This window comes from Geitlerinema calcuttense NRMC-F 0142 (assembly GCF_030285425.1).
The window spans coordinates 1-40653 of record NZ_JASVEJ010000028.1 but is presented as its reverse complement, the minus strand read 5'-3'; the positions used below and the strand labels follow the sequence as shown (position 1 = coordinate 40653).

General features: G+C 49.6%; 39 protein-coding genes, 1 tRNA gene and 2 pseudogenes. 16 read left to right on the top strand and 26 right to left on the bottom strand.

What is annotated here, in order from left to right; all coding sequences use genetic code 11:
* Positions 1-367 precede the first annotated feature (367 nt).
* From QQ055_RS07580 to QQ055_RS07565, 4 genes are all read left to right on the top strand, one after another.
* Positions 368-1333, top strand: coding sequence for a LysR family transcriptional regulator (locus tag QQ055_RS07580; RefSeq protein WP_283359909.1), 966 nt, complete (start codon positions 368-370; stop codon positions 1331-1333).
* A 41-nt stretch (positions 1334-1374) separates the two neighbouring features.
* Positions 1375-3615: a Tex family protein gene (locus tag QQ055_RS07575; RefSeq protein ID WP_286004490.1), complete on the top strand. Its 2241-nt coding sequence runs from the start codon at positions 1375-1377 to the stop codon at positions 3613-3615.
* A gap of 100 nt (positions 3616-3715) precedes the next feature.
* A complete protein-coding gene (locus QQ055_RS07570) occupies positions 3716-4696 on the top strand; it encodes a M48 family metalloprotease (RefSeq protein WP_286004489.1) in 981 nt (326 codons plus the stop codon).
* 51 nt (positions 4697-4747) lie between these two features.
* Positions 4748-5410, top strand: coding sequence for a response regulator transcription factor (locus QQ055_RS07565; RefSeq protein ID WP_283359911.1), 663 nt, complete (start codon positions 4748-4750; stop codon positions 5408-5410).
* A gap of 24 nt (positions 5411-5434) precedes the next feature.
* Here the strand turns inward: QQ055_RS07565 and QQ055_RS07560 are convergent, their stop codons facing one another.
* The 4 genes from QQ055_RS07560 to murC form a co-directional block, all read right to left on the bottom strand.
* A complete protein-coding gene (locus QQ055_RS07560; RefSeq protein WP_283359912.1) occupies positions 5435-5920 on the bottom strand; it encodes a low molecular weight protein-tyrosine-phosphatase in 486 nt (161 codons plus the stop codon).
* A 177-nt stretch (positions 5921-6097) separates the two neighbouring features.
* Positions 6098-6445 carry a YbaB/EbfC family nucleoid-associated protein gene (locus QQ055_RS07555; RefSeq protein ID WP_069968610.1) on the bottom strand — a complete coding sequence of 116 codons (348 nt, stop codon included), beginning with the start codon at positions 6443-6445 and terminating at the stop codon, positions 6098-6100.
* Between the two features lie 204 nt (positions 6446-6649).
* Positions 6650-7636 carry a UDP-N-acetylmuramate dehydrogenase gene (murB, locus tag QQ055_RS07550; protein ID WP_432806008.1) on the bottom strand — a complete coding sequence of 329 codons (987 nt, stop codon included), beginning with the start codon at positions 7634-7636 and terminating at the stop codon, positions 6650-6652.
* A gap of 201 nt (positions 7637-7837) precedes the next feature.
* Entirely contained in the window at positions 7838-9319 is a 1482-nt protein-coding gene (gene murC / locus QQ055_RS07545) for a UDP-N-acetylmuramate--L-alanine ligase (protein WP_286004492.1), read from the bottom strand.
* A 268-nt stretch (positions 9320-9587) separates the two neighbouring features.
* Here murC and nadD point away from each other — a divergent pair, with 268 nt between their 5' ends.
* Entirely contained in the window at positions 9588-10220 is a 633-nt protein-coding gene (gene nadD, locus QQ055_RS07540) for a nicotinate (nicotinamide) nucleotide adenylyltransferase (protein WP_286004488.1), read from the top strand.
* Positions 10221-10504: 284 nt separating this feature from the next.
* Complete coding sequence (locus QQ055_RS07535) at positions 10505-11521, top strand: type I glyceraldehyde-3-phosphate dehydrogenase (RefSeq protein ID WP_283359915.1); 1017 nt, start codon at positions 10505-10507, stop codon at positions 11519-11521.
* A gap of 229 nt (positions 11522-11750) precedes the next feature.
* Here the strand turns inward: QQ055_RS07535 and QQ055_RS07530 are convergent, their stop codons facing one another.
* The 6 genes from QQ055_RS07530 to QQ055_RS07500 form a co-directional block, all read right to left on the bottom strand.
* Positions 11751-12539 carry an alpha/beta fold hydrolase gene (locus QQ055_RS07530; RefSeq protein ID WP_283362128.1) on the bottom strand — a complete coding sequence of 263 codons (789 nt, stop codon included), beginning with the start codon at positions 12537-12539 and terminating at the stop codon, positions 11751-11753.
* Between the two features lie 196 nt (positions 12540-12735).
* A complete protein-coding gene (locus tag QQ055_RS07525) occupies positions 12736-13056 on the bottom strand; it encodes a hypothetical protein (protein WP_286004487.1) in 321 nt (106 codons plus the stop codon).
* Between the two features lie 124 nt (positions 13057-13180).
* A complete protein-coding gene (gene fldA, locus QQ055_RS07520; protein WP_283362127.1) occupies positions 13181-13690 on the bottom strand; it encodes a flavodoxin FldA in 510 nt (169 codons plus the stop codon).
* Between the two features lie 95 nt (positions 13691-13785).
* Complete coding sequence (locus QQ055_RS07510) at positions 13786-15288, bottom strand: chlorophyll a/b binding light-harvesting protein (protein ID WP_349775330.1); 1503 nt, start codon at positions 15286-15288, stop codon at positions 13786-13788.
* A gap of 88 nt (positions 15289-15376) precedes the next feature.
* Entirely contained in the window at positions 15377-16423 is a 1047-nt protein-coding gene (locus QQ055_RS07505) for a chlorophyll a/b binding light-harvesting protein (protein ID WP_349775329.1), read from the bottom strand.
* A gap of 143 nt (positions 16424-16566) precedes the next feature.
* A complete protein-coding gene (locus QQ055_RS07500; protein ID WP_286004486.1) occupies positions 16567-17292 on the bottom strand; it encodes a Bax inhibitor-1/YccA family protein in 726 nt (241 codons plus the stop codon).
* 333 nt (positions 17293-17625) lie between these two features.
* On the opposite strand from QQ055_RS07500, the gene QQ055_RS07495 reads away from it, so the two are divergent.
* Positions 17626-18411, top strand: a complete 786-nt coding sequence (locus QQ055_RS07495) for an RNA polymerase sigma factor SigF (RefSeq protein WP_071958158.1) — start codon at positions 17626-17628, stop codon at positions 18409-18411.
* A gap of 110 nt (positions 18412-18521) precedes the next feature.
* On the opposite strand, the gene QQ055_RS07490 is transcribed toward QQ055_RS07495, so the two are convergent.
* The 4 genes from QQ055_RS07490 to QQ055_RS07475 all read right to left on the bottom strand — a co-directional run bounded on the left by QQ055_RS07490 (position 18522) and on the right by QQ055_RS07475 (position 21386).
* Complete coding sequence (locus QQ055_RS07490; RefSeq protein WP_286004485.1) at positions 18522-18725, bottom strand: hypothetical protein; 204 nt, start codon at positions 18723-18725, stop codon at positions 18522-18524.
* A 245-nt stretch (positions 18726-18970) separates the two neighbouring features.
* Positions 18971-20050: a class II fructose-bisphosphate aldolase gene (gene fba, locus QQ055_RS07485; protein WP_069967656.1), complete on the bottom strand. Its 1080-nt coding sequence runs from the start codon at positions 20048-20050 to the stop codon at positions 18971-18973.
* A gap of 330 nt (positions 20051-20380) precedes the next feature.
* Positions 20381-20452: transfer RNA gene (locus tag QQ055_RS07480), tRNA-Lys, on the bottom strand.
* A 64-nt stretch (positions 20453-20516) separates the two neighbouring features.
* Positions 20517-21386, bottom strand: coding sequence for an aldose epimerase family protein (locus QQ055_RS07475; RefSeq protein WP_286004484.1), 870 nt, complete (start codon positions 21384-21386; stop codon positions 20517-20519).
* A gap of 149 nt (positions 21387-21535) precedes the next feature.
* On the opposite strand from QQ055_RS07475, the gene QQ055_RS07470 reads away from it, so the two are divergent.
* On the top strand, positions 21536-21763 hold the full coding sequence (locus QQ055_RS07470) for a hypothetical protein (RefSeq protein WP_283362123.1): 228 nt from the start codon (positions 21536-21538) through the stop codon (positions 21761-21763).
* Positions 21764-21811: 48 nt separating this feature from the next.
* Here the strand turns inward: QQ055_RS07470 and QQ055_RS07465 are convergent, their stop codons facing one another.
* The 3 genes and pseudogenes from QQ055_RS07465 to QQ055_RS07455 form a co-directional block, all read right to left on the bottom strand.
* The gene (locus tag QQ055_RS07465; protein WP_286004483.1) at positions 21812-23272 is read right to left on the bottom strand and encodes an ATP-binding protein; all 1461 of its coding nucleotides are present in this window, start codon (positions 23270-23272) and stop codon (positions 21812-21814) included.
* On the bottom strand, positions 23265-23690 hold the full coding sequence (locus QQ055_RS07460; RefSeq protein WP_283362121.1) for a VOC family protein: 426 nt from the start codon (positions 23688-23690) through the stop codon (positions 23265-23267). Before QQ055_RS07460 ends, QQ055_RS07465 begins: the two co-directional genes overlap by 8 nt.
* 25 nt (positions 23691-23715) lie before the next feature.
* Positions 23716-24224, bottom strand: a pseudogene (locus QQ055_RS07455) (TIGR02652 family protein).
* Positions 24225-24343: 119 nt separating this feature from the next.
* On the opposite strand from QQ055_RS07455, the gene QQ055_RS07450 reads away from it, so the two are divergent.
* From QQ055_RS07450 to QQ055_RS07440, 3 genes are all read left to right on the top strand, one after another.
* On the top strand, positions 24344-24874 hold the full coding sequence (locus QQ055_RS07450; protein WP_283362120.1) for a gamma carbonic anhydrase family protein: 531 nt from the start codon (positions 24344-24346) through the stop codon (positions 24872-24874).
* Between the two features lie 80 nt (positions 24875-24954).
* On the top strand, positions 24955-25074 hold the full coding sequence (locus QQ055_RS07445; protein WP_069967663.1) for a photosystem II protein Y: 120 nt from the start codon (positions 24955-24957) through the stop codon (positions 25072-25074).
* Between the two features lie 75 nt (positions 25075-25149).
* On the top strand, positions 25150-26439 hold the full coding sequence (locus QQ055_RS07440) for a bifunctional folylpolyglutamate synthase/dihydrofolate synthase (RefSeq protein WP_286004482.1): 1290 nt from the start codon (positions 25150-25152) through the stop codon (positions 26437-26439).
* Positions 26440-26534: 95 nt separating this feature from the next.
* On the opposite strand, the gene QQ055_RS07435 is transcribed toward QQ055_RS07440, so the two are convergent.
* The 3 genes from QQ055_RS07435 to QQ055_RS07425 form a co-directional block, all read right to left on the bottom strand.
* A complete protein-coding gene (locus QQ055_RS07435; RefSeq protein WP_286004481.1) occupies positions 26535-27416 on the bottom strand; it encodes a carbohydrate ABC transporter permease in 882 nt (293 codons plus the stop codon).
* Between the two features lie 133 nt (positions 27417-27549).
* Positions 27550-28557, bottom strand: a complete 1008-nt coding sequence (locus tag QQ055_RS07430; RefSeq protein ID WP_286004480.1) for a hypothetical protein — start codon at positions 28555-28557, stop codon at positions 27550-27552.
* Between the two features lie 682 nt (positions 28558-29239).
* Entirely contained in the window at positions 29240-30103 is an 864-nt protein-coding gene (locus QQ055_RS07425) for an HAD family hydrolase (protein ID WP_286004479.1), read from the bottom strand.
* Between the two features lie 126 nt (positions 30104-30229).
* Here QQ055_RS07425 and QQ055_RS07420 point away from each other — a divergent pair, with 126 nt between their 5' ends.
* Positions 30230-31873: a D-Ala-D-Ala carboxypeptidase family metallohydrolase gene (locus QQ055_RS07420; protein ID WP_286004478.1), complete on the top strand. Its 1644-nt coding sequence runs from the start codon at positions 30230-30232 to the stop codon at positions 31871-31873.
* 111 nt (positions 31874-31984) lie between these two features.
* Positions 31985-32923: a hypothetical protein gene (locus QQ055_RS07415; RefSeq protein ID WP_069967669.1), complete on the top strand. Its 939-nt coding sequence runs from the start codon at positions 31985-31987 to the stop codon at positions 32921-32923.
* Here QQ055_RS07415 and QQ055_RS07410 read toward each other — a convergent pair.
* The 3 genes from QQ055_RS07410 to QQ055_RS07400 all read right to left on the bottom strand — a co-directional run bounded on the left by QQ055_RS07410 (position 32920) and on the right by QQ055_RS07400 (position 36247).
* Positions 32920-34275 (bottom strand): CmpA/NrtA family ABC transporter substrate-binding protein, encoded by a 1356-nt coding sequence (locus QQ055_RS07410; protein ID WP_286004477.1) that lies wholly within the window; start codon positions 34273-34275, stop codon positions 32920-32922. The genes QQ055_RS07415 and QQ055_RS07410 overlap by 4 nt on opposite strands.
* A 122-nt stretch (positions 34276-34397) precedes the next feature.
* The gene (locus QQ055_RS07405) at positions 34398-34892 is read right to left on the bottom strand and encodes a hypothetical protein (RefSeq protein WP_286004476.1); all 495 of its coding nucleotides are present in this window, start codon (positions 34890-34892) and stop codon (positions 34398-34400) included.
* 86 nt (positions 34893-34978) lie between these two features.
* A complete protein-coding gene (locus tag QQ055_RS07400; protein ID WP_286004475.1) occupies positions 34979-36247 on the bottom strand; it encodes a caspase family protein in 1269 nt (422 codons plus the stop codon).
* 151 nt (positions 36248-36398) lie between these two features.
* Between QQ055_RS07400 and QQ055_RS07395 the strand changes: the two genes are divergently transcribed.
* The 3 genes from QQ055_RS07395 (at position 36399) to QQ055_RS07385 (ending at position 38193) form a co-directional block, all read left to right on the top strand.
* Positions 36399-37205 carry a hypothetical protein gene (locus tag QQ055_RS07395; protein WP_286004474.1) on the top strand — a complete coding sequence of 269 codons (807 nt, stop codon included), beginning with the start codon at positions 36399-36401 and terminating at the stop codon, positions 37203-37205.
* Positions 37159-37542: a VOC family protein gene (locus QQ055_RS07390; RefSeq protein WP_286004473.1), complete on the top strand. Its 384-nt coding sequence runs from the start codon at positions 37159-37161 to the stop codon at positions 37540-37542. The genes QQ055_RS07395 and QQ055_RS07390 overlap by 47 nt, the downstream gene beginning before the upstream one ends.
* A 69-nt stretch (positions 37543-37611) precedes the next feature.
* Positions 37612-38193, top strand: coding sequence for a hypothetical protein (locus QQ055_RS07385; protein WP_190567220.1), 582 nt, complete (start codon positions 37612-37614; stop codon positions 38191-38193).
* On the opposite strand, the gene QQ055_RS07380 is transcribed toward QQ055_RS07385, so the two are convergent.
* The 3 genes and pseudogenes from QQ055_RS07380 to QQ055_RS07370 all read right to left on the bottom strand — a co-directional run.
* On the bottom strand, positions 38161-39105 hold the full coding sequence (locus tag QQ055_RS07380) for a glycosyltransferase family 8 protein (RefSeq protein ID WP_286004472.1): 945 nt from the start codon (positions 39103-39105) through the stop codon (positions 38161-38163). The genes QQ055_RS07385 and QQ055_RS07380 overlap by 33 nt on opposite strands.
* Positions 39078-40436 (bottom strand): bifunctional UDP-N-acetylglucosamine diphosphorylase/glucosamine-1-phosphate N-acetyltransferase GlmU, encoded by a 1359-nt coding sequence (gene glmU / locus QQ055_RS07375; protein WP_286004471.1) that lies wholly within the window; start codon positions 40434-40436, stop codon positions 39078-39080. The genes QQ055_RS07380 and glmU overlap by 28 nt, the downstream gene beginning before the upstream one ends.
* Positions 40437-40470: 34 nt before the next feature.
* Positions 40471-40653: pseudogene (locus tag QQ055_RS07370) on the bottom strand (hypothetical protein); the annotation flags it as partial.

Genomic DNA, 40653 nt, shown 5'->3' with positions numbered 1-40653 from the left:
AAAGTAAATATTGGCTATTGTTCTAGATACTTAACTTACAACTCAGCACTCAGCACTTTCTACTCAGCACTCTGTTCCCACTCAGCACTCAGCACTTTACACTCAGCACTAAAAAAAAAAGGCGTTGCCCAGGCTTATAATGATGACTTGGGAGCTTTTCTACGATTGCCGTAGACCGTAGAAAAGTGGAACAAGCTGTTCCACTAGCCTGCATTGATAACTGGGCAAAACCTTTATTGGAAGGGTTTCTTACGCTCTTTCTGTCCACATGATAACTCGATCTTCCATAGGCTGGAATAAATATATCCTATAGGCATGATAGATTGGTATCTATGCCGTAATACCAGTCTATTAAGGAGTTAGGGGATTGAAGCAAGCCACTCTCCATCAGTTAAAAGTATTTGAAGCCGCAGCCCGTCACGGAAGCTTTACCCGTGCGGCTGAGGAACTTTTTCTCACCCAACCCACTGTTTCTATGCAGGTAAAGCAACTGACGAAAATTGTGGGCTTACCGCTATTTGAACAAGTCGGAAAGCGTTTATTTTTGACCAATGCGGGTGAAGAGCTATTTGCAACCTGTCGCGATATCTTTGAGCGGCTTTCGCAACTAGAAATGACTTTATCAGATTTGAAGGGTCTCAAACAAGGTCAACTGCGCCTAACCGTCATTACCACGGCGAAATATTTTGTTCCTCGCCTGCTAGGTCCTTTTTGCCAGCGTTATCCTGGAATTGAGGTTTTCTTGCAAGTCACGAACCACGAAGGGTTAGTGGAACGATTAAACCATAACACGGATGACCTTTATATTCTCAGTCAAGTCCCAACTCACATCGATTTGTGCCATCATCGCTTTTTGGAAAACCCGCTGGTGGTACTTGCCAACCGCAGCCATCCGTTAGTCAATGAAAGTAATATCCCCGTACAGCGTTTGAGTGGGGAACCCTTTATTATGCGCGAGTTGGGTTCGGGAACCCGCGAATCAATTGAGAACTTCTTTAAACAGCACGAAATTAAGGTTCAAGTTCGCTTAGAGTTAGGCAGTAATGAGGCGATTAAACAGGCGGTTGTGGGGGGATTGGGAATTTCAATTTTATCGTTACATACTTTAGCGCTTGAAGGAACCAATAACAAGTTAGCAATTCTTGATGTTCAAGGATTTCCGATTGAACGGTATTGGTATGTTGTCTATCCGAATGGGAAGCAGGTGTCTGTTGTTGCCCAAACGTTTTTAGAGTATCTTCTCAATGAAGGCAAACAAGTCGCTGAAGAAACAGCCGTGCTAAAACTGAATGAGGCGGCAAGTAACTTGTCCAGAAGTACCAGCAAACTTTAGCCTATTTTCACCCCTTTTGTTATTGTTTATTCTCATTTCTCATGCTGAATATTCCGCAACTGCTTGCTCAAGAATTGTCCCTCAAGCTGGCACAAGTGCAGAATGCTCTTGATTTGCTGAATGAGGGGGCAACCATCCCTTTTATTGCCCGATATCGCAAAGAAAGAACGGGTGAACTTAATGAAATTCAACTGCGCGATTTAGCAGACAGGTTTGCCTATTTGACTGAGTTGGAGGAACGCAAGCAAACGATTCTAGATGCGATCGCAACTCAGGGTAAGCTTACAGAGGAACTGAAGGCGAAGATTGAGTCTTGCTTGCAGAAAAATGAGCTAGAAGACCTTTATTTGCCGTATAAACCTAAACGTCGCACTCGCGCCACGATTGCAAAGGAGAAGGGACTAGAACCGTTAGCTGAGTGGATTCAATCGCTGAATCAACCCCAAACCAAAACTGTCGATCTCCTAAAGGAAGCGGCAAATTATATTGATTCAGAACGCGGGATTAAAACCGCCGAAGAAGCCCTAAAGGGGGCTGCTGATATTTTAGCAGAATCCGTGGCAGAAAAAGCGAAGTTGCGGGCTTATTTGCGCGATTATTTATTGCAATCAGGGGTCTTTGTTTCACAGATCAAAAAAGACCATCCTGAAGGTAGCACCAAGTTTGAAATGTATCGCAATTTCCAGGCTAAGGTGAAGGAAATTGCCCCTCACAACCTGTTAGCCTTGCTGCGCGGTGAAGCGGAAGGAATTTTAACCGTTGATATTGACTATGACGAATCCTCAGTTCTCAACTATCTAGAGTCGGAAGAGGTGAAAACGAGAGTTCCGGAGTTACGCCGCTTCTATCAAGAGATGCTAAAAGATAGTTTTAATCGGTTAATGAAAACCTCTTTAATGACCGAAGTCAGAAGCGATCGCAAAAACTACGCTGACTTAGAATCGATTAAAACCTTTGAGAGCAATCTGCGAGAACTGCTACTATCTCCCCCTGCGGGAATGAAACCTGCGATCGCACTCGATCCAGGCTTCCGTACTGGGTGCAAAGCCGTGGTTCTAGACCAAACGGGCAAATTCTTAGAATATCAAACCCTCTTCCCCCATCAAAGCGCCAACCAACGCCAGCAAGCCGGAGAAACCCTGAAAAAATGGATTGCCAAATACCAAATTCAACTGATTGCCATTGGTAACGGTACCGCCTCGCGAGAAACCGATGAGTTTGTCGGCGAAGTCTTGAAATCTTTGCCAACTCAACCGATTAAAGTGATGGTGAATGAATCGGGCGCTTCGATTTATTCGGCTAGCGACGTTGCTAGAGAAGAGTTCCCCGAATTAGACTTAACCGTACGCGGGGCGATTAGTATTGGACGCCGCCTGCAAGATCCCCTAGCCGAATTGGTGAAAATCGATCCCAAATCCATCGGCGTTGGACAATATCAGCACGATGTCGATCAAAAACTCCTGAAAAAGAAACTCGATGAAACCGTAGAAAGCTGCGTGAACTACGTTGGTGTAGACTTAAATACCGCCTCCAAGGAATTGCTCACCGTTGTTTCCGGGATGACGCCAACAGTTGCCAAAAATGTCATCAACTACCGCAACGAGAAAGGAGTATTTAAAAACCGTCGAGAACTGCTCAAAGTCCCCAAACTCGGCCCCAAAGCCTTTGAACAAGCCGCCGGATTTCTTCGGATTCGGGGAGGCGATCAACCCTTGGATAATACAGCAGTTCACCCCGAAAGCTATCGCGTTGTTCAAGCGATCGCGTCTGATTTAAATCTTCCCCTCGCCCAAATTACCCAAGCCTCAGAACGCCTCAAATCGCTAAACCTGCAAAAGTACGTGACGGACACCATCGGTTTACCCACCCTGCAAGATATTATCCGCGAGTTGGAAAAACCCGGACGCGATCCCAGGGCCGAGTTTAAATATGCCACCTTTAAAGAAGGCGTCAACGAAATTTCTGACTTGCAGGTGGGGATGGAACTCGAAGGAATTGTCACGAATGTGGCGAATTTTGGGGCGTTTGTGGATATTGGCGTTCACCAAGAGGGGTTAGTTCACATCTCGCAACTCAGCGATCGCTTTGTCCGCGATCCCAAGGAAGTGGTAAAAGTGGGTCAAGTGGTGAAAGTCCGAGTTCTAGAAGTCAACGAGGCTTTACGACGCATCAGTTTATCGATGCGATCGGCCGATCTCCCTCAGCGCCACTCCAACCGCCAAACGCCTCAACAGAACGCCACTGTAGACGACCTCAAAGCTAGGTTCAACAAAAAAGCCTAACCGATATCATAGAACTGATTGCACCTATCGGCTGTTCTAGAAATCTCAGTCTATTGACTCCCCTGGTGGGAGTCTGCCCTTACTTTTATCTTGTTTTCCTATGCCTAGCTATCCTGGAATCTCTTGCGAAGCCTTTAGACATCCTCTCGATCGCGAGGCGGAACAAGCCTTACGAAACTTTCCCGGTTTCGATCTAATTGCCCGCCGCTTTGTGGAATTTCTCTACGAACGCCCCCAATATATCTTCCTGATGGGGAATAGCATTCAGGTGGGGCCGCGCCAGTATGCCAGTATCTATCAAATTTTTCGCGAATGCACCCGCGATCTCGATATTTATCCGGAACCTGGGTTATTTGTCTCCCAGAACCCCCAGGTTAACAGTTATGCTTTGGGGAAAGAACGCCCCTATGTGGTGCTGAATGCGGGTTTGCTAGATTTGATGAGTGCTGATGAGATTCGCACGATTTTAGCCCATGAGTTAGCTCATATTAAGTGCGGTCACACGATTTTGCTGCAAATGGCAATTTGGGCGATGAATGCCGCTTCAATCTTAGGGGAAATGACCTTTGGGATTGGCAATTTGGTGAGTAGCGGCTTGATCTTCGCTTTCTATGAATGGCGGCGCAAGGCGGAGTTAACTTGCGATCGCGCTGCATTATTGGTGACAGATGACCTAAACTTAGTCATGCAGACCATGATGCGCCTGGCCGGAGGCAGCAACCAGTATGCCCATGAGTTGAACTTAAAGGAATTTATCCGCCAATCTGAAGAGTATCACAGCTTAGATTTAGACGGTCTTAACCAGGTGTATAAGTTTTTACTCTACAACGGCGCTCAAGGTGCCATGTTGAGTCACCCCTTTCCGGTAGACCGTTTAAAATACTTGCAAGAATGGGCTAATTCTGAAGAATACCGCCAAATTCGCCAAGGGAACTATCGGCGATCGCCTGCGGAAGGGGCGGTCAATGTGGAAGTTCAAACCCCCAAAAGCGAAGTCGATCGACTCCGCCAGCAAATTGACGAACTTCAACAAGAGATTAACCGAATTCGGACTCAACAATCTCCTGGGAATACGCCATAACATCTGCGCCTTGCTTGCCTTTAGACCTTGTTCGCTTGCTTTTTATGTTCCATGCCTTTGCTGATTCTTATTGCTGAGGACGATCCAGGGACTCGCCTCGCAATCAGCGACTACTTGAGCTTATCAGGTTATTCGGTGATTGCTGCTCAGAACGGCCAAGAAGCCTTGAAATTGGTGGATGAATATCAACCCCACATGATTGTGACTGATATCGCGATGCCGCTGATGGATGGCTATGAGTTCGTCAAACGAGTCCGCCAACGCCCTGCTTTGCGTCTGTTACCTGTTGTGTTTTTAACGGCCCGGACTTCGACCCAAGAGCGAATTCGCGGCTACCAGTTGGGGTGCGATCTCTATTTGCCCAAACCTTTTGAACTCGACGAGTTAGGGGCTGTGGTGCGAAATTTATTAGAGCGATCGCAGTTAATTGAGTCGGAATGGCGATCGCGCGTTCAAATTACCGAAAAATATCCCGCCCTAGAATCTCCGGTCGCGGAGAGCGAGGTCCAAGACTCAGATGTGAGTCTCACTCAACGCGAACAAGAAGTTCTCAACCTGATCGCGACAGGATTATCCAATATCCAAATTGGCGATCATCTCCACTTGAGCGCTCGTACCATTGAAAAATACGTCACCAGCTTGTTGCGGAAAACGGAAACGAATAACCGAGCCGAATTGGTCAGTTTTGCGATGAAGCATCGCCTGCTCAGTTAATCTGAGTTTGGCGTTGCTTTGCTGCTAAAGGCTGGCTTCCTGTTCTTGCAGGACAAACGCTAGCAAACCCTCGCAAGCATCGAGTAACAGGTCAATGACGATATTAAAGCCTTCTGGGCCGCCATAATAGGGATCGGGGACTTCCTGAAGCGTGAAGCGGGTGCAAAAGTCGCACATCAGACGAACTTTATGGCGATCGCGATCGCTCGGAGCAAGGGCCAAAATATTAGAGTAATTCTCTCGATCCATTGCCAATATCAGATCGAAGGCTGCAAAATCTGCCTTGCTAAACTGACGGGCTTGTCCTTTGAGGGCGATCCCGCGCATCGAGGCTGCCGCCGTCATCCGCCGATCCGGGGGGCTGCCAACATGATAGCTGCTCGTCCCTGCGGAGTCACACAGAATGCGATCGCCCAAGCCCTGCTGCGCGATCAGATGATTCATAATATTTTCCGCAGAAGGCGAGCGGCAGATATTGCCAAGACAGACAAATAAAAGCTTATAGGGCATTGCGTGCTGAATTGTAAAACACACCGAGAGACTGAAGGCGCGGTTGATGCGATCGCACTAAGCGTTCCCTCCTACCTAATTCTGGTGTTCCATCCCTGGATGGGGGGCATTTCGACCCCAAAAAGCGCTGGTTTGACCAGACGCCCCAAACCAGTGCAGGAGGGTTGCCAGGGGCGCTTACAATCCGGGTATATTTAAACCCGACGTTAATTCCTCCATGCGTTGGCGCATGGTCAGGGTAGACTTTTCATAGGCGTCCTTCATGGCAGCCGTTACTAAATCAGAAACCACTTCTGCACTTTCTTGAAGCACTTCCTGTGAAATTTCAACGCGCTGGGGAGCTTGGTTGCCATTCAGCACAACCTTCACTAACCCTCCTTGCGCTTCACCTTGAATTTCGAGTTGTTCCAACTCTTCTTGGAGTTGTTTAGCGCCTTCTTGCACCTGTTGGGCTTTCTTAAAGGCATCGGCCAGTTCTTTCATTTTGCCGAGACCGAAGCCACCAAATCCCTGTCCTTTTGACATAACTGGTTGACTCTGTACTTAGTTTGTTAACGTGCAGGTTAATTCACGCTCCAGCGAGCGTGCTTTTTTCAACCTTAGCATTCTTGTCGCTTGGATATTATCTCACCAAAGGAGAAATCTGCTATCAACCTCGCTCAAATCGCGTTAGATAGACCCTGATGGATAACGTTTCAACCGAGGCTGGGGCCAGTTCCCCACAGCCTTTTAGAATTCTCCTAAAATTTTCACTTCAGGTTCCAGGCGAATAGACCAACGCTGTTCAACTTGCTGCTGGACGTAACGCATCAACTGATAAATATCGCTGGCCGTGGCTTTGCCGCAATTGAGAATAAAATTGGCGTGAAGTTGAGACACTTGCGCGCCGCCAATTTGGTAGCCCTTTAAGCCCGTTTGTTCGATTAACCAGGCTGCCTTATAGGGTTCGGGGTTGCGAAAGACGCTCCCGCAACTGGGTAAATGATAGGGTTGGGTGGTGCGACGGCGTTCTAAGTGGGCTTCGGTGGTTGCCATCACCCGTTGGGGATCGCCTCCGGGTTGCAGTTGGAAGGTGGCTTGGGTGACGACGCGATCGCCTCCTTGCAATCGCGAGGTGCGATAGCGATACCCCAACTCGCTTACCCCCAGACGAGCCGCATTTCCCGCCGGGGAGAGAACATCCACATCAACCAAAACATCAGCAATGCAGCTTTCGTGAGCGCCCGCATTCATGACGATTGCGCCGCCTACGGTACCGGGAATCCCCACGGCCCATTCCAAGCCCTGCCAGCCGCGTTGGGCAACCAGGCGAGCCAATTGAGCGATGGGAACGCCCGCCCCGGCTTGGACTTGAGCGATTTCGGGATCGAAGCGGATGTGGCGCAGGTGGCGGGTTCCGACCACCAGACCGGGCAAACCGCGATCGCTCACCAGCAAGTTAGAACCTGCCCCTAAGACAATAACGGGCAAGCCTTCTGACTTTGCCCATTCCAAACTAATTTGTAAATCTTCAGGGCAGCGAGGGGCGACATACCATTGCGCCGGCCCGCCAACGCGATAGGACGTTAAGCCCGCCAGGGAAACCTGGGGTTTAATTGGGCAACCGCTGCCGGGGAGGTAGAAGGGGGTTTTAGCCGCTGGGGGGGTAAATTCTGGGGATTCTAAGGGAAACTCAACGGAGGAGGCGTCATCCCTTAGCGCGCTCGTCTGCCCCATTTCTGAAACCTTGGAGTCAGCCACCCATGCTTCTAGGGGGTGAGAGGCTGGAGAGGTGGATTTCCGAGGGGTCGAAGTTGGGCGGACACTGGGGGGGTCATAGGAGATAGTCATGATTGAAAGTTGAAATCTGTATGCTCAAAGCAGTGGATAGCTGGGTTGGAGGTTTGACGAAGCGATTGAGTCACAACCAGAGGTGCCTTATGCCAGATTGCATCCATCTCTCGGCAGGCTTGCATCCGCCGATTGGTAGGCCGCAATCATCTCTGGAATCACTGAATTCAGATTTCCGGCTCCCAGAAATAACGCTAGATCCCCAGGTGAAAGTGTTTGGGTCAGAAACTGTTTAACCGCGTTTAAGGTGGGTTGATAGTGAACCTGCTGATGGTATTGGGCAATAGACTCAACCACTTGCTGACCGCTAATTTGGTCAACATTGGGTTCGCCAGCGCTGTAGATGTCGGTGACGACTACGCAGTCAGCTTGGGCAAACGCTTGAGCAAATTCGTCAAGTAGGGTGGTTGTTCGCGAATAGCGATGCGGTTGAAAGATGGCAACCACGCGACGATTTTTGGCACTCAGGCGAGCGGCAGCTAAGGTGGCGCGAATTTCACTAGGATGGTGAGCGTAGTCATCAATGAAGGCGATCCCATTGGCCGTTCCCCGCCATTCAAAGCGGCGTCTTGCCCCTTCAAAGGTGGCGATCGCGCACGAGATTGTCGCAAAATCTAGTCCGAGGTCGCGCCCAACCGCAACCGCCGCTAAGGCGTTACTGAGATTGTGTTGACCTAGCAAGCGGATGCTGAGGTTTCCTAGGAGTTTTCCTTTTTCCCAAACGCGAGCGGTGGTTCCTTCTGCCCCATAAGCGGCAAAATCAACGGTGTAGTCGGCTTGAGAATCGCGACGGAGACTGTAGGTAATCTCAGGCTGAATGCGATCGCGTACGAGTTCGCAGTCAATACATCCCACCACCTTTTTACACTGCCGAGCAAACACTTGAAAAGTTTCAATCACTTGGTCGAGGGTGGTGTAGTGATCGGGATGATCCAATTCGATGTTGGTAATAATGCCGATTTCTGGCGAGAATTTAACCAGCGAACCGTCTGATTCGTCGGCTTCGGCCACCAAGTATTCTCCTTCTCCTGCTCTGGCGTTGCCTTCCCAGCTATTGACTTCTCCTCCCACAACAATCGTGGGGTCAAGTCCTGCTTGCAGCAGCAAATAACCGATTAAGCTACTTGTTGTGGTTTTACCGTGCGTCCCGGCGACTGCAATGGAACGCTGCTCTTGAATTAAAGCGGCTAACACGTCGGAACGGTGATAGATCGGGCAACCGAGTTCTAGGGCTGCTCGATATTCGGAATTGCTGGTATTGATTGCTGTTGAGCAAATCACTTGCGGCAATACATCAGGATTCAGCACAGAAGGGGTCAAGGATTGAGCGTCCTGACTCTTCGATGAATTCAAGGCTTGTTGAAAGTATTCCAGGTTGGTCGCGTCTTGACTCCAGAAAATGTGCGCTCCCAGCGTTTGCAGCCGCTGAGTAATGTGGCTGAGACGAATATCTGAACCAGACACGGGTAGCTTACGCTTGACCAAAACGTAGGCTAGAGCTGACATACCGATTCCACCAATTCCGATGAAGTGAAACGGTTTACCGCTGAAATCTACAGAATTCAGCATCATATCTCCTTAACACACCACACCACACCAATAACACGCGATATCATATCAAGAATTGCTTTGAATGCAATAGAATTAGAAGTAATAAATTACTCTAGCCAAAGATAGATCTTTCCCCTCATCAAGGGGAATTGCCGACAGGGGGAACAAAGAGCCGGATTTTTCTATCGCGAAACTCTATTGTTTGATTTATACCGCATTCGGCTCGATAAGTCAGGAATCCTGGAAGGGGATTTCCTGACGCGCTTCTAGGGAGTAGGCCCAAACTATGCGATCGCTGGCAATTTGGGGCGGCAGTTTTGACCCCGTACATTGGGGACACGTACAGGTGGCAGAAGCCGCGATCGCGCAAGTTGAACTCGAAGCGGCGATCTGGGTTCCCGCTCGCTGTTTGTTCCACAAGCCTCGAAAAGGGGTCGCCTCTTTTGCCGATCGCCTGCACATGGTTGGTTTAGCGATCGCCCATCGCCCTCAGTTTTGGTTAGTTCCCCAAACCTCAGACCTCACCCGTTCTGATTACGCCATTGATACGTTACAGGCTCTACAAATCTATTATCCTCACCGTCAGTGGTATTGGATCGCTGGTCTGGATACCTTTCGCAGTTTGCCTCGCTGGTACCGTCGCCGAGAACTGGTTGCTCAATGTCAATGGTTGATCGCGCCTCGTTCTCTCGATTCTAAATGCACAACTCAAGAAGTTTGTCAACAGGTCGAGCGCCAATTGGCTCAAGAAGCAATCGTCCTGCGATGGCAAATTTTACAAATGCCTGAGATTGAGATTTCCTCAAGCCAGATTCGTCACGCTCAAAAATGGGGTCAATCCATTAGCGATCGCGTCCCGGAAGCCGTTGCCCGTTATATTAAAGAAAACCAGCTATACCGCGATCCCCCTAGAAACTGAACTTTCGCCTGAACTCAGCCGAGGCGATCGCACTCAACTCAAAACACTCCCAACAGGCGGTCAGAAAGAGGGTACAGTTTTATGGTATCTTCAACATCGAGGATACAAATTTTTAGGGGTATCGCGAGTATTGCGCCCTTCAGCGTCGCAGGCGATGCAATGCGATCGCCTAAAATGTTGCGCGAAGATGTAGCTTACTCAGAACCCTCACCATCTTCAAGAAGGCATTGACAGCCTCACGATAGTAACTGGCATTTTATTGAATACACAGAGGGCAAGACGCAGTGATTAGAGTAGCGATCAATGGTTTTGGACGCATCGGACGTAACTTTATGCGATGCTGGTTGGGAAGAGAAAATAGCCAGCTCGAACTCGTTGCTATCAACGATACCTCTGACCCAAGAACCAATGCTCACCTGCTAAAATACGACTCCATGCTGGGCGTATTGAAAGGTTATGACATCAGTGCTGATGATAACTCCATTACCGTTGATGGTCGCACCGTTAAATGCGTATCGGATCGCAATCCCTTAAACCTGCCTTGGGCAGATTGGAACATCGATCTCATTATCGAATCAACGGGCGTCTTTGTCTCTGAGGAAGGAGCATCCAAGCATATCCAAGCAGGTGCAAAGAAAGTTCTGATTACAGCACCCGGTAAAGGTGGAAACATTGGCACCTACGTCATGGGCGTGAACCACGACCAATACGATCCCAGCGCCTATAATGTTTTGAGTAACGCAAGCTGCACCACCAACTGTTTAGCCCCCGTGGTGAAAGTGCTGAATGACAAATTCGGCATTATCAAAGGCACCATGACCACCACCCACAGCTATACTGGCGACCAACGCTTGTTAGATGCTAGCCACCGGGATGTGCGTCGGGCGCGGGCTGCGGCATTAAACATTGTACCGACCTCCACAGGTGCCGCCAAAGCAGTCGCTTTAGTTATCCCCGAACTTAAAGGTAAACTGAACGGGATTGCGATGCGCGTTCCTACCCCCAACGTCTCAGTTGTTGACTTTGTGGCTCAGGTAGAAAAGAAAACCTTTGCTGAAGAAGTCAACGAAGCCCTACAAGAAGCAGCACAGGGCCCGATGAAAGGTATTTTAGACTATAGCGACCTAGAGCTAGTCTCCTGTGACTATCGCGGAAGCGAAGCCTCTTCCATCGTTGACGCTAGCCTGACAATGGTCATGGATGGTGACTTAGTGAAAGTGGTTGCTTGGTACGATAACGAGTGGGGTTACTCTCAGCGCGTTGTTGACTTGGCTGAGTTAGTCGCTCAGAAGTGGCAGTAGTTAGTGCAAAGTTCCGAGTTCCGAGTTCCGAGTCAGAAGAGAGTGCTGAGTAGAAAGTGCTGAGTGCTGAGTGGGAACAGAGTGCTGAGTGGGAACGAGTGCTGAGTTCTAAGTTAAGTATCTAGAACAATAGCCGATTTACTTTCTTTCCCCCCATCCCCCCACCTCCCCATCTCCCCACCCTCTTTTCCCCAACTCCCAACTCCTAACTCCCAATTCCCTTTCTTCCTCAAGCCTCAGAAACGCAACTCGGAATCAACAGGGGGGTAAAAGTCCCTTTCCAGAATTGGAGGATAACTCGTCCGACTTCTTGGGGATAGAAGTAGTGAAAGAAGTGGTAGCCTTGGGGAGCTAGCCAGATGCGATCGCTCTTTTTAAGGTGTGATTTCCATCCCACAATCTGCTGGCTATCGACAATGGGATCGTTTTGACTCCCGCACACTAACAAAGGGACAGATACTGTAACTGGCGGTAAACTAGCCCGTTTGTACAAGGAGTGAGGAGAGATGGAGGTGTCTAAGTCGCGTTCTAGCAGACTCACGATTGCTTGGGCTGTACCTTGACTCTGCTGCCCTAAGAGGGTATGTACCATTTGGGTGAGAACTTGGTAGCGGCTACAGGGTAGCAGTTGACGTAAAACGTAGTAGTGTGCGTGCCAGTTGAGCGCCGGATGAACGCCAACCCCCAGTAGGGTTAGAGATTTCACTTTTTCAGGATACCGAGCAGCGTAGAGCAAGCCGAGCAACCCCCCGGTACCATGTCCAATCAGGTGAATTTTACGATTCCCACCAGGATTACCTAATGGAGACGCTTCGCGAATGCTGGGCGAATCGTTATTGGTCAAATAGTCATGCAATAATTCAAGTGCTATCTCTAGCGAACAAGGCTCATCAGCAGATTGATAATAAGTCCATTGCCCGATTCTGAGATGTTGCGATAGGTGCTGCAATAAAGGTTGATCGAAGGATTGCAAGCTAGGGTTAGTAGTTAACCATAAACATTCGGGTTTTTCTGACATTTAAATTGACCTCAAGTCTTTGAAAAGTTTTGATTTTACAAGCCTTCTTTTTGAAGAAAGAGATAGACAACACCGAAACTCGGTTTAGTTGTTGCCCAAAAATAACAGCAGCACTGATATCGATCGATTATTTACCGCCCCTAAGCTACACCAACACCACTTTTGACCTATTCCATAAATGACTAACTTCTTGTATTTAAATCCAAGATGGGCAGCTCTTTTTTGAAACTGGTTTTTGACAAGGGGGTTTAATCTTATCTAAGTTAATTTGCGGATAGTCTGTGGGTTCAAAGTCTACGCAGTTCCAAGCCGCCTCAGATAATGCTTTGCAAGGACGTACCGTACACTTTAAGCGATAATCGCCCGTATAAAACGCGCACTTTGTACAAGGAATCTGATGCAACCGTCGCAATCTAGAAAAAGCTTCCTTAGCCGCCAGCCAAATACTCCAAAGAAAACTAAGCCCTAAAACAATTAATAAGGTGTAGTAGAGAGGAGAAAACCAGTTGACTGTCATGATTTTGCCGAATAGATTTCAGGAGGTGTAGAGGAAGTTACTCTATGTTTTTTCGGTCTAAAAAAAGGGTGGAGAGAATTTAACTCAATAGTTTCCTCGCTCAACCTACCCACTTCATTGGGAGTTATAGACTAAATTCTCGTTTGAGTTGAGCAACCCACGCCTTAACTCGTTCTTCGGTTAATTCCGGTTGGTTGTCTTCATCAACTGCTAGCCCAACAAATTTCCCATTTTTGATGGCTTTAGATTCTGTAAAGTCGTAGCCTTCCGCCGACCAATACCCGACTGTGGTTCCACCTAGTTCGGAAATCTTTTCTTCCAAAATTCCTAGAGCATCCATAAAGTTATCGGCATAGCCTACTTGGTCTCCCGTCCCAAAATAGGCAACCTTTTTATTGCTAAAATCAATCTCGTCAAGTTGTGGAAAAAAGCCATCCCAGTCGCTTTGCAACTCGCCAATGTTCCAAGTCGGACAAGCAACAATCAAACACTCGTAGTTTTCAAAGTCACTTTCATCAGCACTAGAGATATCGTGTAGCGTGACAACCTCTTCGCCTAACTCTTGCTGAATCATTTCAGCAACTGATTCTGTTTTACCAGTCGTTGTCCCAAAAAATAAACCAACTTTAGACATGAATAATCCTAGGATAGTGTAACAATTCTGAAGGAGTAGGAAAGGCTCTAGAAGAGGAGAACATTAGCCAGGTATGCGCCTAGAGCCTAAAAACTTTAGAGAGACAAACTTGCAAAAATGCTGAGGCTGTTTAGGAGGAAGTATGCAAAGATAGTGCCCCCAATGCCTCCAACGAGAAAACCGCCTGTAAACTGGCTCCAAGCATCCACATTTTGTAAAGATTCGGGAACTTGAGGCACCGTTGCGGTAAAGCTAGGGCGAGGAAAAGTTTGCAGTTCTTTCTTGTAGGTAACGCTGCCATATAGGGAAAGGCAAACGGTGAGAATAATGACAAGAAGACTAGCCGCCACTAAACCCGCAAGATTGGCAACTTCTGTATCGCGTAATGGACCGAGTTTGACAAACGGCCCAATCAAAAAATAGCCGTGAGCCATACCAATTTCTAAGCCCCGCGACAGAGGAGATAAACCGCGACGATAGATAGGTAGGTTGCTTAAAAATTGCAGCGAGAAATCCGAAGAATTGATGGGCGTTGCCAGATTTCCCACTTGCGGGTTGCTCATCGGTCTGATGATATCACCTTTGTTGAAATCAAATCCGGCAGCTACCCCTCTAGCGCGAATGGCGTGCCAAATATGTCCGCATAGGAAGAGAATGCCTAAAACGAAGTGAAACGAAGCCAGCCAACCCCGGCTAGAAACCAGTCCTGTGCTAGTTTCGAGGCTCCCTAACGGGCCATAGAAAGCTTCTGGGTAGACGGTGTTGTTGACGCTGACGAAGTAGGCGGCGAGAAAACCCATGTATGCGATCGCGCCTAAACTATAAGAGAGGTAAGCTTCCCCAGAATAGATAAGAATGCGGTGCGCCCAGTCAAAAGGCTTGGTGAAAATATGCCAGACTCCCCCCGCAATGCAAAGGAAACCCACCCAAATGTGACCGCCGAGAACATCTTCTAGATTATCTACCGCCGCTAGCCCTTCAGCTCCTTGAGCGCCCACTAAATAACTAAAAATTCGCACGGGGTTGAGCGTGGGATGGGCTATTACTCGGACGCTTCCACCACTTCCGGCCCAAGGGTCAAACAGTCCGCCCCAAAACATTCCCTTGGCAACCAGCAGCAACGCCCCAATACCCAGCAAAATTAAATGGATGCCCAGGATAGTGGTCATTTTTTCGCTGTCTTTCCAGTCGTAGCCAAAAAAGCCAGCAAAGGTGCGGTTATCATCTAAAACATCCGGGCCGAGGAGGGCGTGATAGAGTCCCCCTGCCCCTAATACCGTAGATGAAACCAGGTGCAAAACGCCAATCACAAAATAGGGATAGGTATCCACAATTTGTCCGCCATCCCCAACCCCAAAGCCTAAAGTGGCTAAGTGAGGTAGAAGAATCAGGCCTTGACCGTATAAAGCTTGGTCGGGTTGCAAGCGCGAGAGTTCAAATAACGTCATTGCACCCGCCCACAGGACAATTAATCCCGCATGAGCCACATGAGCGCCCAAAAGCTTGCCAGAGAGGTTCACCAGGCGAGCGTTTCCTGCCCACCAACCCACTTGAGGAATTTTTTCTGAATAGGGACTTTCCGAAATTACGGCTGTCATCAATCTTTCTCCTTAATTGAGAAATAGTTGCAATTTAGACAGAAAAAAGCAGACATTCAATCCAGTAATTGCAAGTTACTTGCAAAAATCAAGCCGTCAATTGAGGGGCAACCGTACCATCCATTACCCGACCTTTGCGGAAATCAAAGCCAGCCGCGCGTAAGGCGTGCCAGATATGGCCTTGTAGGAAGAAGAACGCAAGCCAGAAGTGGGCGTTGGCCAACCAAGTTCGCGAAGTGACTAATTCCGGGTTGGGGGAAGAAAAGTAAGGCAGAATATTTTGGCGAATCACTAAACCTGGGCCGTAAAAGACTTCGGGATAAGCTGTGGTATTCACAGAAACAAACAGTGTAGCCACAAATCCCATGAGTGCCAGTCCGCCCAAACCGTAGGCGAGGTAAGCTTCCCCAGACCAGATAAACAGACGGTCTGTCCAGCTAAAGGGTGTTGTGAGGATATGCCAAATTCCACCCGCAATGCAAATTAACCCAATCCAAATATGCCCGCCGATAATATCTTCTAGGTTGTTGACGCTGGCTAACCAGTGCTTGCCAATACCGCCAAAGAAATAACCGAAAATCCTTGCAGGGTCTAGGGTGGGTTCTGTTACGACTCGGACATTTTCCACAGAGGGGTCGTACAGTCCGCCAAAAAACATGGCTTTGGCAACTAGGAGCAACGCGCCAACTCCGAGTAAGACTAGGTGAATGCCTAAAATAGAGGTCATTTTGTTTTTGTCTCCCCAGTCATACCCAAAGGCGGGAACCGTTTTTTCTAACTTTTCCGGGCCTTTGGTGCTGTGGAAGATGCCACCTAATCCTAGAAATGCTGAGGAAATTAAGTGCAGCGCGCCGATGACAAAATAAGGATAGGTATCGATAACGGCTCCGTTAGCACCCACTCCCCATCCTTGGGCTGCCAGATGGGGCAGCAAGATGAGGCCTTGCTCGTACATGGGGGCTTGAGCGTTAAATTGGGACAGCTCAAACAGGGTCATGGCTCCGGCCCAGAATACAATAAGTCCAGCATGGGCAACGTGAGCGCCGAGTAAGCGTCCAGAGAGGTTTACCAATCGCGCATTCCCGGCCCACCAGGGGGCTGTTTCGGGACGCATATTGCTTGAGGCTTGCATCATCCCTCCTTTATTGAGAGTTACTTTCAATAGTTAACCCAGAAACTAGATTACTGGACGAAGCTAATTTTGACAATCTTTTTCATTAACTCGGTCAAAAAAAAGCAGGCGGTTGAGCCTGCAAAGCCAGAGTGTGAGGGGATGGATTAATCGCGGTTTAAGGAAATCAACAACCGCAGGATGAAAATAAACAGGTTGATGTAGGTGAGGTACATCGATAGGGCGGCCGGCAGATATTGTTCATCGCGATAGCTGCGAGGCAGGATGTAGAAATCGACCACTGCAACCCCAGCAAATAGGAAGACGCCAAAGCCGGAAATGGCGATTTCTAGCCAGGTGGGGGTATAGACGCCGAAGAAAGCGAGGGCAAACTGGGCGACAATCACGACCAGAAAGGCTATTAAGGCGAGTTGAATGGTTTGGGTCAGCGCTAAACCATCTTGGTCGGAGAGGTTAGAGCCAATTTGCCGCGCTACTACGAAGGTTACACCACAACCTAAAGCGGCGATCGCAATTCCCTCAATCCCCACCCCTTGCGTCCCTAGGGCGACAAACACTAAGCCGCTGAGGGTATAGCCAGAAAGCAAGCTATAGGTTGCCAGTAGGGGAAGTGCCGTTGCATTGTTGCCTTTCTCGGCGACGCCACGGGCAACAAAGAATAGAACTAATTCGGCAATTAACGCCACCCAGAAGGTCGGCATAAATAAGCCGGGATTGTTCTGAATCACCATCAAACCGCCATAGGTACCAATGGCCGTTAAAACCAAGCCGCCCCCTACATAGGGCAATGCTTTGGGAATCACATTCGGCCCAATCACCGACTGATTGCGAGCATCCTTTAGGGCTTGGCGGAAGTTACTTGTGTTACTCATTAAGAGGCTTCCTCCTTATGGAGTTTCAATAACTCTATTGTCGCTCAACTTCCCCTCTAACAGTCCACAGAAGTCTTATCCTTGGGGGAGTCTGCAAACCCCCAATTCCCCGCACCTTGCAATCCGGAAGTATCAAAGTTAGGTGAGTCAGCGGAGTAGAAGGGATTGCACCCTGTTAAGAAATATCGCGTTCGATTGAGAAACATTCTAGAAACCTACGTGATTTTGCTGAGGGTTTGGCGGAGGGCTTTCAGTATTCAGTAAATTAACGATGGTTTCTCTTGGGCAGTCCTTAGACAATAGGCATAGCTAGGATGCAAGGGATTGCGATAGATGCTAACTAATCAATCTTCTCTGCGCTTTCGGGGAATGGAACTTTTGATTGCTTACTACCAAAATCCTACGGTAGAAATTCGCAATCAACTCGTGCAGATGAATATCGGTTTAGTCCGGAAGATTGCTCACCGCGTGAGCCGTCAATGCACTGAACCCTATGAAGATTTAGAGCAAATTGGTTGCTTAGGATTAATTCGAGCCATCGAACGATTTAATCCATCTCAAGGCTGTGCCTTTAGCTCTTTTGCAGTTCCTTATATTCGTGGCGAAATGCTGCATTACTTGCGCGACAGGTCAGGCGTAGTCAAGATTCCCCGTCGCTGGCAAGATTTGAAAAAAGACGGTCAAAAAGTTCGCGAAGAGTTAACAAAATCCTTGGGGCGCTTGCCAAGCGATACAGAAGTTGCCCAAGAATTAAATGTTTCTGTTCAAGAATGGACAGAAGCTAAAATGACCGATCAAAATCGTCAGCCTTTAAGTTTAGATGCCAAGATTGGGCAGCAAATGGATAATGTGGTAACGTTGGGTGAAACTTTGCCCGATTCTCACTACCAAATTTTACAAGAACTCGACGAAGAAAGACAGCAATTACAGAATGCTTTAAGCCAACTCGAAGAAACAACGAGAGCAGCCATTGAATTTGTGATGGTTAATGGATTGTCTCGTAAAGAAGTTGCAGAAAAAATTGGAGTCAGTCCAATGACCGTAAGCCGCCGAATTCAACGCGGAATTGAACAAATGATTTCGTTTGTACAGCCACAAAGTTTACAAACTGAGCCTTGATGTGTGGGTTGTTGTCATGGATCGTGAATAAGGGGGGTTATAACTAACCCCCCTTCTTTGTGTTGGATGATGGAACGGCTTGCTAATCGTTCAGTTCTCATCGCCACCCCCTACAGCACCAGCATAAAAAGAATGATGGCGGTGAGGATCAAAGCTAAAACGGGTGGATTTTCAGTTTCGTACTTGTCGAGAGAACGCTCTAAACCACATTTGAGACAAACATATCTCCGAGGGTTTTGTGGGTCGTTGACAAAGGGACAATGACCCTGAGCGCACTGGTGGGTGCAGTTTTGGCGTTTGAGTTCGTTTGGCATAGTTGGAAGGCCTCAGAGTCAGAAGCTTATTTAAAACGACGCGTTGTTAACAGGCGTGTTTCGCTGACTTCTGTTTAAATCGCATTGAAGGGCCTGAGTTCCGGAAAAAGATCCAACAGGTGGTTGACAATTTGACGCCTATGTTATCTCAACCTAGATTGCCAAAATAAAACCGGGTCGCTGAGAGAGCAACCCGGTTTGAATTCAATTCGCGAGTAAAAAGCTCTTTTTACTCAGCGCTGAGTCTAAGCGGTGACAGCTTTTTTGGTGACAGCGCTGAGTTCGCCTTTTGCGTATTTTGCAGCAAAGTCATCTAAGGTAACTTGCTTGATCTTGCTTGCATTACCCGCAGTACCAAACGCTTCATAACGTTCAGCACAGACTTTTTGCATGTACTTGATGGAGGGCTTCAGGAAGTGACGGGGGTCAAATTCTTTGGCATCTTTTGCTAAGGCTTCGCGAACCGCAGCGGTGATAGCCAAGCGGTTGTCGGTGTCAATATTCACCTTACGAACGCCGCTCTTGATCCCTTTTTGAATTTCTTCAACGGGTACGCCGTAGGTTTCAGGAATAGCACCGCCGTATTGGTTGATTAATTCAATCAAATCTTGGGGTACGGAAGAAGAACCGTGCATGACCAAGTGGGTGTTTGGCAGGCGGCGGTGAATTTCTTCGATTCGGCTGATGGCTAAGATTTCGCCGGTCGGCTTGCGAGTAAACTTGTAAGCGCCGTGGCTGGTACCAATGGCAACGGCTAAAGCGTCAACTTGAGTTTGTTCTACGAAGTCAACGGCTTGATCGGGATCGGTCAGCAGTTGAGAATGGTCGAGTTTACCTTCAAAACCGTGACCATCTTCTGCTTCACCCATTCCGGTTTCCAGAGAACCCAAGCAACCGAGTTCGCCTTCAACGCTAACCCCGATGGAGTGAGCTACTTTAACAACTTCGCGGGTGACGTTGACGTTGTACTCATAGCTAGATGGGGTTTTGGCATCAGCTTCCAAAGAACCGTCCATCATGACGCTAGTGAAACCATGTTTCATTGCGGAGTAGCAAGTTCCGGGTTCATTGCCATGATCTTGGTGCATGACAATGGGGATATGAGGATAAGTTTCAATTGCCGCTAAAATTAGGTGACGCAGGAAGTTCTCGCCAGCATACTTGCGAGCGCCACGGGAAGCTTGTAAAATCACTGGGCTGTTGGTCTCTGCCGCAGCCTGCATGATGGCTTGGATCTGCTCCATGTTGTTAACGTTGTAAGCAGGAATACCATAGCCATTCTCAGCCGCGTGATCGAGTAGCAGCCGCATCGGTACAAGCGCCATAAATGATCCTCCTAATAACTTGGTCTTTTTCCGCCGGTTGGTTTCAGACGAACTTGATCTTGATATTAAAATTAATCTTAAGATACTTTTCTACTTATGGCGAATTCTAAGCGTTTTTTAGTTTGCCGCCTATCCTGATTTTGGTTTGGGGCAAAAGGCACGAAGTCCTTAGCCTTCAAATGTTTACGTCCCATTTGCCCAAGGTTGGATGGCGAGTATTCTCTTGGGTTTTATTCGCGATTCTGATTCTTGAGCGACCCTAAACGCAGCTATCCCTCATCCGAGTGGAGACTGCCCTTCACGGTATATTTTTTCTTAGAACTGGCTTTATGGGTCGCCCGGGATTCGAACCCGAGACCAATCGGTTAAAAGCCGAGTGCTCTACCGCTGAGCTAGCGACCCGCTGAACTGAATTTCAGACCTTTACTAAGGTAGCACGCACTTTTAGAAAAAAGCAACCCCTTTTTTAAATATTTTTCGCGGTCATCGTCACGCAGGTTTCTAAGGTTGCCCCAGGTGCCAGAGAAATCAAGTGTTCTCCGGTATTGAGCGCGTTTCTGGGTGCTGTCCAAGGTTCCAGACAGTAGTAGTCTTTACCTTGAACCGTCCAAAACACCAATGTGGTGTAGGCACTATCCCAACTCAGGCTAATTTGCACCCCCGCTTCCGGATCGCTGACAGCAGCCTGCTGGCGAGTCGGCGAACCGAAAGCAATGTCAATTTCGGTTTGGTTGAAGTCTAACCCACCCGAATAGGCGTGCGTTTGCTTGGTAATCTGGTCTTGATACTGTTCGGCGGGAATATCAAGTTGCAGGCGACTTTTATCCGCCACCTGAAAATAAGGATGCAACCCGGTTGAAAGGGGCATTGGTTCGGCGGATTGATTGAGATAGCGCTGCTGAATGTTCAGCGTATCGCCTTGGAGTTGGTAGGTAAACTCCAGGCAAAAATCAAATGGATAGACAGCGTAAGTTTGGTTATTACTGGTGAGGGTGAGGGTGAGGCTTAGGGGATCTGGCTGGCTTTGGGCGGTGACTTGCCAAGGCAGATCGCGAGCAAAACCATGCTGTTTTAAATGATAGGACTGACCTTGGTAGGTATAGGTGTTGTCTGGAAGGTTGCCACAGATGGGAAATAGGATGGGAATGCCGCCTCGAACGCTGAGTTCGCGATTGGCAAACCGTTCGGCATCGAGGTAGAGCAGATCGCGATCGCGCCATCGCCACCGCGTAATGATGCCACCTCGTTCGGGTACAACTTCGAGTCGAGCTGAGTTTGTGGGGTCAGAGAGAATATAAGTTTTGTACTGACCTTGTTCAACCGCGATCGCTCTCATATCAATTCCTCCAAGCAATTTTATCGGTTTCCATATTTCTGCTTAAGTGCGTTCGATCACAAGGGAGTGCCGATCCCCGTCAATTCCCTGACGTAAAAAATCGTCGATACTGACAGTAGCAACTAACGGGTAGGGCTGGTGAGGTCAAGATGATTCGTAGACTTGTACAATCTGCATTCCAAACCGGGTGGCTAAGTGTAGAATCTGAAAGCCTGATCCGCCAAGTCTTGGCTATTAAAGCCTATCAACAATCGGACATTGAAGCGCTAGATGAACTTTACGGCGCAGTTCGTCGAGGAGTTGTCAAGCGAGAAGGGCGAGGTAACGTACCCAGCGAGTACGCTCACATTGCTCGTAACGTTTCCGTGCTGAATTAATCGGCTCAAGGTCGGATCGGGCTTTCCCGTAGGATTTTCCCAAGACTTTCAGGAACGACGATATCTGCCCTGGAAGTTCTTTTGCTCCCAAGCTAAATTTAAGTGTCTCATCCCAATGGCTGCCGTCGGAGTTTCTGCGGCGGCCAAAAGTGCAGCTTGACGCGCGATCGCCCTAATTTCTCCCCCGGTAAGCTGCCACTGTTTTGCCAATTGTCCCCAATCTAGGTCAGACTCTAGGGGCGCTTGGGGTGGAAAAGCTTGTTTCCACAGCAGCAGGCGATCGCTCTGACTGGGTAGCGGTAACTCAACTATTGCATCCAATCCGCCTTTGAGTTTGCTAACCATACTGTAGCGTCGTTCCATGCTCAAGAAGGTCAGGGTTCGCTGTTGTCGGCGGTGCTGAAATAACTGAGCCACCTCTGAAGGGTTGAGAACCGACTGGCGACTCAGCCAACATTGCGCCGACTTCAGCAATAAAATCGGCGGATCGCTAGCTGTAATTTCTCGCAGGAGTTGAGCCTGTTCCTGGGGATTGAGCAGGGCGAGATCGGCATAAAATAGGGGTTGCTCCAAGGTATGAGCCATTGCTTGGGCGATCGCGCTTTTTCCGGTTCCCCAACCTCCCACTAAAAGGATGATACTGCCTTGCACGTCTGGCAGCGAACCAAACCCCCATTCATCTTCCACGCGATCGGGGGACTGCCATTGCGGTATCAAACCCATCAACCGCGATCGCACCACCGGGGGTAAGACCAAATTAGACCAACCCTGGTGAGGAACAAGCGATCGCAGCAACCGTTGGGGCGAAGATCCAGCGGGTTGAGCAGCCTGTACCAGCAAGGTTTCTAGCTGTTCCTCATCGGGAACATCAGCCAAAAGATAATTAATCAAAGATTCGCTTAACTTGCAGCGACTCACCAAGAACGTTTCCGGCGGGCTAGGGAGAAATTCGACTAAACCCAATTGCCTCAAAGGGGATAACGCGCTCAAGCGCATCCTCGCAGCACGCCATTCTACGTCCCCGCGACACAGCAAACGTAAAATCAGGTCAACGGTGGGCAATCCGCCCCTCTCATCGCCCTGCAAATAGCCGTATAAGCGAGAAAAGCGGCGGTTCACCTCCGGGGCTAAACCAATCAAGACCGTATTTTTTTCAAACACCGTCAGTCCTAAGCGATCGCACAATTGAGGCAAGCCCAATGCTACCCCGCGCTGATAGCTTGCGAGAATTCGCCCCTCTAATTGCTGTTGATAGGTTTGCGGTGGGTTGCTTTCGCTGGGTGTATGAGCAGCCTGATGGTCATCGTACCCCCCAGAGGGCAAGGTAATAATTCCCTTCCACCAATGACTCGTAGCGCGATCGCCCTTAGAACGCGCCACCCGTTCAATTTCCTTGGTTTCCTGTTGCGATCGCGCATAGGCTTGGCGCAGCAGTCGGTCTAACCAGTTTAACTCGGTGCGTAAATAGGCCCAATTGTCAGCAAAGGCGACATCTGAATCGCTAGGCATTCCCCATAACCCGCAAGAATTCCAGAGGCAAACCGTCCGTATCGGCAATAAATGCCACTTCGTAAACGCGATCGCCAATCCTCTGCTGCGTTGGTTCTAGTAACACTCGCAAAGGAGACAGTTGAGACGATTGAGCAATGCGCGATCGCAAATCCTCCAACCACATCGGTAAATCTGGCGTTTGCTCCGTTAAGTCAAAGGATAAATGATAATATCCCGTGTAATGCTCATCCCCAAACGCATCCGCCGCCGGTCGGGGTTCGGGAATTTGGATTAATTCAATTCTACCCCCCAACCCTTCCATCCAACAGGCCAGGGTAATGCCTGCGGTAAAGCGTTCGCAAACCGTAAACCCCAACACTTCATAAAAGGCGATCGCTTGATGAATATTAGCAGTCCGAATCGAAGCGTGATGCATGGGGCATAACTCGCACGGGGGACACTTACTCAAACAATCGAAAATAAGGATAGCGAACGGGCGCGCCCGGTTCCTTCTCTAGATCGAAATTAATCACTTCCCAACAGGGTTCCTCTTGGGGATCGGGACTAAACTCCACAGGCAAACCGTACAGCCGAGGGCGCTGGGGTTCCGTCTGATTGCGCCAAGGCGTACTGCGTTCCAAATAAGAACTAATTAAATCCTTATAGCGGCTGGCAATAATTACCCGCGTTGCCCGGTAGCCTTGGGTATACAGTCGGTCAAGGGCTTCGTGGATCTCAAAGCGAATCCCATCCGGATGCGTGTGCTGTCGATACCACTCATTATTCCACCGCCGCCAATGCCGTCCCGACTGGAGATGAATCAGTTCCCCCGTTTTCGGATCGGCTTCAAAAGCCCCGTGACGCGGGCACAGATAAGTATCGGTCAGTGTTAGCGCCGGAATTTGCTGGCGACAATGGGGGCACTGAATTTCGGGCCGAATATTGGATACTGCAAACCAGGGTTAATCATGAAGCGTATACCAGCATAATCTCAATTGCGCCAGTCCCAAGTGATTTTATTATAACTAGGGGGGTTGTGGTGTTCTAATCCCCACTCCTGTAGATTTTTCTTGAATTGAAGTAATTCCCGTGGCTGATTTTCAGATTTTAACCATCCCAGACCTCTCTCAGGCCGCTTTTATTGCAGCCAATGCCACTGTCATCGGTCAAGTGAAGATCGCGACGGGGGCGAGTATTTGGTACTCGGCGGTTGTACGGGCCGATGTGGAACGGATTGAACTCGGCGATTTTACAAATATTCAGGATGGGGCTATTTTACACGGCGATCCGGGTCAGCCGACGATTTTAGAAGAATATGTTACCGTGGGCCATCGCGCCGTTATTCATAGCGCCCATATCGAACGGGGCTGTTTGATTGGGATTGGAGCGATTGTCCTCAATGGGGTGCGGGTGGGAACTGGCAGTATAATTGGGGCGGGGGCGGTTGTTACAAAAGATGTGCCGCCGTTTTCCCTCGTGGTGGGCATTCCCGGAAAACGCCTGCGCGAGGTGCCCCAAACTGAGGCCGCAGATTTAATCGAACATGCCAAGCACTACTACCAACTGGCTTTAGTCCATGCGGGGAAAGGGACAAACCTGGGTTTTTCGGCTCCGGGTTAAAATCCTCTGTTAAAAATGGCAAAAGTAGGTTAAATATAAAATATGAGAAGGGTTTAAAAATCTTATTGGAGAAGCAGACTATGGACTTACGCGTGTTAATTGTTCTACTGCCCTTAATGGTTGCGGGTGGCTGGGCTTTCTACAACATCGGTAAGATTGCGATCGCCCAAGTTCAGAACTTCTTAAACAAACAAGCCTAATTGTAATTTATCTTAATAAACTGGCTGTTTCTCCACCAAGAGACAGTCAGTTTTCTTTTGTAGGAGTTGAAAAGCGTGCAACAACATTCTGAGTGGGAAATTGACGAGATCCTCAAACCCTTTCAGCCCTTTGGGGTGAAATTGGGACTCGAACGCGTTCGCCAACTCCTGACAGATTTAGGCAACCCCCAACAACAAGTCCCGATCGTTCACGTTGCGGGAACCAACGGCAAAGGGTCGGTTTGTGCGTATCTCTCCTCAGTTTTAACTGCGGCTGGATACCGTACAGGCCGCTATACTTCACCGCACTTAATAGATTGGACAGAACGGATTTGCATCAATGGTATCCCCATCTCCACTGCCGATTTTAAAGCCTTACTCTGGCACGTCCGAGAGACGGTAGAAGCTAAGGATTACTCTCCCACCCTATTCGAGGTGGTAACGGCCGCTGCATGGCTTTATTTTGCCCAGCAACAGGTCGATATTGCCGTCATTGAAGTGGGGTTGGGGGGACGCTTAGACGCGACGAATGTCTGCGAGAAACCGTTAGTCAGCATTATTACTTCCATCAGTCGCGAACACTGGCAAATTTTAGGCCCCACCCTCGCCGATATCGCTAGGGAAAAAGCGGGAATTCTCAAACCCGAATGTTCAGCCGTCGTTGGCGTTTTACCCCCCGAAGCGCAAGCTGTCGTAGCCGCCAGAATTCAAGAACTCAACTGTCCGGCCATTTTCGTGCCACCCGCGTTAGATTTAGGATCGGGTCAGGCCCAATTTATGCCACCACCCGGATTGACAGAGATGACCTATCCGGTGAGCCTATTGGGAGAGATGCAATTACAGAATTCAGCCCTGGCGATCGCCACTCTCCAACTCTTACAACAACAAGGTTGGCATATCCCCGACACTACCATCCAGCAGGGCATGGCCCAAACCCAATGGGCAGGTCGCTTGCAGTGGTATTCTTGGCAAAATACCCGCATTCTCATTGATGGGGCCCACAACCCCGCCGCCGCCCAAGTGTTGCGCCAATACATCGAGACGCTAGGATATGCAGAAACCCAAATAACCTGGGTGATGGGGATGCTATCCACCAAAGACCATCGGGACATTTTCCAGGCTTTACTCAAACCCGGAAATCAATTAAACCTCGTTCCCGTTCCCAATCATGATTGCGCCGAACCCCAACAACTGGCAAAACTGGCCCAAGAAGTGACTTCAGAATTAGCCCTTTGTCAGGTTCACCCAGACGTTGAAACCGCTTTAACCGCAGCAGTTGCAGATCCTCAGCATCTTGTTATTTTGTGCGGTTCATTATATCTCATTGGCGACTTTCTCAAACAGGACTCTCAACCCCCTGATTAATTGACAAAACTGCTAAAAGTCCCTGGCTGCTGTTGGGTTTTGGACTTCAACCTAACCTAGGCGACTATCCTTCCCCTAACAGCAATTTAGATGAGTCACAGCGATCGCGTTTGGCTAGAAAGCTTCAAATTAATCAGCGATAGGGTCAGAATAATCAGAAATAACACTAAGCCAATCGTGCAAGCATAGCTAATTTCTAAATTGCGGAAGGCTTGCTCGTAAACATAATAGACAATGGTTTTAGAGCTATTGCGCGGGCCGCCTTGGGTCATGATGTAAACTTCTTCAAAGACCTTAGTCGCTGAAATCGCCGAAATGACCGCAACCAGGAATAAATAAGGGCGCATTAAAGGGACGGTAATATCCCAATGTCTCCTGATGCCATCCGATCCGTCAATGGCGGCCGCTTCGTACAGTTCTTGGGGAATAGACTGCAAGCCTGCTAGATAAATCACCATGTAATAGCCTAGCCCTTTCCAAATGGTAACGGCCATTACGCTATTGAGCGCCCAACTCGGATGCGTTAGCCAAGGGATCGGTTCTATTCCCAAGGGTCGAAGAAACTGATTCAATAAACCATTTTCTGCATAAAGCCACCGCCATGCAATCCCCGCAACCACCATTGAGATAATGACAGGCGTATAGAAGGCGGCGCGATACCAGGTAATGAACCGGAGTTGACGATTGACTAAAATCGCTAAACCCAAGGGCGCGATCGCTAAAATAGGGACAACCCCCACGAGGTATAGCAGGGTATTGCGTAAGGTTTGCCAAAATACAGGATCTTGGCTTAACCGCCGAAAGTTGGCTAAACCTACCCATTGCGGGGTTTGAGTTAGATCGTATTCGTAGCGGTTAAAGCTGAGATAAAATGCCTGCAAAGCGGGCCAAAATACGGTTAAGCCCAGAATGATTAAGGCTGGCGCTAGAAATAAGTAAGGCGTTAGGCGTTGGCGGTAGTGAAACCAGTCTTTCATAGGGATGAAGGCGTTAATCTCAGTGGGCGATTGACCTAAGCCTAATGACAAACTGAGCTATTTTTCAAGTTAAAGCGAAAAGCGATCGCACCTTGAGATCGCGATCGCCTTTCAATCCTATTTTGAGATAAATCTAGCGGCAGTTATCGCCAAGGTAGAAGGTTGTTCCAGGGCCATCATCAGCGGCAATCCAGCCTCTAGAATAACCTGGAATGGGATTGCTGACTTCTAACCAGGTGAAGCGATCGCTTCCGGTGGCTTTGCGCCCCGTTAGAGAAATGCGATCGCCAACTCTACTCAAGGTTAGCGCGGTAGAATTGACTCCTGGGTAGGCGCGAATATAGCGATTGCCATTAATAATCCCCCGACAACCCGTTGCGCCTGTATTGGTGATGGTGTATCCGGGAATTTCGCCACCGCCGCCACCCCCATTTAAACCGCATTGAGTGGCTGTGGTTGTTCCCAAGAAGATTCTTCCAGTATTGGGATCGCTTAAGGCTACCCAACCTTCAAAGGGGTGGGCAATATTCAGCCAAGTGGTACCATCGCGATTAACAGGAGTCGTGCCTGGTAAACCAATGACTCGATCGAACGGTAAGTAAACATCGCGTCCAAACCGATCTTGCACTAAGGCTGATGTTAAACCAGGGTTGCGACGGACTGCTAAATTATCCACGATAACGCGACGACAGCCGCGAGGGGCGTCTGCACTGCCACCGCCGCCACCGCCGCCACCCGAATTACATTCGGTGGAAGACGTTGTACCAATAAAGATATCACCGCTAATGGCATCTTGGAGGGCAACCCAACCCACTTCAGGATAGTTAATTTGCAACCAGGTTGTATTATCGCGCCTCACGGGGTTGTCTCCTGTTAAACCGATAATTTGATCGAAGGGAAGGTAAATTCCGTTACCCAAGCGATCGGTTAACATGGGAGCATTAATTCCGGGTGAAGTTCGCACGGCTAACCCATCGCTAATGACGCGGCGACACCCTTGAGGTGCAGCAGCAGGGGCAGCTACAATCTCTGAGGTTAGCGTGTTACTGGTGTTTTGGGCAAAGGCAGCGGGTATTGCTAAAGTTGAGATTCCCACGGCTAGAGATAGCACTAGGGAAATGAAGAATCGAAGCTTTTTCATAAGACAGGCTGTTGAGAAAGTTACAAGAATTATTGAGTAGATTGAGGGGTGTTTTAATTGCCTCATCTATCAATTGTTCTGCATGGCTATTACGGATGATTATTTTCTCTTTCAGGATGATTTTTGATTTAATTTTTGCGATTTTAGATAACTCAATCCAGAAAATTTATACAATCATGCAGAATTTTATACTCAGTCAATTATCGACGCAATTGATGAGAATAGAAAGCAAAAAAGTATCTGAGTTTCTATCCTATCTAGGGGTATAATTCTGGCTGACTGAAAATCAAGAGATCCGCGTAGGTTGGGTTGAAAGACGAAACCCAATACAACCCTGACTGCTGGATTACGCTAACGCTAACTACGACAGCATAGGACTTTCAGCAGTCAATCAATCAAGGTATAATTAATTTTTGGGGATCGTCAAACTCTTTTGAAAATCGCGATCGCAAATCAACCAGGGATTGAAAGATGAACTGAGGGCGATCGCTTGATTTAATTCTTTCGTCGCCTTAGCGTTCAATCTCGCAAACCGATGTCAGCTCATGCTTGCAGCACTAGGCTCAAGTCAAAGTTAAGAGCAAATCTTCAATCAAAGGTAATTGAAAGCATTATTAAAAATATCCAATTGCTTGAATAAGCCCCTCGATCCTATCTCTCAGGAAATTTTGATGAAATCACCCTATTGAGTGAGATCGCTCAAGTTCGTGAAGTGTAAAGAATCAGTCACAATCTCTTTGAGATCGGTGCTTGTCTCTGGCTGAGTTGCCGCAATCAGCAGTTTTGCCAATTCGCCAAATCCTAAACCCTCTGCGGATTGGGTAATATAGCGCGGACGCTCGCTTAAGCGATCGAGATATTCTCGGACATTCGCAACGCCTACCGAATGGGGAAATAGATCGCGATTAAATAAGCTACTATCATTGGGGCTATCTCCAACTGTCACAACTTCCGAAACTGATACATTTGGAAAATAATGTCCCAGAACTTGCAACAACCCCTTAGCCTTGTCTTGATCTGCGGGTTTGATATGGCATTGAACCGAACTGTAGGTAAATCCCCAACCCGCTTGTTGAGTGCGATCGCGCAAACGATCTAAAATATCGGGAGACAGACCTGCCACATCAAATGTCCAATCGGTAAGGCGAAAAGCATTATCAATCGATTCTTGCAGTTGGGGAAACTCCGCTTGCAGTTGGCGGAACATCTCCCGAAGTTGCTGGCGATGCGCCTTTAAATCGGCAATGGGAGTTAAGAGAATAGGTTGCTCGCTATTGGCCTGATAAAATAGACCTCCATTTTCCGCGATCGCGCCTGCAATCGGTAAATAACTCACCAAACCGCTGACCCAACCCGCCGAACGCCCTGTGACAATTAAAACAGACTGTCCGACTGCGGCTAAATCAAGAAACGACTGTACCAACGCTGGGGTAAACTTCCCGCCTACCGTCAGCGTTCCATCCATATCCGTCGCTACCAAATGAATCGCCTGAAAAACCTGTAAGATTTGACGATTCCTGTGGGAATCGTGACTAAGAGTGTTCATATTTAGCAAAGTTTTACGGGGTTCGCACCCACTCAGTTTAAGTTCACTACGCAAAGATGATTAAATTAGGGCATTGTCTCCTGAAGGCGTGTCCTAAACGCCCGTTATTGCATCTGCAAAGGTCCTATGAGCAAATTGTCTCCAGATCAACGAAACTACCTCTACTTGCTTGAAGCAGAACGAGTCGGCATTCACAAGTCGATTTTAGCGGCGTTGTATCAGGTGCAACAGCAACCCACCTTAAGCAATGGAGACAAGGGGTTAGGTATTTCTCCAGCAAACCGCATTCGTTTAGAAGAAGTCAGTAGCTTTGTTGGACAAGTCCAGTATGCCGCCAATACTCTGCGCGCAATTACCGATACATTAACCAGTAAAGGCTGGCAAGCCGATAACCTGTGGGATGCTAGCAACGGCTACCATACGCGATCTTTTATGGAAGCGATCGCCACAGGCTACACCCCCAGCGCCAACATCCCCGCCGCCTGCCAACTCGAACCCTGTAACGCTCAAGCCCTGTGGCAAGCCTACCTCAACGATTTAAACACGGACTTTCAATTTGACAAACTGCCGCAAAATTTAGCGTATCTCGACTCCGCCCTATTGGCCCTGATTGACCGCTTGCCGCGCTTTTATAGCGGACTGCCCCATCAACGGGATGCTCTACTCGAACTGCTGCGCGTGTGGCGTAAACTCGATACCAGAGCCGCTGCGATCGCCTCTTTAAACCTGACCTCCAGCAGCGACAGCGAACTCGATCGCGCCTTAACCCAATTTATCCAAAACATTTCCCGCCACTACCAAGGCATCCCCCACCAACGAGAAGCCCTAATTCGGATGACGCAACTGTGGCGACAACTCGACTCTCGCGAAGCGGCGATCGCCTCCTTAGCTCAGAATACCTCCCCCGAACCCAGCATCAAACAGATCGATCCCGCCTTAATTGCCTTTGTGCAACGCGTCCCCCAATTTTACCAAGGCACCGGAATGCAGCGCCAAGCCTTAACCGAAGGCTTTCGCTTGTGGCGACAACTCGACTCGCGCGCCTCTGCCTTACTGGCATTGGGTTTAGATGCCAAACTAATCTCTTTAGAAGCCGATAACCCGGCCCTGCTGGCTACCGTCGCCGCCCAACTCGATCGGCAATTGCTAGACTTTATACAGCGCGTGCCCACCGCCTATCAAGAACAAGACCGCCAACGGGAAGCCCTGATCCGCCTCGTACAGCTTTGGCGCAACCAAGTCACCCGCGAACAGGCCATTAACGGCTTAACCGAAGACCTGAAGCGAATGAACAGCGCGCCGCGCAATACTCCCGAAGCCCCACCCCCACCTCTTCCCATTGTTTTACCGCGCCGTCCCGATCGGTGGACGCCCTCGAATATCCAAATTCATGCTTCAATTATTCCTAACAGCGTTTTTACCTGGGCTGAAGCGACCCACGGCGGGACGCGAATGCCTCCCGATCAAGAAACGGTAGATGCAATTGTCAGAATTGCTCAACTTGCTCAACAAGCCCGCGATCGCATTGGCAGGCCCTTTCATGTCACCAGTTGGTACCGTCCCCCAGATATCAATGCTCGCGTCGGTGGGGTTTCAAACAGCCGTCATATTGTAGGAGATGCCATCGATTTTTATTGCGATGGCTTAACCGGCAATCAATTGTATTGGTTCCTCGATCCGTGGTGGCCGGGGGGATTAGGTCGTTATGCTAGCTATCCGTATCTCAGTCACATTGATGCTCGCAGCTATCGCGCCCGTTGGCTTAACTAAAGCTTTATGCAAATTCTACTTTTCTGTTAAGTTGGCGATCGCATCTCCCGATAGTTTAGGGCACCCTATAGAAAAGAAGACTAAATTTTTATTTCAGCCGGGACTGAACTCATGCCTACTCCAATCATCCTTGTTAACCCCATGCTTGCTCAAGCCCCTGCCGCGTCTCCTGCTGCCCGAACGGGAGAATCTCCGCCCATCTCCCCTTGGATGATTATTTCGGGTGCTTTGTTAGTGGCTCTTATTGGACTGGGCGTCTACGGCAAAATTCAACTCGATCAACTGGCAAAAAAGGTTAAATTTGAGGAATTTAAAAACCAGGAACTCAAAAAGAAATTAAAATTGGCCCTCGGTACCATTACCAAAATGGAAGCCAACCCCGACTTAGTTCACTCTAGAGAGTTCAACCTCGATTATCTGAGAATGCGGATGGAAGAAGAAGTCTTCCACTTTGCGATCGTCAACCAAATTAAAGTCAAAGTTAAAGATAAAATTTCTGAAGCCCTGCGCCCCACCCAAGCCAAAGAAGGCAAAATTGGCAGCCCCGCCGCTGCCCGTCAAGTGGATGAAATCTTTGATGTGGAATATGAACCCGACGGTTCGCCCAAAGGCATCAAGCGCGTACTATTCCGCATTCAAATTAAACTCACCAAATTACCCGCCGTTCCCACCTCCCAAACCGTCAGCCAAATTATTGACTGCATTGAAACCTATCTCAGTCCCACCGCCGCCGACAACTGGCAACCAGCAATGGGGGGCCGACTGGTTAACCTGCACTGGGATCAAAAAGCGAAACCGACCCCCTTGTTGGTGTTAGAACAACTCAACGAAGGTAGCAACGTGACCATTCGCACCACCCGCCGCCCGCCCCTTGCGGCTCCCAAGGAAGGCAGTAGCGACGCCGCCTCTTCTTCGGGCAAAAGTTCCTCTTCAGGCAGCAGCCAACAGGCACGCCCCAAGGGACAGTCTCAAAGCGGTTCTAGCGGACAATCTCAAGGCAAAAGCCGGGGATCGAGTTCTCGCGTGAGTCGTTCGGGCCGTCAAAGCTAGCTCAGACGTTTGATTTCGAGCTTTTCGAGATAAGCTAAGGGGTCTTCTGGATCGAAAAGGGTGCCATCAAAAAAGCGCTCTTGTCCGCGCGAGGCACTCGTCGGAATTTCTGGATCGGGAATTTCCAGCGCTCTAGCCGCCATGCGCCACAAGTCTTGGCGGTTAATGGTGTCGATCAGTTGGGGCGCTTGGGCGATCGCCGTTGCGGGTAAAAATCCCCAACGCACGCTTTCGACTAGGAACCAGAGTTCGTGACTTTTATACGGAAAAGAACTGCTCCCGCGTTCATCTCGCCAATAGAAAGGACTGCGATCGCTTCGATCGAGCGGGCGCTTGCCGTTGCCCATCCAGTATTTTCCCTGATAAGTGCGTGCTAGGCGATAGGCCGGAAAGTTTAAGTATTGGCGTCGGGATAAAATTTGCGCTAGCTCTTGACGACTATCGGGGCGATCGCACCATTGCTGCGCCTCCAAAAGGGCTTTGAGGATGGCTAGGGTTGCCTGTGGATGGCGATCGACCCACTCGGCTCGCAGGGCAAAATAGTCTTCTGGATGGAATGGCCAAATGTCGCCGCTGAGGGCTGCAATGTAACCGATATCTTCATGGACAATATGTTGCGACCAAGGATCGCTACAGCAAGCTGCATCGATACTGCCATTACTCAAGCCTTGGATAGCTTCCGCAATGGGAACGTTCGCCCATTCCACATCGGTGTCGGGATCGATCCCGGCGGCGGCCAGCCAGTAGCGCAACCACAGCGATGGACTGATATTCGCTAAAGCAGAAGCCACTCGAAAACGCCGCCCTTGCGTTAGGGAAAAGGTTTTGATGTACTCTGCTGCGTTGTTGAGGTTGAGGGCGAGATTTTGGGCTTTGTGGAGATTCGAGACCGCGATCGCCTGTCCTTGGGTATTGAGTTTTGCTAAAACATATAAGTGAATGCGCCGATTATTCGCGCTTCCCAAACCTTCATAGAGTAGATAGGGAAGCGGCATCGACCATTGACCGCCATCCAGCCCTTCTCGGCTGCTGCCCTGGCGAATTTGAGCTTGGGCGGCCGTCCAATCGGTTTGTTCGATCAAGACCACTTCGCTCATGCCGTATTTACGAAAGAGGTCTTTTTCTTGGGCAATAATCAAAGGCGCGGCTGCTAGGGTGGGAAAGTAGCCTAATGTAATCTGAGGGGTTTCCGGTGCAGGTTTGGCAACCCAACGTCCTCCTGGGGTTTGGGCAATTGGGGGGATGGGGTTGAGCGCCTCTGGGGAATAGCCCATACAGCCTTTGAGGAGAATTGAGCTAGCCGTTGCAGCTCCTGCCCTCCAGAAAAATTGGCGACGCGAAAACTTACCCAAGAAATCGTTCCTCCCATACTCCCTGCTATATTAGCGAGGACAGAGAACTCTGGAGCCTAATTTTAAGTTCTCTGCCTGCGTGAATCGGAAGTCGATCGGATCTGCCGGAGAGTTCCTGGCGCTTATCGTTGGGTCTGACGGTTGCGCCAAACGGCGATCGCACTTTGCGCTTCTGGGCGGGCTTCGGTGTTTTCCGGAACCAGGGAGGCGATCCGAATCGCGTTTTCTAACGACCCTCCCGAAACTTGGGCGTAAGCCAACTGCAAAATATTGCGACTCCACTGGTTAATCCGCTGTTGAGCCTCAAAGTATTGGGGTTGCCCTTGGGGAATGCGTCGAGCGGTATTAATCGCTTGAACGTAAGATTCTGCATTACCTGCCCGGATGCTTTGATTGGCTTGGTTGAGAATTTGCTGATTGGCTTGTTGTTGTTGCCCTTGGGCTTCCCAACGAGCGATCGCGTTTTGTGCGGCTCGATGAATCGCCGGCCGGTCGGTCGGTACCAGTCGCGCCGCCGAAATCGCCGCCGCAAACTGGCCGCGTCTGGCGCGTCCTTCCGCAATGTCTAAAATGGCTTGACTCCACCGATCGATATCAATTTGCGCCTGCTGATACATGGACTCTCCCGGTCGAATCTGACGGGCGATCGCGATCGCTCTGACATAATCTGAGGCATTGCTCCCTAATGCTGTTCTAGCCCGTCCTAACAGTTCTTGGTTGGTGGGCGATGGGGCGGCGGGTCGAGCCGGTGCGGGTGCAGTGGTGGGGACTGTCGCAGGGGCAACCGGAACGGGGCTAGGAGAGGCCTCTGGAGGGGCGGGAGATGGCTCAGGATCGACGGCCGTGGGTTCCGGATCGGGGGCGTTTCCCCAGGGTCTACGGGCGGCACAACCGCCGTGACGCCCGGATCGGTAGCGACGGGAGCCGCACCCGGATCTGTGGCGACGGGAGCCGCGCCCGGATCGGTAGCGCCCGGTGTCGCGACTTGAGGGGCTTGCGGATTGCCTGTAAATGCCGTGCGGTTGGTCAGAAAGACACCTGCCAATAACAGCGCTGCAATGCCAAAACAGGCGAGAATTAACTGCTTCCAAAAGCCCGAATCCTCTTGGGGAGGGGGTTCTTTGGCAGTCGGTTTAGGGGCGATCGCGCTTTCTGCGGGCTTGAGGGTTGTAGGGAAAGGCACGGTGGCGCTACTGGTGGGGGTTGATTGTCCCAGAATGGGCACCAAGGGCTGATGAATTTTTTCGGGAGGACTGACGACTAATAGCGGGTTCTGGATCGGTTGCAGGTGATGGTCGCACAATTCCGGGACGCGCTTTTGCAGATAGTCTTCGAGTTCTGCGAGGGTTTGAACTTGTTCGGAACGTAGGGCTTCTAATACTGCTTGGGTAAAGATTCCCTGGCGCAAGTCAGCGGTTTCGTGAGAGATTTCGCTGGGCTGACAGGATAAGAAGGTGGGGATTCCCATTTCGCGGGCAAGGGTGGCGGTATGGGTTCCCAAAAGGCTCCCCGACTGGATGCTGGCTGGTCGGTTCATGTCGAGAAAGACGAAAACGCGATCGCACGGAGCGTGTTGCAGGCAGGTAAACAGCCAGCGCAGAGATAAGCCGGTTGTTTCGATATTTTCTGGGTTGCCATCGACGGGCATCAGATAGTCTTGACCGTTATGGGAAACGCCGTAACCGCTGAAGAAGCACCAGAGGTAATCGCCCGGTTGCAGGGGCGAATCGGCCATTGGCCCATCGCCACTGAGATAGTCTAGCCAGTTCTGGAGGGTTTCGCGTTCCGGGTAGGTCGATTGTCCGTTAATCGCTTGGGCGCTATCGGTTAATAAAAAACATTGGTTGGACGGGATGCCTAAGCGTTGCGTCCACAGATCCCACAGGGCTTGAGCATCCTGCTGGGCATAGTTCAAGGGTTGAAAATGCTGATATTGATTAATGCCAATGGCGATCGCAAATGTTTTCCCCATCACCCATGCCTCAGTAATTGTGTATAGAAATGTAAATCGGCAGTCTTAGAGACAGTAATAGTATAGGCGCTCGAATATATCGTGGGAATGAGGTGCTTAAACCTATAAAGGGTATTATTAAAAAAAATTTATCCTTTCCCAGCTTCAGAATATGAAAAGCGTCGCCATCGGGAAACACATCGCGCCTTGGGGTTTAGCGGTTGTCGTAGGATTAAGCGGAGGCGTTTGGACTCTAGCCACAGCGATCGCGCCTCAACCGGCACAAGCCTATACCGCCAGAGCCTCTGTCACCATCACTCGCACAGGTGGCGAATCGTATCAAACCTTATTGCAACGGGCAGAAGCCGCCGCGAGAGCCGCAGCCCAACGCACCTTTGATAGTGACTTATTAGCAACCGATGTCTCGATTATCATCGTGGCTCAAAATAACGGAGCCTCGGTACCGATCCTGACGCTAGAAGCAACTCGCCCCCAGTGGAGCCGCCGTCCCGATCCGCGAGCTTGGGCGACCTATCTTCCCAATGCTGAAGTTTTATTAGGCTTTAGAACGCCAGAACCCGCCGCGCCAGCCGCCCAACCCGCCGCGCCGCCCTCGCCTCAACCGGGAATTATACCCGGTCAAGTGGTTCCCTTCCCCGGACAGGTGGAAGGCGTTCCCGTTCAACCGGGCGCGATCCCAGTACAACCCGGTGCAATTCCCGTTCAACCGGGCTGCGATCCCCGTTCAACCCAATGGCATCCCAGTACAGCCCGGTGCGGTTCCCGTACAACCCGGTCAAGCGGTTCCTCAGCAGGTTCCTCAAGTGGTTCCTCAAGCCCCCCAACAAATTATTCCCTCGCAGAATCAACCCGTACCGGGTGCAGGCGGATTAGTTTGTCAAGGGGGCGTTTGTCGTCCGGCTCAGTAAGGCGTGGTGCTGAAACTACACTCGGCTTGGATGGTGGTGGCTGCCCGTAATTGGCAAAGTTTAGTGACTTTTTACGGGCAGTTGCTCAACCAGTCGCCTCAGCCGTGTATTAGCAATGTTTATGCAGAGTTTCAACTACCGGGGTTGCGTCTGGGCATTTTTGAGCCAAAAGCCAGCGATGAGGGCGAGTTTGCTGGCTGTACAAGCGGCTCGATGAGTTTGTGCTTGGAAGTGGAAAATTTAGAAGCCGCGATCGCCCATTTGACACAATTAGGCTATCCGCCCGCAGCGGAAATTACCCAAGCTTCTCATGGACGGGAGGTCTACGCGCGCGATCCAGAGGGAAATCGCCTGATTCTCCATCAAGCAATTGTTGCAAATCCCTAAGACTCTCTGAGAAAATTAAAGAAAGTTTACCGCGCTCCTCTGCCGTATCAGAATACGCTTTTTCCTACCGTGATTAACTCCCAAAGCCTCAGCGAAAAGATTCTCCTCTCGCGCAGCCAATATCAACCTTGCCACATCCAAGTCCCCGACTTAGACAAACGCTTACCGGCGATTCAAATTGGCGATCGCTATTACAGTTTATTCAAAGTTGAAACCGAACGCGATCGCGCCTTGCGAGTCTTAGAAAAACTAATTGCTCGCGGCGATGATGCTCGCATGGTTCAAGGTGCCAAAGGCTATATCCTGTGGGTATGGGAACCCGAAGCACACCCCGAAAACTTTAAAAACAATACCCAATCTGTTGTGCCCAAGGGAACAGAATCTTTAAGTTTTGAACAGTTCCCCATGCTCGTCTCTCGCAGTCAATACCAACCCTGCCATATTCGGGTACCCGATTTAAAGCACAAACTGCCTGCTGTTCAGTTTGAAGGGGCTTATTATAGTCTTTTCCGGATTGAACCCGACTTCAAACTAGCCTTAGAACGCATCCAAGCCTTAAAACAGCGCAATGATAAGGCACTTGTCACTCCTTCACCCAAAGGTTACGTACTCTGGGTGTTAGAGCCGGAAGCGTTCTTGGAGTCGCTCTAATTTGCGTAACCCTCGGTTCCAGCGGGTCGGTCGCCAGCCCGACCATGCAGTTAAATTGAGGTAATCATAAAATAAGTCCCGTTTGGGATGCTGACACCCCACTCGCCAAGGTTTGCTTGAGGTCGTGTAATGCACAATATAGGGGTCTTCTAATACAGCGCGGTACGTGCTTTCAGGATAGGGACTTTCCTGCCAAGATCGATACTTGTGGATGATGTGCAGTTGATTCCAGCGCGGGTCAAGTTGGCCCCAACGTTGGGCGAGAATTGCATTCAGTCCATCTTGATCGTGCCAGCGCAGGGTATCGCGGTTAGCAACCAGATATTGGAGAATTTGGCGGCTGAGGTTCTGGGTGCGCCAAACGGAAAGATTGAGAACTAAAACCCCTGCATTAAAGTAGGGGGTATCGGGTGCTAGCTCTAAATCTCGGTAGTTCGCTAATCCGTTGCGATTGGAGACGGTGCGAATAATGGGGTCTTGAACGGCTAGAAGCGCATGGTTTTCTAGGTTAAGCTGCCACAGTTGACCGAGATCCGCATTCACGATCAGATCGCTATCGAGGTAAATGGCTTTACTGTATTGTGGGGGCAAGAGTTCGGGAATCAGCAGGCGGTAATAGGAGGCGATGGGGATGCGTTCTTGGACTTTTAAGCCCTCAAGACGTTCTAGGGGGGGTTCTAGCCAAGTTATCGTTATCCGATTTAAGTCTAGGGATTGTTGGATTTTATGCCGATTGCGATCGCGAATACCGCCATTGATAATAAAAAGTGCGACGCCATCCACGGTTTGCAAATTTGCCATTACTGAAGCCAGCATCGCGGCTAAAGGCATTGCAAACTCGTTATCCGCCGCACAAACCAGAACTAAGGGTTCGCTATTAACGCTTACTCCTCCGGGGATTTCAACCGCCAACCGGGTTTAACCACTTGTCGCGATCGCGCGATCGCCAGTGCATCATTACCCACATCTTCCGTCAACACTGACCCCGCCGCAACCGTGACATCTTCACCCAGGGTAATCGGCGCAACTAACACGCTATTAGAACCCGTCTTGGTGCGATCGCCAATTTTGGTTTTGTGCTTCTTCACGCCGTCATAATTGGCCGTAATCGTTCCCGCGCCGATATTGACTTTTTCACCGAGTTGTGCATCGCCCAGATATGAGAGATGGGCTACATTAGTGCAATCGCCCAATTGGGAATTTTTCAACTCAACAAAATTGCCAATCCGACAACCCGAACCCACCTCCACATGACCGCGTAGGTGCGCGTAAGGCCCAATCCGAGTACCGCTTTGCACCACGCTATCCGCAATCACCGAATACATCGCCGTCACATTTTCGCCAATCTCGCTATTTTCAATCAAGCTACCCGGCCCAATGCGACAGCCCGAACGAATCAGCGTCTTGCCCCGCAGATGGGTTTGCGGTTCAATAATTGCATCCGGCTCAATCTGTACCGTATCGTCAATCGTAATCGTTTCGGGACTAATCAGCGTCACGCCAGCCGTCATCCACGCCTCTTTTACCCGGCGTTGCAGAATCTCGTAAGCCGTTGCAAGCTGCTTGCGGTCATTAATCCCTAAAATCTCCTCATAATCCTCCACATCCAGTGCCATCACCGGATTGAGGTAATTGACTGCATCCGTCAGATAATATTCTTGCTGGTCATTTTCCGACTTCAATCCCGGAAGCACCTGGGCCAATTTTTCCCAATTAAAGCAATAAATCCCGGCATTAATCCGGCGATTTTGCCGTTGCGCCCCCGTACAGTCGCGATCCTCAACAATCTGCTGTAACAAATTCTGACCATCGCAGAACACCCGCCCATACCCCTTGGGATTGGGCAAATGGGCCGTCAGAATCGTAGCCGCATTTTGGTTAGATTTGTGCGTCTGTAATAAATTTTGAATCGTTTCAGGACGCAATAGCGGTACATCCCCATTCAGAACAATTAAATCCCCTTGGAAATCTGTTAAATAGGGAAGCAACTGTTGAATCGCGTGTCCGGTTCCGAGTTGTTCGGTTTGTTCAACAAATTCAACATTACTCAAATCCGCTAGCGACGCCTTAACCAAATCGCCCCGATAACCCACAATCGCAAAACGGCGAACTGGGGAGACACAATCGCTGCTATCCAGAATACGCCGAATCAGCGATCGCCCTGCCAAAGGATGAAGCACCTTGGGCAACTGAGATTTCATCCGCGTCCCGCGTCCTGCCGCGAGAATTGCTACTGCTACCATCACCGATCCATGAATTAACCCACAGGAGAGTATATCAAACAGGGTGGGGAGATGGGGAAGAAGGGAGTTGGGAATTGGGGGCGTTGCGAAGCACAATTGCCCCAGCGCCAATTCGCACATCATTGCCAATGCAGATATTACCCAGAACCTTAGCGCCCGGTTCGACGACAACATTTTTCCCTAGGGTTGGATGGCGTTTAGCGGTTTCTTTTCCAGT

What these genes read in the sequence shown, in the direction of transcription:
- QQ055_RS07435 (WP_286004481.1), bottom strand. Translation starts at nt 27,416, where the DNA reads ATGAAAGACTGGTTTCACTACCGCCAACGCCTAACGCCTTACTTATTT.
- QQ055_RS07445 (WP_069967663.1), top strand. Translation starts at nt 24,955, where the DNA reads ATGGACTTACGCGTGTTAATTGTTCTACTGCCCTTAATGGTTGCGGGT.
- QQ055_RS07500 (WP_286004486.1), bottom strand. Translation starts at nt 17,292, where the DNA reads ATGAGTAACACAAGTAACTTCCGCCAAGCCCTAAAGGATGCTCGCAAT.
- QQ055_RS07395 (WP_286004474.1), top strand. Translation starts at nt 36,399, where the DNA reads ATGAAAAGCGTCGCCATCGGGAAACACATCGCGCCTTGGGGTTTAGCG.
- QQ055_RS07430 (WP_286004480.1), bottom strand. Translation starts at nt 28,557, where the DNA reads ATGAAAAAGCTTCGATTCTTCATTTCCCTAGTGCTATCTCTAGCCGTG.
- QQ055_RS07405 (WP_286004476.1), bottom strand. Translation starts at nt 34,892, where the DNA reads ATGTATCAGCAGGCGCAAATTGATATCGATCGGTGGAGTCAAGCCATT.
- QQ055_RS07470 (WP_283362123.1), top strand. Translation starts at nt 21,536, where the DNA reads ATGATTCGTAGACTTGTACAATCTGCATTCCAAACCGGGTGGCTAAGT.
- QQ055_RS07400 (WP_286004475.1), bottom strand. Translation starts at nt 36,247, where the DNA reads ATGGGGAAAACATTTGCGATCGCCATTGGCATTAATCAATATCAGCAT.
- QQ055_RS07425 (WP_286004479.1), bottom strand. Translation starts at nt 30,103, where the DNA reads ATGAACACTCTTAGTCACGATTCCCACAGGAATCGTCAAATCTTACAG.
- fba (WP_069967656.1), bottom strand. Translation starts at nt 20,050, where the DNA reads ATGGCGCTTGTACCGATGCGGCTGCTACTCGATCACGCGGCTGAGAAT.
- QQ055_RS07420 (WP_286004478.1), top strand. Translation starts at nt 30,230, where the DNA reads ATGAGCAAATTGTCTCCAGATCAACGAAACTACCTCTACTTGCTTGAA.
- QQ055_RS07555 (WP_069968610.1), bottom strand. Translation starts at nt 6,445, where the DNA reads ATGTCAAAAGGACAGGGATTTGGTGGCTTCGGTCTCGGCAAAATGAAA.
- QQ055_RS07465 (WP_286004483.1), bottom strand. Translation starts at nt 23,272, where the DNA reads ATGCCTAGCGATTCAGATGTCGCCTTTGCTGACAATTGGGCCTATTTA.
- QQ055_RS07575 (WP_286004490.1), top strand. Translation starts at nt 1,375, where the DNA reads ATGCTGAATATTCCGCAACTGCTTGCTCAAGAATTGTCCCTCAAGCTG.
- murB (WP_432806008.1), bottom strand. Translation starts at nt 7,636, where the DNA reads ATGGGGCAGACGAGCGCGCTAAGGGATGACGCCTCCTCCGTTGAGTTT.
- QQ055_RS07460 (WP_283362121.1), bottom strand. Translation starts at nt 23,690, where the DNA reads ATGCATCACGCTTCGATTCGGACTGCTAATATTCATCAAGCGATCGCC.
- QQ055_RS07570 (WP_286004489.1), top strand. Translation starts at nt 3,716, where the DNA reads ATGCCTAGCTATCCTGGAATCTCTTGCGAAGCCTTTAGACATCCTCTC.
- murC (WP_286004492.1), bottom strand. Translation starts at nt 9,319, where the DNA reads ATGCTGAATTCTGTAGATTTCAGCGGTAAACCGTTTCACTTCATCGGA.
- QQ055_RS07530 (WP_283362128.1), bottom strand. Translation starts at nt 12,539, where the DNA reads ATGTCAGAAAAACCCGAATGTTTATGGTTAACTACTAACCCTAGCTTG.
- QQ055_RS07505 (WP_349775329.1), bottom strand. Translation starts at nt 16,423, where the DNA reads ATGATGCAAGCCTCAAGCAATATGCGTCCCGAAACAGCCCCCTGGTGG.
- QQ055_RS07525 (WP_286004487.1), bottom strand. Translation starts at nt 13,056, where the DNA reads ATGACAGTCAACTGGTTTTCTCCTCTCTACTACACCTTATTAATTGTT.
- fldA (WP_283362127.1), bottom strand. Translation starts at nt 13,690, where the DNA reads ATGTCTAAAGTTGGTTTATTTTTTGGGACAACGACTGGTAAAACAGAA.
- QQ055_RS07510 (WP_349775330.1), bottom strand. Translation starts at nt 15,288, where the DNA reads ATGACAGCCGTAATTTCGGAAAGTCCCTATTCAGAAAAAATTCCTCAA.
- QQ055_RS07490 (WP_286004485.1), bottom strand. Translation starts at nt 18,725, where the DNA reads ATGCCAAACGAACTCAAACGCCAAAACTGCACCCACCAGTGCGCTCAG.
- QQ055_RS07495 (WP_071958158.1), top strand. Translation starts at nt 17,626, where the DNA reads ATGCTAACTAATCAATCTTCTCTGCGCTTTCGGGGAATGGAACTTTTG.
- glmU (WP_286004471.1), bottom strand. Translation starts at nt 40,436, where the DNA reads ATGGTAGCAGTAGCAATTCTCGCGGCAGGACGCGGGACGCGGATGAAA.
- nadD (WP_286004488.1), top strand. Translation starts at nt 9,588, where the DNA reads ATGCGATCGCTGGCAATTTGGGGCGGCAGTTTTGACCCCGTACATTGG.
- QQ055_RS07560 (WP_283359912.1), bottom strand. Translation starts at nt 5,920, where the DNA reads ATGCCCTATAAGCTTTTATTTGTCTGTCTTGGCAATATCTGCCGCTCG.
- QQ055_RS07475 (WP_286004484.1), bottom strand. Translation starts at nt 21,386, where the DNA reads ATGAGAGCGATCGCGGTTGAACAAGGTCAGTACAAAACTTATATTCTC.
- QQ055_RS07565 (WP_283359911.1), top strand. Translation starts at nt 4,748, where the DNA reads ATGCCTTTGCTGATTCTTATTGCTGAGGACGATCCAGGGACTCGCCTC.
- QQ055_RS07415 (WP_069967669.1), top strand. Translation starts at nt 31,985, where the DNA reads ATGCCTACTCCAATCATCCTTGTTAACCCCATGCTTGCTCAAGCCCCT.